Source organism: Chitinophaga sp. OAE865, from assembly GCF_040546735.1.
Taxonomy (GTDB): Bacteria; Bacteroidota; Bacteroidia; order Chitinophagales; family Chitinophagaceae; genus Chitinophaga; species Chitinophaga polysaccharea_A.
Map to the genome: position 1 here is coordinate 303358 of NZ_JBEPOF010000001.1, position 57671 is coordinate 361028.

51 protein-coding genes and 1 tRNA gene (2 of these 52 only partly in view) are annotated in these 57671 nt (G+C 42.6%); 17 read left to right on the forward strand and 35 right to left on the reverse strand.

Annotated elements, in window-relative coordinates; genetic code table 11:
- Positions 1–65, reverse strand: the 5' portion of a protein-coding gene (locus ABIE50_RS01245) for a S9 family peptidase (RefSeq protein ID WP_209856726.1). Its footprint begins 2332 nt before the window's first position; the window shows 65 of its 2397 coding nt (coding positions 1–65); it begins with the start codon at positions 63–65; its stop codon lies off the left edge, out of view.
- Positions 66–427: 362 nt separating this feature from the next.
- On the opposite strand from ABIE50_RS01245, the gene ABIE50_RS01250 reads away from it, so the two are divergent.
- The 12 genes from ABIE50_RS01250 (at position 428) to tatA (ending at position 11511) form a co-directional block, all read left to right on the forward strand.
- Complete coding sequence (locus ABIE50_RS01250; RefSeq protein ID WP_260607398.1) at positions 428–1102, forward strand: FadR/GntR family transcriptional regulator; 675 nt, start codon at positions 428–430, stop codon at positions 1100–1102.
- A gap of 48 nt (positions 1103–1150) precedes the next feature.
- The gene (locus ABIE50_RS01255; protein WP_209856724.1) at positions 1151–2371 is read left to right on the forward strand and encodes an MFS transporter; all 1221 of its coding nucleotides are present in this window, start codon (positions 1151–1153) and stop codon (positions 2369–2371) included.
- A 65-nt stretch (positions 2372–2436) separates the two neighbouring features.
- Complete coding sequence (locus ABIE50_RS01260; protein ID WP_209856722.1) at positions 2437–3309, forward strand: EamA family transporter; 873 nt, start codon at positions 2437–2439, stop codon at positions 3307–3309.
- A 66-nt stretch (positions 3310–3375) separates the two neighbouring features.
- On the forward strand, positions 3376–4026 hold the full coding sequence (locus ABIE50_RS01265; protein WP_142684881.1) for a tetratricopeptide repeat protein: 651 nt from the start codon (positions 3376–3378) through the stop codon (positions 4024–4026).
- Positions 4027–4136: 110 nt separating this feature from the next.
- The gene (locus tag ABIE50_RS01270; protein WP_209856720.1) at positions 4137–6083 is read left to right on the forward strand and encodes a TonB-dependent receptor plug domain-containing protein; all 1947 of its coding nucleotides are present in this window, start codon (positions 4137–4139) and stop codon (positions 6081–6083) included.
- A 17-nt stretch (positions 6084–6100) separates the two neighbouring features.
- Positions 6101–6694 carry a DUF6580 family putative transport protein gene (locus tag ABIE50_RS01275; protein WP_209856718.1) on the forward strand — a complete coding sequence of 198 codons (594 nt, stop codon included), beginning with the start codon at positions 6101–6103 and terminating at the stop codon, positions 6692–6694.
- A gap of 195 nt (positions 6695–6889) precedes the next feature.
- The gene (locus ABIE50_RS01280; protein ID WP_209856716.1) at positions 6890–8218 is read left to right on the forward strand and encodes a DUF5074 domain-containing protein; all 1329 of its coding nucleotides are present in this window, start codon (positions 6890–6892) and stop codon (positions 8216–8218) included.
- A 60-nt stretch (positions 8219–8278) separates the two neighbouring features.
- Positions 8279–8791 (forward strand): bifunctional adenosylcobinamide kinase/adenosylcobinamide-phosphate guanylyltransferase, encoded by a 513-nt coding sequence (locus ABIE50_RS01285; protein WP_142684877.1) that lies wholly within the window; start codon positions 8279–8281, stop codon positions 8789–8791.
- A gap of 10 nt (positions 8792–8801) precedes the next feature.
- Positions 8802–9848: a nicotinate-nucleotide--dimethylbenzimidazole phosphoribosyltransferase gene (gene cobT, locus ABIE50_RS01290; RefSeq protein ID WP_354027835.1), complete on the forward strand. Its 1047-nt coding sequence runs from the start codon at positions 8802–8804 to the stop codon at positions 9846–9848.
- A complete protein-coding gene (locus ABIE50_RS01295; protein WP_209856714.1) occupies positions 9845–10621 on the forward strand; it encodes an adenosylcobinamide-GDP ribazoletransferase in 777 nt (258 codons plus the stop codon). Before cobT ends, ABIE50_RS01295 begins: the two co-directional genes overlap by 4 nt.
- Positions 10606–11160, forward strand: coding sequence for an alpha-ribazole phosphatase (gene cobC, locus ABIE50_RS01300; protein ID WP_209856712.1), 555 nt, complete (start codon positions 10606–10608; stop codon positions 11158–11160). The genes ABIE50_RS01295 and cobC overlap by 16 nt, the downstream gene beginning before the upstream one ends.
- Positions 11161–11289: 129 nt before the next feature.
- Complete coding sequence (tatA, locus tag ABIE50_RS01305; RefSeq protein ID WP_142684874.1) at positions 11290–11511, forward strand: twin-arginine translocase TatA/TatE family subunit; 222 nt, start codon at positions 11290–11292, stop codon at positions 11509–11511.
- An 84-nt stretch (positions 11512–11595) separates the two neighbouring features.
- Here tatA and ABIE50_RS01310 read toward each other — a convergent pair whose 3' ends face one another.
- The 4 genes from ABIE50_RS01310 to ABIE50_RS01325 form a co-directional block, all read right to left on the reverse strand.
- Positions 11596–12918, reverse strand: a complete 1323-nt coding sequence (locus ABIE50_RS01310) for a DUF5690 family protein (protein WP_209856710.1) — start codon at positions 12916–12918, stop codon at positions 11596–11598.
- A gap of 407 nt (positions 12919–13325) precedes the next feature.
- Positions 13326–14912, reverse strand: a complete 1587-nt coding sequence (locus ABIE50_RS01315) for a SusD/RagB family nutrient-binding outer membrane lipoprotein (RefSeq protein WP_209856708.1) — start codon at positions 14910–14912, stop codon at positions 13326–13328.
- Between the two features lie 26 nt (positions 14913–14938).
- Entirely contained in the window at positions 14939–18148 is a 3210-nt protein-coding gene (locus ABIE50_RS01320) for a SusC/RagA family TonB-linked outer membrane protein (RefSeq protein ID WP_354027836.1), read from the reverse strand.
- 100 nt (positions 18149–18248) lie between these two features.
- On the reverse strand, positions 18249–18833 hold the full coding sequence (locus ABIE50_RS01325; RefSeq protein WP_142684871.1) for a helix-turn-helix domain-containing protein: 585 nt from the start codon (positions 18831–18833) through the stop codon (positions 18249–18251).
- A gap of 87 nt (positions 18834–18920) precedes the next feature.
- On the opposite strand from ABIE50_RS01325, the gene ABIE50_RS01330 reads away from it, so the two are divergent.
- The 4 genes from ABIE50_RS01330 (at position 18921) to ABIE50_RS01345 (ending at position 20765) form a co-directional block, all read left to right on the forward strand.
- The gene (locus ABIE50_RS01330; RefSeq protein ID WP_209856706.1) at positions 18921–19487 is read left to right on the forward strand and encodes a MarC family protein; all 567 of its coding nucleotides are present in this window, start codon (positions 18921–18923) and stop codon (positions 19485–19487) included.
- Positions 19488–19536: 49 nt separating this feature from the next.
- Positions 19537–19611, forward strand: a tRNA-Arg gene (locus ABIE50_RS01335).
- 346 nt (positions 19612–19957) lie between these two features.
- Positions 19958–20518, forward strand: coding sequence for an IS256 family transposase (locus ABIE50_RS01340; protein WP_354028280.1), 561 nt, complete (start codon positions 19958–19960; stop codon positions 20516–20518).
- Positions 20519–20570: 52 nt separating this feature from the next.
- Positions 20571–20765, forward strand: a complete 195-nt coding sequence (locus tag ABIE50_RS01345) for a hypothetical protein (protein ID WP_354028281.1) — start codon at positions 20571–20573, stop codon at positions 20763–20765.
- Positions 20766–20868: 103 nt separating this feature from the next.
- Here the strand turns inward: ABIE50_RS01345 and ABIE50_RS01350 are convergent, their stop codons facing one another.
- From ABIE50_RS01350 to ABIE50_RS01455, 22 genes are all read right to left on the reverse strand, one after another.
- Positions 20869–22767, reverse strand: coding sequence for an ABC-F family ATP-binding cassette domain-containing protein (locus tag ABIE50_RS01350; RefSeq protein WP_209856704.1), 1899 nt, complete (start codon positions 22765–22767; stop codon positions 20869–20871).
- A 235-nt stretch (positions 22768–23002) separates the two neighbouring features.
- Entirely contained in the window at positions 23003–24589 is a 1587-nt protein-coding gene (locus ABIE50_RS01355) for a hypothetical protein (RefSeq protein WP_209856702.1), read from the reverse strand.
- 190 nt (positions 24590–24779) lie between these two features.
- Positions 24780–25715 carry a GDP-L-fucose synthase gene (gene fcl, locus ABIE50_RS01360; RefSeq protein ID WP_209856700.1) on the reverse strand — a complete coding sequence of 312 codons (936 nt, stop codon included), beginning with the start codon at positions 25713–25715 and terminating at the stop codon, positions 24780–24782.
- Between the two features lies 1 nt (position 25716).
- Positions 25717–26829 carry a GDP-mannose 4,6-dehydratase gene (gene gmd / locus ABIE50_RS01365; RefSeq protein ID WP_142684866.1) on the reverse strand — a complete coding sequence of 371 codons (1113 nt, stop codon included), beginning with the start codon at positions 26827–26829 and terminating at the stop codon, positions 25717–25719.
- Positions 26830–26859: 30 nt separating this feature from the next.
- Positions 26860–27696, reverse strand: a complete 837-nt coding sequence (locus ABIE50_RS01370) for a glycosyltransferase (RefSeq protein WP_209856698.1) — start codon at positions 27694–27696, stop codon at positions 26860–26862.
- Positions 27697–27916: 220 nt separating this feature from the next.
- The gene (locus ABIE50_RS01375) at positions 27917–28528 is read right to left on the reverse strand and encodes an LbetaH domain-containing protein (RefSeq protein WP_142684864.1); all 612 of its coding nucleotides are present in this window, start codon (positions 28526–28528) and stop codon (positions 27917–27919) included.
- A gap of 3 nt (positions 28529–28531) precedes the next feature.
- A complete protein-coding gene (locus ABIE50_RS01380) occupies positions 28532–29683 on the reverse strand; it encodes a glycosyltransferase (RefSeq protein WP_142684863.1) in 1152 nt (383 codons plus the stop codon).
- Positions 29684–29711: 28 nt separating this feature from the next.
- Positions 29712–30977: an O-antigen ligase family protein gene (locus ABIE50_RS01385; RefSeq protein WP_142684862.1), complete on the reverse strand. Its 1266-nt coding sequence runs from the start codon at positions 30975–30977 to the stop codon at positions 29712–29714.
- A complete protein-coding gene (locus tag ABIE50_RS01390) occupies positions 30896–31672 on the reverse strand; it encodes a glycosyltransferase family 2 protein (RefSeq protein WP_209856696.1) in 777 nt (258 codons plus the stop codon). Before ABIE50_RS01390 ends, ABIE50_RS01385 begins: the two co-directional genes overlap by 82 nt.
- A gap of 3 nt (positions 31673–31675) precedes the next feature.
- Positions 31676–32905 carry a glycosyltransferase family 4 protein gene (locus tag ABIE50_RS01395; RefSeq protein ID WP_209856693.1) on the reverse strand — a complete coding sequence of 410 codons (1230 nt, stop codon included), beginning with the start codon at positions 32903–32905 and terminating at the stop codon, positions 31676–31678.
- Positions 32902–33885 carry a hypothetical protein gene (locus ABIE50_RS01400; protein WP_209856691.1) on the reverse strand — a complete coding sequence of 328 codons (984 nt, stop codon included), beginning with the start codon at positions 33883–33885 and terminating at the stop codon, positions 32902–32904. The genes ABIE50_RS01395 and ABIE50_RS01400 overlap by 4 nt, the downstream gene beginning before the upstream one ends.
- Positions 33886–34905, reverse strand: coding sequence for a hypothetical protein (locus ABIE50_RS01405; RefSeq protein WP_209856689.1), 1020 nt, complete (start codon positions 34903–34905; stop codon positions 33886–33888).
- Positions 34902–36341, reverse strand: coding sequence for a lipopolysaccharide biosynthesis protein (locus ABIE50_RS01410; RefSeq protein WP_209856686.1), 1440 nt, complete (start codon positions 36339–36341; stop codon positions 34902–34904). Before ABIE50_RS01410 ends, ABIE50_RS01405 begins: the two co-directional genes overlap by 4 nt.
- 18 nt (positions 36342–36359) lie before the next feature.
- Positions 36360–37388 carry a hypothetical protein gene (locus ABIE50_RS01415; RefSeq protein WP_209856684.1) on the reverse strand — a complete coding sequence of 343 codons (1029 nt, stop codon included), beginning with the start codon at positions 37386–37388 and terminating at the stop codon, positions 36360–36362.
- Between the two features lie 132 nt (positions 37389–37520).
- Positions 37521–38519, reverse strand: a complete 999-nt coding sequence (locus tag ABIE50_RS01420) for a hypothetical protein (protein WP_142684855.1) — start codon at positions 38517–38519, stop codon at positions 37521–37523.
- 131 nt (positions 38520–38650) lie between these two features.
- A complete protein-coding gene (pseF, locus tag ABIE50_RS01425; protein WP_142684854.1) occupies positions 38651–39364 on the reverse strand; it encodes a pseudaminic acid cytidylyltransferase in 714 nt (237 codons plus the stop codon).
- On the reverse strand, positions 39357–39893 hold the full coding sequence (locus tag ABIE50_RS01430; RefSeq protein WP_142684853.1) for a GNAT family N-acetyltransferase: 537 nt from the start codon (positions 39891–39893) through the stop codon (positions 39357–39359). The genes pseF and ABIE50_RS01430 overlap by 8 nt, the downstream gene beginning before the upstream one ends.
- The gene (locus tag ABIE50_RS01435) at positions 39890–40960 is read right to left on the reverse strand and encodes an N-acetylneuraminate synthase family protein (RefSeq protein ID WP_142684852.1); all 1071 of its coding nucleotides are present in this window, start codon (positions 40958–40960) and stop codon (positions 39890–39892) included. The genes ABIE50_RS01430 and ABIE50_RS01435 overlap by 4 nt, the downstream gene beginning before the upstream one ends.
- On the reverse strand, positions 40944–41837 hold the full coding sequence (locus tag ABIE50_RS01440) for a dTDP-4-dehydrorhamnose reductase family protein (protein ID WP_142684851.1): 894 nt from the start codon (positions 41835–41837) through the stop codon (positions 40944–40946). The genes ABIE50_RS01435 and ABIE50_RS01440 overlap by 17 nt, the downstream gene beginning before the upstream one ends.
- A gap of 11 nt (positions 41838–41848) precedes the next feature.
- Positions 41849–42865: a UDP-N-acetylglucosamine 4,6-dehydratase (inverting) gene (gene pseB / locus ABIE50_RS01445; protein WP_142684850.1), complete on the reverse strand. Its 1017-nt coding sequence runs from the start codon at positions 42863–42865 to the stop codon at positions 41849–41851.
- Positions 42866–42914: 49 nt separating this feature from the next.
- On the reverse strand, positions 42915–43967 hold the full coding sequence (locus tag ABIE50_RS01450; RefSeq protein WP_142684849.1) for a lipopolysaccharide biosynthesis protein: 1053 nt from the start codon (positions 43965–43967) through the stop codon (positions 42915–42917).
- 51 nt (positions 43968–44018) lie between these two features.
- A complete protein-coding gene (locus tag ABIE50_RS01455; protein ID WP_209856683.1) occupies positions 44019–46487 on the reverse strand; it encodes an SLBB domain-containing protein in 2469 nt (822 codons plus the stop codon).
- 537 nt (positions 46488–47024) lie between these two features.
- Between ABIE50_RS01455 and ABIE50_RS01460 the strand changes: the two genes are divergently transcribed.
- Positions 47025–47525, forward strand: coding sequence for an RNA polymerase sigma factor (locus ABIE50_RS01460; protein ID WP_142684847.1), 501 nt, complete (start codon positions 47025–47027; stop codon positions 47523–47525).
- 55 nt (positions 47526–47580) lie between these two features.
- Here ABIE50_RS01460 and ABIE50_RS01465 read toward each other — a convergent pair whose 3' ends face one another.
- From ABIE50_RS01465 to ABIE50_RS01500, 8 genes are all read right to left on the reverse strand, one after another.
- Entirely contained in the window at positions 47581–48795 is a 1215-nt protein-coding gene (locus ABIE50_RS01465) for a sterol desaturase family protein (protein WP_354027837.1), read from the reverse strand.
- Positions 48796–49015: 220 nt separating this feature from the next.
- Complete coding sequence (locus tag ABIE50_RS01470) at positions 49016–50428, reverse strand: RtcB family protein (protein ID WP_209856681.1); 1413 nt, start codon at positions 50426–50428, stop codon at positions 49016–49018.
- A 13-nt stretch (positions 50429–50441) separates the two neighbouring features.
- Complete coding sequence (locus ABIE50_RS01475; protein ID WP_209856679.1) at positions 50442–51167, reverse strand: hypothetical protein; 726 nt, start codon at positions 51165–51167, stop codon at positions 50442–50444.
- Between the two features lie 103 nt (positions 51168–51270).
- Entirely contained in the window at positions 51271–52335 is a 1065-nt protein-coding gene (locus tag ABIE50_RS01480) for an AAA family ATPase (protein ID WP_209856677.1), read from the reverse strand.
- 931 nt (positions 52336–53266) lie between these two features.
- Positions 53267–53833: a DinB family protein gene (locus tag ABIE50_RS01485; protein WP_185937166.1), complete on the reverse strand. Its 567-nt coding sequence runs from the start codon at positions 53831–53833 to the stop codon at positions 53267–53269.
- 578 nt (positions 53834–54411) lie between these two features.
- A complete protein-coding gene (locus tag ABIE50_RS01490) occupies positions 54412–55494 on the reverse strand; it encodes a PA0069 family radical SAM protein (protein WP_142684841.1) in 1083 nt (360 codons plus the stop codon).
- A gap of 40 nt (positions 55495–55534) precedes the next feature.
- A complete protein-coding gene (locus tag ABIE50_RS01495) occupies positions 55535–57316 on the reverse strand; it encodes a MutS-related protein (RefSeq protein WP_209856676.1) in 1782 nt (593 codons plus the stop codon).
- Between the two features lie 103 nt (positions 57317–57419).
- Positions 57420–57671 carry the 3' portion of a glycoside hydrolase family 125 protein gene (locus tag ABIE50_RS01500; protein WP_209856674.1) on the reverse strand. 1179 nt of this gene lie beyond the right edge of the window, so the window shows 252 of its 1431 coding nt (coding positions 1180–1431); its start codon lies beyond the right edge, outside the window; the stop codon is at positions 57420–57422.

The window sequence follows — 57671 nt, forward strand, 5'->3', positions numbered from 1 at the left end:
AGCGCATCCTGTGCCTGGGCCTGAAAAGTGATGAATAAGGATAGCGACAGTATTAATTTTCTCATAGCGGTTGATGTTGATATTGATACCTGATCCGGCCAAAATAAACTTATTGACACAGTCTGCAAAGCAGAAAATGATGAGTGAAAAAAGAAAGAACCTTGTTGTAAACCAGGTACAGGATTTACAATCAATGATATAAACCTTTTATAAAGTCTGCCACTAAATTACCATCCGGGCAATAGGCGGCAAAACCGGCGGATTGGTTTTGCCGCCTATTGCCGGATTTCGCAGCCGTAAATCGGGGTAAGTGCATGCACTAAGCATTGGAAGTGCATCATGAGTGCATTGCGGGCGTATGAAAGTATATGGGAAAAAAAGTATAAAAAAGTAAAAAGTTCCATTACCTTTGCAAACATCAGATGATATGATGAATACAAACAGTTCTCCTTTAAAACGACTCAGCCTGGCAGAAGAGGTGGCAGACCGCCTCCAGGAGCTGATCAGATCCGGTAAGTATGCGGTGGGCCAGCAATTGCCCACAGAGCCGGAATTGATGCTGCAATTTAGCGTAGGCCGGTCCAGTATCCGGGAGGCAGTGAAAATACTGGCCCATCGCGGGCTGGTGCGGGTGCAACAGGGGTTGGGCACTTTTGTGCTGTCGCAATCCGGCTCCGGTGAAGCATTATCGCAGCGGTTGCAGCGGGCCGATTTTGAAGACCTGAATGAAGTGCGTTTCCTGCTGGAAGTAAAAATTGCGGAGAAGGCTGCTATTCACCGCAGCAGTAAGGATATTGAGAAGATGAAGGGCTTTCTGAAAAAGCGATTTGAATACGCGTCCAATAACCAGCTGGAACCCTGTATCCAGGCGGACATTAATTTCCACAACGCGCTGGCGGAAGCAGGTAAAAATGAAATCATGCGCGACCTGTACAGAACTGTGGCGGAGCACCTGAAAAAATCTTTCCTGCAGCGTTTTGCCAATACAGACAGTTTTGTGCGCACACAGCATTATCATGATGCACTGCTGCAAAGTGTTATTGATAAAGATCCCAAGAAGGCGCTGGTTTGGGCAACAAAAATCAGTGACCAGAACAAATAATTTTTTTTATCCTTAAACATCAGATGATCTGATCTTAAAAGAACAGAAATGGAAACAACATTATCAGAACAGCATAAAACAGCCGCCCAACAGGCAGCTCAAAACACGGTGCTGTCTATCCTATTGGCGTTAAGTTTTACCCACTTCCTGAACGACACGATGCAATCGCTCATTCCTGCCATGTATCCTGTGCTCAAAGATTCGCTTAAATTAAATTTCACACAGGTAGGGTTAATTACCCTTACATTCCAGATGTCTGCCTCACTGCTGCAACCACTGGTAGGCCTGTATACCGATAAAAAACCGCAACCTTATTCGCTGGCTATCGGCATGACCTTCACGCTGATAGGGCTGGTATGTTTGTCGTTGTCGCACAACTTCCCTATGGTATTGGTATCCGTAGGATTGGTAGGCGTTGGTTCCGCCGTATTTCATCCCGAGGCATCGCGGCTGGCACATATGGCTTCCGGCGGAAAACATGGTATGGCGCAATCGCTGTTCCAGGTAGGCGGTAATGCCGGCAGTTCCCTGGGACCACTGCTGGCAGCCATGGTGATTGTTCCTTTCGGGCAGTTCCATGTGATCTGGTTTTCCGTGGCCGCTTTGCTGGCTATCGTGGTAATGCTGAACATCAGCAAATGGTATCTTTCCAATACACACCGCATTAAACCGAAAAAGGCGGCGCTGGGGCCCGACAGGCCGAAGCTGTCCAACTCCAAGATCATATTTTCGCTGGGCATCCTGCTGGTGCTGATCTTCTCCAAATATTTCTACATGGCCAGTATGACCAGCTACTATACCTTTTACCTGATGGACCGTTTCCATATTTCCACGCAGGCATCGCAGGTGTACCTGTTCATTTTCCTGTTTGCAGTAGCGGCGGGTACTTTCATTGGCGGCCCTGTGGGCGACCGTATCGGGCGTAAATATGTGATCTGGATCTCCATCCTGGGCGTAGCGCCGTTCTCCCTGCTGCTGCCGCATGCCACCCTGTTCTGGACAGCTGTGCTTAGTGTATTCATTGGCGTTATACTCTCCTCTGCATTTTCCGCCATCCTTGTTTACGCACAGGAACTGGTGCCGGGTAAAGTAGGCATGATTGCCGGCTTATTCTTCGGGCTGGCCTTTGGTATGGCCGGTGTGGGTTCTGCACTGCTGGGCCGCCTGGCAGATGCCACCAGTATTGCCTATGTATACCAGGTTTGTGCTTATCTTCCGTTAATAGGACTCCTTACCGGGTTCCTGCCCAACCTGGAGAAAAAGAAATAGCAGCGTTTAGCGGAGGCGGTGGCCTCCGCTAAATTCGCATACATTCGCACACTAAAACAATGGTTATGTGGAAAGGCATACTGCTTGTGCTACTTGGCGCATGCAGCTTTGGAATTTTATCAACGATCGTTAAATCGGGTTATCAGCAGGGATATACATTAGGCGAATTATGCAGTGTACAGGCGGGTTTCGGGATGGTGGCGCTATGGATCATCCATGCGCTTTCCGGTAAAAGAACAGTGGGACCCGGCAACAAGGCTGTCCGTACCTGCTTTATCCTGGGCAGTTCCACCGGCCTGGTAAGCATCACTTATTACCAGAGCGTACAATATATTCCTGCCAGTATTGCTATTATACTACTGATGCAGTTCACCTGGATGAGCATGCTGGCAGAATGGATCATCTATAAAAAGCGGCCCTCGGCCTTACAATGGGTGGCTGTATTTTTCATTCTTGGCGGTACCCTGCTGGCGGGAGGCTTATTTAACCATGGCCACAGCGCCCTGAACTGGAAGGGCATTGGCTTTGGCCTGCTGGCGGCTATGTGCTATACCGTGTTCATTGTGATAAGCGGCCGCGCAGCCGCTTCATTGGGGCCGGTGCTGAAGAGCGCCTGGATTGTTACCGGTGCATTTGTGCTCATCAGTCTCATTTTCCCGCCGGTATACCTCTATAACGGCCGCTTTACCGGCACCAGCCTGTGGATATGGGGCATTCCCCTCGCCCTTTTTGGTACCGTGCTGCCGCCTTTCCTTTTTTCAAAGGGAATGCCTCAAACCGGTGTGTCGCTGGGCGCTATCCTCAGCGCTGCCGAGCTGCCGGTAGCCATGCTGGCTGCTACTATTTTCCTGCACGAACCCGTATCATCCCTCCAGATACTGGGTGTAGCCATCATATTAGGAGCTATTGCCATGGCAAACGGAAAACGCCGGAAATGAAAACCCATGAGGTGTTTTTTTTATTTATCTTTGCTCCCTCATTAGTGATTTACGAACTGTTTTTTCATGAAAGCATTTAATTTTTTTATTCTATATCGCCTTCCGATCGGTATCCTGTTACTGATAGGCGGTATTGCGCTGGGCCTTACGGTTGGCTGGTGGGAAGCCACCATTGTACTGGTACTGGCAGTAGTGTGTTTGGTAACGCATGTGATGTTTGGCCCGATGAGGATAGTTCAGGAAGCCGTGGAAGCCGGCGATATTGAAAGGGCTACCGCCCTGATGAACCAGGTAAAGTTCCCTAAACTGCTGTACAAACCTATCCGCTCTGTATACTACTTTATGCAAAGCAACATGGCCATGTACTCCAACGATCTCGATAAAGCTGAATCCACTATACGCCAGAGCATTAACTCGGGCAGCCCTATGAAGGAATACGAGGGTATGCAGTATTTTCAGCTGGGTACGATCGCCTATCAGAAAAATGACCTGAAAACGGCTGATCAGAACCTGAAAATAGCGATGCGCAAAGGCCTGCCGGACAAGGAAAACTCGGCTGCGGCCCTGTTAACCCTGGCGTCTATTGCCATGAGCCGCCGCGATTTTAAATCGGCCAAAGAATATTTCCGCAGGGCGAAAGCTCAGAAGCCCACCACTGCGCAGATTGTAAGCCAGATCAAAGAAATGGATAAATATATTTCCCGGATGCCGGGATAAGCAACCTGCTTCCGGCAGTTTGCCTCAGAAAATGCAGTGGCGATAAAGTAACCTAAACCTTTGTCCCCGCTGCATTTTTTTATTTTATAAATCGCTAACCAACATCGCGGATGCAATTAAAACTTTACACGTCCCTTTTCCTGTTTGCTGCACTGTATACTGCTGCTGCCGCACAGGATACCAGCCGTATCAGCCAGCTGAACGAAATCACCGTTACAGCCGCCAAAGGCCCCCAGAAGGCCGGGGAAACCGGCAAGGTAGTCACTATCCTTTCACATGAATACCTGCAGCGTAACAGCGGCAGGAGCATTGCCGGTATCCTGAACCAGCAAACCGGCCTGATCATCAACGGCGCTGAAAACAACCCCGGCACTGTATCCAATGTGTACATGCGCGGGGCCTCCAACGGCAATACCCTTATCCTGGTAGATGGCCTCCCCGTAAGCGATGCGTCCCAGATCAATAACACTTTCGATCTCAACTTCATTACCCCCGACCAGGTAGAACGGATTGAAATACTCCGTGGCAGCCAGTCGACCCTCTATGGCTCCAACGCTGTAGCAGGAGTGATCAACATCATTACCCGTAAAACAGGTGATAAAAAATTTGGCGCAGGCGCCACCGCCAGCTATGGCAGCTACCACGATTTCCAGGGTAACGTAAATGTGCATGGTAATATTAACCGGTTCTCCTACCTGGTAAGCTACAAACATGAAAACACCAGGGGTTTCTCAGATGCCTACGACTCCACCCGCAAAGCAGGGTTTGATAAAGACGGTTTCCGGCAGCATAATGTTTTTGCCAAACTGGGGCTTACTGCCGGGAAACGCTGGAATTTCGGCTACCTTTTCAATTTCAGCGATTACCATCACGACCTGGATGAGGGTGGCTACAAAGATGAAACGGATTATACCGGTAAGTCCAAATACCTGCTCAACGGCTTCAACAGCGAATACCGGTTTAAAAACGGGTCCTGGCACGTGTTGTACAGCTACCAGCACACCAACCGGGAAATACTGAACGACTCCGGTTATGTGGGTGTGGGCGCTTACGCACGGTACGACAGCTCCCTGTTCACCTCCAACATCCATCAGCTGGAAAGTTATGTGAACCTGGATCTGAGCAGCCGCATCAGGCTGATCGGAGGCGCCGCCTATTCCCGCTCGGCCACTGATCAGAAAGATTTCCTGGAAAGCACCTATACCCCGGGAATAGTGACCACCATGTTATCGCCCGACACCTCGCATACCAGCCAGATCAGCCTGTATGCCTCATTCCTGCTGCGTAACATGAATGGCTTTAACCTGGAAGTTGGCGGCCGGTTCAATCACCATAGCCTGTATGGTAATAACCAAACCTTCTCCTTTAATCCTTCTTACCTGATCAATCCAAATCATAAGGTATTTATCAATATTTCTTCCGCCTATACGGTTCCAACCCTGTACCAGCTCTATGCAAATGGGTATGGCAACCGGGATCTGAAGCCGGAAACCACTACCAGCTATGAGGCCGGCTACCAGGCCAATGTGGCCAAGGGAAAGGTGGATTTCCGGGTAACCGGTTTTGCCCGCAATACCCGCGACCTGGTGATCTTCTATTTTGATCCTGTCACCTTTTTCAGCCAGTACCGCAATGCCAACAAACAAAAGGCTTATGGCGCTGAAGCGGAAGTTACCTGGAGCATTACAAAAAAACTCCAGTTAACAGCCAATTACACGTATGTGGATGGCCGGGTTACCGTGAACCAGAATGGTAAGGACTCTTCCTACTACAACCTGTACAGGGTGCCTAAGAACGCCGTGAACGCCACTTTAGGCTACCAGGCCACCCGGGCGCTGTACGTATCGGCCACCGCTAAATACATCGATAAGCGTTTTGAGGGAGCTAACCCGATGGGGGATTATTATACCGTGGATTTATATGGTGAATATAAATTTGGTAACTTGCTTAAAATTTTCGCCGGTTTCAGAAATATTACGGATTATCAGTATTTTGATATTTCCGGATATAATTCACGCCGGTTTAATTTTAATACCGGTATCGTAGTTAATTTGTAAACATTAAAATCAACATAATGTCTTTAAAGAATCTTAATCCACGATTTGGTGTATTGCTGCTTTTTATCCTGGCAGCAGGTGTAATACGTGTTGTGTTGGGATCTGATGCTACTATGCAACCAATCGCCATGTTTACCCCGGTAGGCGCTATGGCTTTATTTGGCGGCGCTTCTTTTTCACAGAAATGGAAATCATACGCTTTTCCTTTATTAACGCTCTTTGTTAGCGACATTATCCTGATGCAGGTTTTTCATAAACAATTTGCGGAAGGCTTACTGTACAGGGGCTGGGTATGGAATTACGCCAGCTTTGTACTGATCGTATTACTGGGACAGCTTTTAATCAAAAAAGCGAGTGTGGCCAACGTCCTGATGGGTTCTGCAGGCGCGGCGCTCCTGCACTTCCTGGTGTCTAACTTCGGCGTATGGATCAGCGGTTCCACCAACATGCTCACCGGTTTACCGTATACTAAAGATGCGGCAGGATTAGCCAGCTGCTATATCCAGGCGATTCCATATATGTGGTATGTGCTGGTAGGTAATATTGTTTACTGCAGCATTTTCTTTGGCAGCTTTGAACTGGTTAAACGCAGACTGCGTTTTGCACAATAGTATTTTTACATTTGTTTTTTAGAGATTTGGGGCTCAGGCAGATGAACACATTTGTCTGACTCTAAATCTCTAAATTATTATAGGGGATTTCATATTTTTCCTTCTTCTGCATAGCATTTCTGTATTAGCACCCTGGCTACAGTTTAACTGTAATACCCATACGAAAACAAGACATACGAAAATAAATCACGACACATGCGCAGCATTTCACGCAAATTTCAGGTTTCCTTTATTGCAGCAGTATTCGCTATTGCAGGTTTAGCCTCCTGTTCTAAGGATAACCAGGCAGAAGTAATTATACCACAGATAGTAAGCCCGGGGTTGAAAAACGGTAATGACACCATCTTTATTGGCGACAGCCGGGTACTGAGCCCCCAGCTGGCAGAAGTGAAAGATCCTACTTTCCTCTGGCTGGTGAACGGCGTGCAGGTAAGCACCGATTCTACCTATACTTTTACTGCAACAGCAAAAGGTGATTATACCATCTCCTATAAAATAATTTCCGGCAATGCCCTGGCTACTTTCTTTTACCGTATTAAAGTACTGGGCAAATTTGAGAACGGCTTCTTCCTGGTGAATGAAGGCTGGTTCGGTCATGGCCCCGGTGATGTGAATTTTTACCGCAACGGGGAAGATTCTGTTTACCAGGATGTATTTCAGCGGACCAATCCCGGTAAAACATTAGGCAACACTACTGATTACGGCGCTATTTACAACAATAAAATGTACCTGGTATCCAAACAGGGCGCCTTTGTGGTAGCCGACCCGGGTACCATGAAAGAAACCGGTCGTATTGACCAGCTGCCTGCTGCAGGTAATTCCTTTTGCGGTATAAACAACGGCACCGGCTTAATAGGTACCGCCGATGGCGTATATCCCGTTAACCTGCAAACGCTGGCTGTAGGCAGTAAACTCGCCGGCGTAACCGGCCAGGTGGGTGGCATCATAAAAGCTGACCCTTATGTGCTGGTAATGTCACAGTCGCAGGGTATTGTGGCATTAAACAACACCGATCTGAGCGTGGCCAGGGTATTAGGCCTTGCAGATGTGGGCTTTACCCGCACACCGGATGGCACCGTATGGGCAGCCCGTGATAACATGCTGTTTGCCATTAATGCCAACAACCTGGAAATTGATACCGTAACCGTTCCCTTCCCGGTATATGGATCCTGGGGCGCATGGAATGCAGGTATGCTGAGCGCATCTACCACTGAAAACGCAGTATTCATCGGCAAAACAAATCCATGGGGCGCCGGCGGTACAGAAGTATACAAATATGCAGTTGGCAATTCCAATTCGCTGAATACACCATTTATAACCATCCCGGCCGGACGTGAAATGTATGGCGCAGGTGTGAGATATAACCCTGGCAACAATACTATCGTGGTAACAGATGTGAAATCTGGTTACGGCGATAACTATAAAAACAATACGCTGTACATCTATGATGCCAGCAGCGGCGGGCTGAAGAAAAGCGTGAACTTCACGGGCTTCTTCTTCCCGGCCATGCCATTGTTTAACTAATCATTCCCTGTGGCCGGCTTTGATCAAAGCCGGCCACAGGACCAGGCTAAAAGCTTTTCTATGCTTCATTTAATTACAGGCGGCGCCCGTTCGGGTAAAAGCAGGTACGCACAGGAGCTGGCCTTATCACAAAGCGCTCATCCCATATATGTGGCCACTGCCAAGGTGTGGGATGATGATTTTGCACAACGCATACAGCGGCATAAGGAGGAAAGAGGCCCGGCGTGGGTGAACTATGAAGAAGAGCTGTATGTAAGCCGCCTTCCGCTGGACGGGCACACCGTAGTGATCGACTGCATCACCCTCTGGCTTACCAACTTTTTTACTGCACACGATTATCATACCGGTAATACGCTGCAGGCCATCCAGGCGGAAATACACGCCATTCACCAGAAAGCAGGCACTTTTATTATTGTAACCAACGAGATCGGGATGGGCGTTCATGCCGAAACAGAAGCTGCCCGAAAGTTTACCGACTTACAGGGCTGGGTGAATCAATATACAGCACGTATATCCGGCACCGTTACACTAATGGTGTCTGGCATCCCGGTTGTAATTAAAAAAGAAGTGTAAAAAATCCCTCATGATGAATGATATCCGCATACCACCAGTGTCTGCCAAACTAAAAGCCGCACTACAGGATAAAATAGATCAAAAGACCAAGCCGCCCGGTTCGCTGGGAAAACTGGAAGGTATTGCCCTGCAGGCGGGCCTGGTACAAAATACACTGAGCCCGTCTATAAAGAATCCCGCTATCATCGTATTTGCAGGAGATCACGGCATTGCAGCCGACGGACAGGTAAATCCTTTTCCGCAGGCTGTTACCGCTCAGATGGTATACAACTTCCTGAACGGCGGCGCTGCCATCAATGTGTTTTGCAGGCAGCACCAGCTGGATCTCACCGTGGTGGATGCCGGGGTAAATCATGTGTTTGCACCGCATCCGCAGCTGAAAGACCGCAAGATGGGCATGGGCACGCAAAACTTCCTGCATATGCCGGCCATGCAGCTGGATCAGTGCAAACTGGCCATGCAGGCGGGCGCCGAAGAAGTGAAATTGCTTTCGGGGAAAGGCTGTAATGTAGTAGGCTTCGGGGAAATGGGCATAGGCAATACCTCCGCGGCATCGTTGCTGATGAGTCATTTTACCGGCATACCTGTAGCTGAATGCACCGGTGCAGGCACCGGCAGCAATACACAGCAGCTAACACAAAAGAAGGCCATACTCCAGCAGGTGATGGCAAAACATGCAACTCCCGCTTCGCCGGAGCAGGCCCTCGCCACATTTGGCGGCTTTGAAATTGCCATGATCTGTGGCGCCATTCAACAGGCCGCAGCCCTTAATATGCTGGTGGTGATAGATGGTTTTATTGTAACCGCCGCCTTACTGGCAGCCGTACAAATGCAACCCAACGTAAAAGACTATTGCATTTTTGCTCATTGCTCTGAAGAAAACGGGCATAAGGCGATGCTGCAACATCTTGAAGTATCACCTTTATTACAAATGGATATGCGTTTGGGAGAAGGTACAGGCGCCGCACTGGCCATTCCCCTGATCCGGAGTGCTGTAGCCTTTTTGGAAGAAATGGCCAGTTTTAACAGTGCACAGGTATCAAACCGTACGATATGAAAAAACAGTGGCAGCTACTGCTAACCGCTATCATGTTCTATACGCGCATACACGTTCCCGTTAGTATCCCATGGTCCCCGGAAATGCTCAGTCAGGCTACCCGCTACCTTCCCCTGATAGGATGGATAACAGGTATTATTATGGCGGGCGTGTTGTATATACTTGGCAACATCGCTCCTCCCGTGGTGAGCATATTACTGGCGATCATTGCAGGCGTTTGGATCACCGGCGCTTTTCATGAAGACGGGTTTGCAGATATGTGCGATGGTTTTGGCGGCGGGTGGAGCAAAGAAAAGATCCTGGAGATCATGAAAGACAGCCGCATAGGCACTTACGGGATGCTGGGACTGCTGCTGATCATGACCCTTAAATACCTGTCGCTCCGGGAACTATCGCTGTACAAAGTGATGCTGGCCATTATAAGTGCGCAACCACTGAGCCGCTTTGTAGCCGTAACAGTGATCTATACCCATAAATATGTGCGTGAGAACGACGACAGCAAGGCCAAACCTATTGCCCGGGGCATTTCCCTGCCCGACCTGTGGATAGCCGCTCTCTGGGGCTTTATTCCTTTTATTGCAGCCATGATTTACCTGCAGAATTACACCCTGTTGCTTACCATTCCGGCCCTGGTTCTTGCCCGCTGGTATATGGTGCGGCTTATGCAGAAGTGGATAGGCGGCTATACCGGCGATTGCCTGGGGGCCGTGCAGCAGGTATCGGAAACTGTTATTTATTTATGCTTTTGTATTCTTACATGGAAATATATCTGATCCGGCATACCACACCGGCTATAGAAAGTGGTATTTGTTATGGCGCATCCGATGTGGATGTAGCTGACAGTTTTGATACCGAGGCAGCCCGTATAAAGCCCCTGATCCCGGCGGGGCCACTGGAAGTATACAGCAGCCCGCTGCAACGCTGTGAAAAGCTTGCAGCTGCGTTATTCAGTAACTATATCAAAGACGACCGGTTAAAAGAAATGAACTTTGGTAGCTGGGAGATGCTACCCTGGGAAAGCATCAGCAAAAATGCCCTGAGCAAATGGGCAGACAATGTAGTGTTTGAGCATATTCCCGGCGGGGAAAGCTATGAGGAACTGTATAACCGCAGTATAGCCGTACTGGAAGAGATCACTGCTACGGGAAAGGATACGGTGCTGGTTACACATGGCGGGGTGATCCGCTGTATAGTGGCGCATGTGACCGATACTCCGCTCGTGGATGCGTTCGACATTTCCGTGGATTATGGCCATATTTCGCATCTGAGAGTAGAGAACGGAGAGATAAAAGTGATAAATTCTAATCTGTAAATAATTGTCTTTAAACAAATTATATTAAAATTTTTAAATATCTCCCTAAAAAACAAAAAAACTGGTATTTCGTGCTAACTTTATGTTTGCATATACCGTATATAAAAGCACACAATAAAATCTGTTATAATGACAACATCTTTTCTGAATATCCCGCTTTTGTTTTTGCAGGAAATAGGTATCAAAGAATTACTGCTGATAGCATTGGTAGTATTGTTATTGTTTGGTGGTAAGAAGATACCTGAGCTGATGCGTGGTTTGGGTAGCGGCATTCGTGAGTTTAAAGATGCCAAAGATGAACCAGGCAAAAAAGGAACTAAAGCCGACGCGTCTGACGCCAAAGCGAACTAAATTCCTGTTATAAAAACAAAAGGCAAATTGCGCATTCAGCATGCACGATTTGCCTTTTTTTATGGGTTTTACAACCTGTTCTTATCAGGCTGCAATCTGTACTTCATCCAGGGTTGAAGCGCTTTTATTGTTCACTGATTCAACTCTTTTTTTAAAATACCAGGCAGATGCCAGCATCATCACGATACCTGTTACAGATACGCCCAATACTGCATCCGTAAAAAACTGGCTCCACGATAAAGCCATCCCGCCAAAGTTCCTGAACAACATCACCAGCACACTTCCCAGGTAGCCAAATGAATCGGCCACATAAATGATAAACCCTACGTTGCTCACGTATTTAAATACCGCAATAAGTCTTTCAAAGAAAATACAGTTAAAGGGAATGTAACCCATATATAATCCCAGTCCTGTTAAGGTCATCCACCATACAGGGTCCAGCCGGTGCTGCCGGAATAACAGGGTGCTGATCAATGCCAGCAGGAACCCGGTGATCACAATAAAATGATTGAGCATAAACGCGTGAAAATTATTCTTCACAAACACCAGCAATCCCATGATCACAATGATGGCCAGCGAAACAGGAATTTCCGTTTGTGTAAAAATGCCCGCCTGTGTACCGTACCCGAGGTCTTTCCAGATATCTGCCGCAAAATTATCACGCATATCCCTCAATACGGTAAGTAATACATAACTGGCAATGAGTAATACCAGCCCCGGTAAAAAGGTATGAAGAAATGTTTTCCTTTCCTGTTTGTTCATAGGCGCGCGGCGGGTTCTCAATTGCTCGTCCTCAGGCGAAGGGGGCGGGATCTGCTCCAGCAACAGTATACAGATCATGATGGGCACAATAAATACCAGGCCGGTGATAAAAGGCATCCAGTATTCCGTTACATGCCAGCTCACCACCGTCATTTTACCTACCGATTTTACAAACCCTGAAGAAAAGATAAAGCTCACCGATAATACGGCTCCCATAAACTCCGTACTGCGCCGGCCTTCCAGGTAGCTGAACACCAGGCCCCAGATCATGCCCAGCGGAAACCCGTTAAGAAAAAGAAACGCAATATTATATGGCGCCGGCACCATGGCGAAACCCAGTAAGGCCAGCCATGATATACCTATCAGCAGCATGATGCTCTGCGCCCGTTTACTCCCTTTCATTTCTGCAATAAAACGGATACCGTAAAACTTGCTGCAGGCATAACCAATTGTTTGTGTAATTACCAGCCAGATCTTGTAATCAATGCCCAGGAAAGTTACTCCCTCAAAAATGCCCGCTGTAAACGGCTTCCTGAAGGCATACATGCAGGAATACGTACCAAAGGCCACCAGGGCTGCATACAGTGAAAAAGTAACATGATGCGCATGTTGCAACCGCTTCCGTATCCAGGTAATATTCAACATCTTTTTGACAAATGGTTTGGGACAAAGGTGTGGGTCCAATGTAAACTCATTGTTAACAAATGCTGAACTTAATGTTAAGTATTATTAAACTCGTTTTCGTGGCCTTCGGCCACTTAAATTGTCTTGGAGCAGGATTAGGATGATGATGCTGATTACGCTGATTTTCCTACGTTTTGTTGTTTGGATTTTAATGTGAATTTGTAAGATGAAGAAGAATTATTACCAGTTTAATAAAAAAAGAGAAAAGAAGAAAGGAAAACAATTCCTTCTTCTTCTCTCTAAAAAATATCAATGAAATCAGTATAATCAGCGTAATCAGTGTTCCAGGACAAAATCCGCGTAATCAGCATCATCATCCTAATCCCGAACCAAGACAATTTAGGTGGCCGAAGGCCACCATTCGCGCACTACTTCAGCAGCCACATATCCGCATTGATATCGTCGGTAGTGCCGCCGAACTGGCTTTTCAGGGCAGCAGTCCAGTTGATGGTGTTGGAAGAGCGGTCGGAATCAGGGTACTTAAAGCGTTTGGGAATAATGCCGCTGTTGCCTGTACCGGAGCCCACGCTGAAAGCAGGTATACCGGTTCTTCTCCAGTTGATGTATGCTTCCCAGCCGGAGTTTTCAAAGAATGCCAGGTACTTTTGTGTGAGGATCTGCGCAAGCCCCTGCGCATTATTACCCTGGTATTTTACACTGGCCTGTTTGTAATAGCCGTTCTCAAAATCGAACGGTACTTCATAACGCTGACCATTATACGTTTTAATAATAGATCCTGCCGTTTCAGCCGGGATGCCATAAAAGCTCAGGGATGCCCTGATGCCTTTTTTATACCAGGTTTCTGCATCGGCCTCAATCCAGCCGCGATTTGCCGCCTCAGCCATGTTGAAGCATAATTCGGGGAAGCCAAGCAACACACCCGGTTCCGCCGCATAGCTGCTGTAGTAGCGGCTGCGGCTGCGCACAGAATACACGGCAGTATCCACATTCGACATTTTCGACGACATATCATCCAGGCTTTCACCGGAAGCTGCACCCACATAAGCAGTGATATCAGCAGGCGATTTATGCAGCTTATTCACCTGTTGTGTGGCCGGTTCTGCGGTAATATAAGCACGCGGGTCCCTGAGCGATACCAGTGTATTCAGGTAAGTGGCCGACATATTGTACCTGGTAGCGTCAAAGCCCAGGTTATCCGGGTTAGACGGATACTTGTTGATGTTATTGTAGATGAACTGCAGGTTCTGATCTGCGGATTCAATTAGCGGGTATTTGGCAGGATTACTAACAATGTTCTTGAACTGCTGCGCTACTTTCAGATCAGCATCAGCTGTTTTTTTACTTAAGGTAATGAGTACCCGTAAACGGAAAGTGTTCACGGCGCGCTGCCATTTACCAAGGTCATTTCCGTAATAAAAATCTCCTTTCAGAAGCTGTCCTTCTGCGGTATTGCTTTTATCGGGATTGGCGATCTGCTGGCCCAGCTGGGTATTGGCTTCTTCCAGCCATTGCAGGATCTGTAAAAACACCTGCTTTTGTTCATCATACGCCGGTGTCAGACCTTCTTTACCCTGCAATGCCTTCTTCATTGGCAGATCACCCACCAGGTTGGTCATGCGGTAAAAGAACCAGGCCCGGAAAAACTTACCCAACGCACCATACGGGTTCACTGCCTGCCCGCCTAAACGGGAGGCTTCTGCTTCCATTTGCTGTACATTCGTGAGGCTGTAGTAACTGTTCAGGTCTGCTCCTCCCCAATCGTAACGCTGATCACCGTAATAGTTATAGTTACAGCAATCGAACTGGTTCCAGCGCATTACATTGCTCCAGGGCTTATCTGAGTTCATATCTGCCAGCACGCCGCCTAACACCAGACTGGGCGGGGTTTGTGCAGGCTTATTGGTGTTAATGGCATAATCATCATACTTCTTGTTACAGCTACTGATCACAGCACCTGTTAAAGCAATGAAGGTTAATATTTTGAAAGATTTCATACAATACATTGTTTTTAAGTGACGGATCAGAAGCTGAGGTTGATGTTAAAGCCGTATCTCTTCGTAGTAGGCGTTTGGAGGGTAGAAGATCCCTGGTCTGCGCCCGGGTACTGGTCCAGGTCCACGTCTTTATTCTTTGCAAAATAGAGCAGGTTCCTGCCCACAAAGGAGATATTGGCCGATCTGATGAAAGTTCCTCTCAATATGGTTTGTGGCAATGCGTAGCCTATAGTTATCTCCCGCAGTTTTGCAAATGTTTTACTGATCAGGTTTGCTTCGTTGGTTCTGTAGTACACGCTGATATAATCCTGCAGGAATGTTTTGGTGGTATTAGGTGCGTACTGCAGTTTATCATAGTTGGTTACATTACCGTTATTATCGTATTGGATGGGAACATTGTTGCTTACCACTACACCCTGGCCCAGGTAGGATTTCACGCCTTTGTAATCCTGGTACCGGGCCTCTCCCATGGCTCCTTCCGTGGTAAGGATGTTACGTCCGCCACGAAAGGTTTGTTGCTGAATGTAATCGATCATGTTACCTCCAACGCGGCCATCGAACTGGAAGCTAAGGCTGATGCCTTTATAGCTGAAGTTATTGTTGACACCCCAAACCCAGTCGGCGCTTGCATTTCCGAGGAACTGCTGTGTTGGATTTACTACCGGGCGGCCATCTGATCCGTTAATGATCTGCCCGTCGGCAGTTCTCACGAATTTGGTACCGTAGATCTTATCTACCCGGTCGCCCACACCCACAAAGGCATTCAGCTTGTCTTCCCCGTCGTAGATCTTCGTATATTTTTCCTGGAAGGTGGACCAGTTGGCCGTGATATTCCAGTTAAGGCCATTGGGATTTCTGATCGGGCTGCCATTCAGGGTTACTTCATAACCGGTTTTACGGGTATTTACACCGTTGATACGGTTCTTGGCATAACCGGTAGCGCTGGGAATAATTACATCGTAGATCTGCGGGCCATTCTGGCTGGTGAAGTAGGTACCGTCAATGCCTATACGGTTTTTCAGGAAACGGATGTCTATACCGGCTTCCACCGCTTTACTGGCAAAAGGCTTCAGGTCAGGATTGGCAATAGTTTGTGAAATATAAGCCCCTGCCTGGTTCTGATATACCGGTGAAACATTATAGAAAGAAGTATTATAGATAGGGCCGTCATAAGACGACTGGTATTCAGAACCATATCCCAGCGGGTAAGTAGCCAGTGGCGTAGCGCCAATGGTAGCCTGTGTAAAGCCGCCTTTTACGTTGGCATAGGAGCCCCGGAGCTTCAGGAAAGATACTGCTTCCGGCAGCTGTATGTAGTCAGACAACACGGTACTCACAGCCACAGACGGGTAGGAATAAACATTGTTTCGTATAGGCAGGTTGGAAGCTTTATCGATACGGTTGGTTAAGGAAACTGTTGCATATTTTCCCAGGTCGATATCCAGATATCCATAAGCGCTCAATACCAGCATAGGCGCGTAGTAGTTAGTAGCAAACAACGGGTCGCGGCTGTTGGCAAATCCATACCATCCCGGTGCATTCAGGTAACCGGTAGATACATAGCTGGAGTTATACCGGTAGGAACGTGCGTTACCGCCTACAGAGGCATGGATACCTATCTGACGGAAGGTGTTGGTGTAAGACAACAATACATCGGTGTTATTTTCAAACATGCTGCGTTTATCTTCCCGGTAATCACCTTTACCTTCTTCGCGGCCATAGGGGTGAGCGGAGAAAGGCACTTTCTCATTCCTCATCAGGTCGTAGGAGGTGATTTGCGTACGGGCTAACAGTTCCAGTTTATCATTGATCTTATAGTTCAGTTTTGCATAACCGTTGATATCTGTTTTGTAGTGGCCGCGCAGCCATTCGTAGGTCATGAACCAGGGGTTATGATAACGTTGGTATTCCGCGTAAATAGACTGTATCCCTTCCTTGCCGGGCTGCCAGTAGTTGCGCATATCGTCCATGCTCCAATCGGCGCCCGCCCAGATAAGGGTATTATAAATAATACTGTTGGGGCCATAGGTTACATCCGGGAAATTGTTTGAATACTGGCGGTTATAGTTCATATAAGCATCCAGTCTTAACCGGGAGTTGAAGTTATAACCTGCGGAGATATTGAAGTTGGTGATGTTCAGGGAGGTGTTGGGCACAATTCCTTTCTGGTAAGAATGTGACAGGGAGAAGCGCAGGTCTGCTTTCTCTGTATGGGAAGATACGGCGATGTTGTTGGTGCTCAGCAAACCGGTTTGCAGGAAGCGCTGCAGGTTGTTTTTACCTCGTGCAATCCAGGGGGTACCTGTGCGTTTGCCGGTAGCCGGATCTACCGGGCTATCGTACTGGGGAATGAGCTGTCCTTCAAATTTAGGGCCCCACACGTCGTAGTCGCCGTCGTTGGTTCCACCTCCTTTACCGTCTACAAAAGCATATTTACCATGATCGCCGGGGCCATATTCATCCTGTACTTTGGGGATGGCGTTGAATCCTTTTTCGAACATGGTACTGGAGTTAAAATCAATAGAAAGGCCGCGTGCATCTTTTGTTCCTTTTTTAGTGGTGATCATGATGGCGCCATTGAGGCCACGGGAGCCATACAAAGCGGAAGCAGTTACGCCTTTCAGGACGGTATAGCTTTCAATATCATCAGGGGAAATATTCCAGGTATCAGAGTTGATGGGTACTCCGTCTACCACATACAAACCAATGTTACTGCCACGGAGCAGCACGAGCGGGGCCGACAGCAGTTCGGCGGAAGCGCCTACCGTAAGGCCGGCTACTTTACCTACCAAACCATTTACCGGGTTAGGTTCCCTGGCTTTGATCAGATCTGCTCCTTTTACTTCCTGTACCGCATACCCTACTTTTTTCACTTCTTTTCGTATACCCAATGCCGTTACCACTACCTCATCGAGGGCTTTTTTATCCGGCTGTAAGAGGATAGTCACATCAGATACTCCTTTCAGGGGATATTCCTGTGGCAGGAAGCCAATAAAGCTTACCTGGAGCACATCGGTACCTGCTGCGGAGATAGCAAAACTGCCGGTGGCGTCGGTAACGGCGCCGCGGTTGGCTCCTTTTACTTTAACGGTGGCGCCGATCACCGGCTGGCGGTCGTCGCCCGCAATAACTTTTCCCGTAATTGCCTGCTGGGCATGTACAGATAGGGTGGCGAGTAGCAGCAACAGCATGGTGCATAGCTGCCTTTTGAGCGCCCGGAGTAGATTTGATTGCATGTAAATGTAGGTTTGGGTAAAATGTTTACATGCAAAGTTTAGGATCCTATGTGACCGGAATGTTAATCTATACTAAATTTAATGTTAAGTATTTGTAATCTTACTTATCATTGCCGAGGAAGAAATATACTACCAGGATCTGTGCATTCTCCTGGCCTATGTTGCGGGGTTTATGTCCGAGCCGGCCGTCGAAGAAGAGGGAGTCGCCTTCTTCCAGGATATACTTTTCGTTATCGATCAGGTATTCAACGGTGCCTTTGATAATATATTTATACTCGTAGGCATCGGTTTTTACTATTTGTGAGCGGTGGGCGCCTTTTTTCAGCTCGAGTAATACGATGTCTACCGGGAAGTTCTTCACATTTCTGGTGAGCACTCTTTTATAAACGAATCCTTTGGCAGGCTCCTTTTCAAACTCCTGGTAGGAGGCTTTTTGTTTGATGATGACCTTTGCGCTTTGGGTTTGCTGATCAATTTCGTTGAAGAACTCATTCATATCCAGCCGCAGGGCTTTAATAATATTGATCAATACCAGCAGGGAGGGTACTGTCCTGTTATTCTCTATCTGGGATATCAGCCCTTTGCTCACCTCTGCCCTGTCGGCCAGTTCCTGGATGGTAATGCCCTTGGCCTTTCTTTTTTCCTTGATCTTGTTGCTGATCTGAATAATGATATCCTCTGTCATATAAAAAGTAATTAAACAAATATAATCAGAAAAGCGGCCGGGATGAAACGTTCCCCATTCTCCCTATATTTACACAAAATAGCATTCATGTTCAGTTTCGACCAAATCCTGGCCATTACTTTTACGTTATTTGCGGTGATTGATATTGTGGGATCTGTTCCTGTACTGGTATCGCTGAAAGAGAAGCTTGGCCATATAGACGCCGGCAAAGCCACGCTGGCCTCCGGTTTCCTGATGATCCTGTTCCTGCTGGTGGGGGAGCCCTTCCTTAAGTTATTGAGTGTGGATGTACATTCCTTTGCGGTGGCGGGTTCTATCGTAATATTCGTTATCGGGCTGGAAATGATCCTGGGGCTGGAGTTTTTCAAAACGGATCCGGATGCCAAGGCTGGCAGCGTGGTACCTATTGCCTTTCCGCTGATAGCGGGTTCGGGTACGCTGACCACCATTATGTCGTTGAAAGCCAACTTCGGACAGTATAATATCCTGGCGGGTATCTGTTTGAACCTGCTGATCGTGTATATTGTGCTCCGCTCGCTGAATTATATAGAACGCTTGCTGGGCAAGGCCGGACTGATGGTATTACGCAAATTTTTCGGGGTGATCCTGCTGGCTATTGCGGTAAAAATCTTCAAAAGTAATATCAATCTTTAATGCAATTTGGGATTGTACATTAGAAAATGTAGATTTGCGCGAGTTTTATGGCCTCGTAGTACAATGGATAGTATAAGAGTTTCCGAAGCTCCAGATTCAAGTTCGATTCTTGACGAGGCTACCAGATCAAAACCGGCCGTTTTCAATAAAATTGGAACCGGCCGTTTTAATTGATTATGGTGCCCTTTTTATACACATTTTTTATTAGTTGACCCCACCGATAAATTTAAAAGAGAGGATAACAAATTAGGTAGCACTATTATATTTATATCAACAAGTATTCTATAAAATAAACAGTAACCTAAAATAATAAATAACCCATCCCTGATTTAATCTATGAAAAGAATATTATCATCACTGTTATTGTTAACAGGAATTGCATTGGAGAGTAGCGCGCAAAGCTATATTAACAATCAAACATCGAAGAACAAATACGGGAAGTATATAAATTTGATGTTTCCACAGCCACAATCAGCCGTATAACCAGTCGCGTGGCAGAAGATATTGTCGCTTGGCAAAACCGGCCATTAGAACCGGTTTATCTCATAGTCTGGATGGATGGCATTGTGTTTAAAGTACGAGAGAACAGTAAAGTGGTAAATAAAACCGTCTGTATCGCTGTAGGACTAAAGCGGGATGGGCTCAAAGAAGTTTTGGGAATGTGGCTGGGTAAGAATGAATCAGCCGCCTATTGGATGACTGTACTTACGAACCTGAAGGCCCGTGGCCTGGAAGATATTTTGATAACAGCCACGGATAATCTGAATGGCTTCACACAGACCATAAAATCAGTCTTCCCTCAATCTGCCACCCAGGTTTGTGTAGTCCATCAGATACTTAACAGCTGCCGCTACATAGTCTGGAAAGATAAAAAGGAATTTACCACGGACATGAAAGATGTTTACGCTGCACCGACCAGGCCAGCTGCCATGGCTGCTCTTGACGCTCTGGATGCTAAATGGAGTACAAAGTATACTTATGCCATCAAAAGCTGGCGTGAGAACTGGGAGGAACTGACCGTCTTTTTTTGACTTTCCCCTGGAGATAAGACAGATCATCTACACCACAAACCTCATCGAAAACCTGAACGGCAAAATCAGAAAATACACCAAAAACAAGCTGTCCTTCCCCACTGATGAAGCTGTGTTTAAATCGGTGTACCTGGCTTTACGGGAAGTGTCAAAAAAATGGACCATGCCCATTAGAAACTGGGGCATGATCCTGAATCAATTTTTAACTATTTTTGATAAAAGGGTGAGAATCCAGTTATTAATTTGATCCCCGATTTTTAAGTTTACACACTTATTGAAATAGTCCCTTATAAAACGGAAAAACAGTTCAGTAATGAGCTGCTTTTCCCGTTTTATTATTAATCCGATGCTTAACTATTCATTTCACTCAGCTCGAGCCATCGCATTCCTTTCTCATCCAGCAATTGAATGATCTCGCCAATCCGGTGGGTCATCGGTTCCATTTTATCAAAAGGTAGCTCTCCACTGGATAATGAAGCTTCAATATTCTTCTTTTCTTTTTCCAGCTGCTCTATTTCCTTTTCCAGTAATTCAAGTTCCCGCTTCTCCTTAAAAGACAACTTACGAGTTTTACTTTCGGCTATAACTACCGGCGTTACAGGCTCAGGTGTACTCTCTTTTTTTGGTGCAGTGGTTTTCCTTTTATCTTCTTCCTTCTCCCACTCGCGGTACTGGGTATAATTACCAGGAAAATCGCGGATCTCCCCATTTCCTTCAAAAACAAACAGGTGCTCTACCAGTTTATCCATAAAATAACGGTCGTGGCTTACAATGATCACGCAACCCTGGAATTCCTGCAGGAAATTTTCCAGTATACTGAGGGTTGGTAAATCGAGATCATTGGTTGGTTCATCCAGCACGAGGAAATTAGGATTCCTAAATAAAATGGACAACAGGTGCAGCCGTCTTTTTTCTCCTCCACTCAGTTTGGAGATGTAGGTATATTGCTTTTCTGCTGGAAACAGGAATAGTTCAAGGAATTGGGCAGCACTCACTTTAGTGCCATCTGCCAATGGGAAATTTTCAGCAATGTTTTTCACAAACTCAATCACCCGCATATCCTCTTTCACTACCAGCCCGGTCTGCGAATAATTACCGAACACAATGGTTTCACCAACATTAATTTTACCGGAGTCGGGTTGCTCGGTACCGAGGAGCATATTCAGAAAAGTAGATTTGCCAACCCCATTTTTTCCGACAATACCTACACGTTCTCCCTTTTTAAAGGTATAGTCCATTCCTTTAAGGATCTTCAGATCTCCAAAAGATTTATATACTTTTTTCAGTTCGAGGATTTTCCCTCCGAGGCGGGTCATCTTCACATTCAGCTCCAGCTGTTGTTCGGCTACCTTCGTGCTGGCTTTTTCCTTTACCTCGTAGAAAGCATCCTGGCGTGATTTAGATTTGGTGGTACGGGCTTTAGGTTGCTTACGCATCCATTCCAGCTCCTTGCGATAAAGATTACGTGCCTTATCTACACTGGATTTCTCGCTATCTTCCCTGGCAGCCTTTTTCTCCAGGTAATTTTCATAATCACCTTTATAAATAAAGAGCTGCTCCCTGTCAAGCTCCATAATTTCGTTACATACACTGTCAAGGAAATAACGGTCGTGCGTAACGAGGAGCAGGGTTACTTTTTCCTGGTCAAGATAATTTTCCAGCCACTCAATCATAGATACATCGAGGTGGTTGGTAGGCTCATCCATAATAAGCAACACATGCTTGTGTTCGAATCCGATTTCGATCAATACCTTGGCCAGAGCCACCCTTTTTTGCTGGCCGCCGGAGAGGGAGCCAACCGGTTGGTCCAGGTTGTGTATATTAAGTTTCCCTAATATCTGTTTTACTTTACTATCAAAGTGCCAGGCGTTCAGTTCGTCCATTTTGGCGATGGCATCCGTTAACTTATCCAGGTCTGGCTCGTGTCCTTCCTCTGTAAGCAACTCGTATTCCTTGATGGCATTCAGTATTGGGTTATTATGATTAAAGATATTTTCGATCACAGTTTTCGAAAGATCAAAGCCGGATTGTTGTTCCAGCATTACAACGGTTACGTCTTTATGAATCCAGACTTTACCGCTGTCGGGAGTGTCTTTACCGCATAAAATGCGGAGCAGGGTTGATTTTCCTGTCCCGTTAAGCGCCACCAGCGCTATTTTATCTCCTTCTTCAATATGAAAAGAAATGTCCCTGAATAATGGTTTGGTCCCAAAAGATTTGGTAAGCCCTTCTACTGTAACGTAATGCATGCTGCGAAGTTATAAATTATCGGCAACACTGGAAGGAACAGGGGTTATGTATTTGATATTATGATTTTTTAGTATATTAAGTACAGGATGACCAGGCCTCTCTTACCTGATACCTTTTTTGACAAACTGTTATTTCGGCCCTTTGTCCATTATTATCCTCCCCTTTTTGCGTTTTTAAATAAAAGGCCCTTGCGCCGGAAAGCGGAAGGGCTTGCGTATGTTTAGGCACTATTAATCAGAAGTCGTAATAGAACTGGCGGAAAGTACTGCGTAAACCAATGCTAAATATCAGGTCAGTGGTTCTGGTAATATCGTTACTCACCCTTCTGGCTGCCAATGAGGTTTCTAACCGGAGATTATATTTAGGATTAAGCACATAGGCAATAGTTCCCTGTGCGTATAACAAATTGGTTTTAATTCCCTGGCCTATCCAATTACCATAATCATTAACCCGGGTAGTATATGGTTTGGATATATCATGACCATAATTGGTTTTTGCATCAGGATCATCTCCGTACTTTGAATACATCAATTCTCCCCTGCCATACCAACGCTTGATGCGATACGTAGCAATGCCAAGTACTTCCCAGAAATTTGCTCCCAACGGGTGTGCTAATGACTGGTTATAATGCTCGTAATTAATTAGAGTGCTTTTGTAAGAATAAGTGTATGGCCGAACTACATTAAATTCCCCCTGCAGATCCAGCTTATTTACCTTAAACAGATCAAAAGATCTGAAGCCCAGTTGAGCAGATTGTTTGTTTGCCCACCAGCCTTTACCACCAAACACCTCTTTCAACTTAAATTCATCCAACACCAGCTGGCCATATATTGTGGTTTTAGGAAATAACTTAAACTTGGCGTTCATACCAACAAGGGCATTATCTGAAGAGCCTTCAGAGAATTCTGCTGAGCGCAGGAAGATGATAGGATTCATATAGCTCCAGTCGAAACCACGTTTTCGACCTGATGAATCTGCATCCGGCCAGATCACAGCATCAAAGAGACCAATAGTGAGCCGTTTGCTCACGTTCCAGTCCAGAAAATGAAATACTCCCCATTTCTTATAGTATCCCAGATCGTCATAAGCCGTTGCGAAACTCTGGCTGTGTTTGTCCATAAACTGGGCCCACATAGCCGTGTATTGAACATTTCCAAGCGTTCCCGTAAGCTTCAGATATGGATAACTGAATTGTATATCAGACAGGATCAGGGAACGGTATCCATCTCCAATAAAATTCTGTCCATATCCCGCCGTTATATTAAGATACTTATTAGGTGTATAGCTTAGCAATGCACTGGCATAGTTGTAATCAAATGCCTTTCCTTCGCTATAATCCTTAATTCCTCCCTGCCCTGGTACAATCTGGTTCTTACGGATATACTGGTCAAGATAATAAGGAAACTTTCCCTGGTTTTCGAAGAAATAAGATTCAAAATAAAATTTGGTACCAATATTCGCCTGGATACTGGCTCCTCTCGTATTCAACCAGGTAGTTCTGCTTCCGTCGCGTGACTTACCGACCTGAAAATCCGGAAGAAAATCAATGAATACATTATAATCCTTGTTACGGTATTCAAGAAGGTGTTCGTTAAACAGTTTCCGGTGGAACCAGCTACGTTTAGTCGTATCCGGATTGGTATACATGGCACTGGTATCCTCATGCAAAATAGGCTTAAAGGCAGTGTGGTGGTTACTGCTATCCAGGTAAAGTTCCCGGATGTCCTGGGGGTTATAAGGCACAATGACAGGCAACTTCTCCTGCGCATTAGCTGCACCAAATAGTAACAAAGCTGTTACCATCCAAACGAGATGTTTCATTAATTCTTTTTTGATTGCTTAAAAATGTACACGGGATCAGACATCACAAACATTCTGATAAGTCAAGTGTATTGTATTAATACATACACTTGACTTATCAAAACGCAAAGATAATATTTTCAATACATTAAGGTGACAGATGGGGATTAGTATAAAAATAGAGAATTCCGGCCACATTACGAGAGCAGAATCACTTTATCCAATTTTTGCTCTTTACTTCTTCGTAAACCTTATTAATACCTTCTTCAAGGTTGAGACTGGCTTTCCAGCCTAAATTATGCAATTTGCTTACATCCATTAACTTTCTTGGGGTGCCGTCCGGTTTACTTGTGTCAAATATCAGTTCTCCTTCAAATCCTACAATCCTCTTTATTAACTGCGCAAGATCCCGGATGCTTATATCTTCTCCCACACCGATATTTACGAGTCCCTTTTCATTGTAGTTTTGCATGAGATAAAAACAGGCATCCGCCATATCGTCGGCGTGCAAAAATTCACGCTTGGGAGTTCCCGTACCCCAGATGATAACTTCTGGTTGATTATTGACTTTTGCCTCATGCATTTTACGCAGCATTGCCGGTAATACATGAGAAGTAGTCAGATCATAATTATCGTTGGGGCCGTATAGATTAGTTGGCATCACGGAAATAAAATTACTTCCATACTGTGCCCGGTAGGCATCGCACATTTCGATACCTGCAATTTTGGCTATAGCATAAGGCTCATTTGTCGGTTCCAACGGACCGGTAAGCAGGTATTCTTCTTTCAACGGCTGTGGTGCCATTTTGGGATAAATACACGAAGAGCCTAGAAACATCAGTTTTTTGGCATTATTCAGATGGGCATGATGAATAACATTGTTTTGAATCATTAGGTTTTCATAGATGAACTGCCCACGATAGGTATTGTTTGCCATGATACCTCCAACTTTGGCAGCAGCAAGAAATACGTAATCGGGTTTTACATCAGTAAAGAAAGCTGCTACCGCAGCCTGATCACGCAAATCCAGCTCTTTCGAGGTGCGTGTTATAATATTATTAAACCCTTCCTTCTGCAAACGTCTCACAATAGCTGAGCCCACCATTCCTCTATGACCAGCAACGTATATTTTATCCTGAGTGTTCATGCTATTCAAATTGATTCAATACTTTATAACCCGCGTCTTTCAGTAATTTTTCACGCTGAAAAAGTTCAAGGTCTGCGGCAACCATTTCCTTTACCAATGCGGGCAAGTCGTATTTGGGCTTCCAGCCAAGTTTGGTCTTGGCTTTGGTAGGATCTCCAATCAACAGCTCTACTTCGGTAGGTCTGAAGTACCTGGGATCTATTGCAACTATTTCCTGGCCAGGCACCAAGGCCCCATCTTTCTTTATACAACTTTTCACATATCCCTTTTCGTCTATTCCTTCACCTTTAAATATTATTTCAACACCTACCTCCGCGAACGCCATTGTAATAAATTCCCTTACTGTGGTAGTAATACCAGTAGCGATTACATAGTCTTCCGGTTTATCCTGTTGCAATATGAGCCACATCGCTTCCACATAATCCTTCGCATGTCCCCAGTCACGTTTTGCATCAAGGTTCCCCATATAGAGCTTGTCCTGCATCCCTAATGACAGCTTCGCTACAGCACGTGTAATCTTCCTGGTTACAAAAGTTTCACCACGGAGGGGGCTTTCATGGTTAAATAAAATGCCATTACATGCAAACATATTATATGCTTCACGGTAGTTCACGGTAATCCAGTATGCGTACATTTTTGCCACTGCATAAGGGGAGCGTGGATAAAAGGGGGTTTTCTCCGATTGAGGTACTTCTTGTACCAGACCATATAATTCAGATGTAGAGGCCTGATAAATCTTTGTTTTCTTTGTCAATCCTAACAACCGCACCGCCTCTAAAATTCTTAATGTCCCTACACCATCTGCATCTGCTGTATACTCAGGCGCTTCAAAACTTACCTGAACATGGCTCATTGCACCCAGGTTATATATCTCATCAGGTTGAACTTCTTGAATAATTCTAATGAGATTAGTGCTATCCGTCAGATCCCCATAATGTAGTTTAAAATGTACATTTTTCTCATGTGGATCCTGATACAAATGATCTATCCTATCTGTGTTAAAAAGGGAACTCCTCCTTTTAATACCATGTACTTCATAATCTTTTTTTAGCAGTAGCTGAGCCAGATAGGCGCCATCCTGACCAGTAATGCCAGTAATAAGGGCAATCTTCATTTTTTCTTAAATATTAATAACTGTCAAAAATTAGTGATCTTGCTTTACCTTATCAATAGCTGCCAGCGTTTTTATATTTAATTGGTTCTTCTCTGTATCAAACAACCAACCCCATTTATTAAAATACTTAACAGCCGAGCTTATATGAATCATGAATAATTTTTTGTTCTTAAAAGATTCCTTTTTATGGCCATGAATAACTGATACTTCAGGGTAAAAAACAGTTCTCGAGAATCTATTAACTCTTCGTGTAAGATCATAGTCTTCCAGGTACATAAAATACCGTGTATCAAAAAAACCGGCTTTTCGAAGAACGCTTATTCTGATAAACATAAAACATCCTGACAGGCAGGGGGTATTCAATACGCTTGCATAATCAAAGTTATGTAGCTCATATTTTTCATTTCGTCTCTTTGTCCAGGATGAATCACTTAAAAAACGTCGTCCGAAAAGATCTAATGGAGAGGGAAGCAACTTACACAGTCGTTGTATGGAACCATCTTCATTTAAAACTTTAGGCATCAGCAATCCGATATCGTCTTGCTGTTCCATGTATTCATAGATCTTAGATAGAATATCTTTTTCAAAAATAATATCCGGATTTATTACTAAATGATATTTTGTGTCATCCAAAATCTGTTTCATTACCAGATTATGTCCTGATCCATAACCTAAATTCCTGCCAATAAACTGATAAGAAAATCTATCTCCAAACATTTCAACTAACTCTGGGGGGTATGGTACAGGAGAATTATCCACCATATAAATCCAATACTTAAGCTTGCTTCCGGAGAATCTGTCAACTAAGGCTTTTAGTTCCTCAAAACTCTGCTTATATCTAACAATTGAAACAGTTAAATCAAACATATATGCTCTATTTGCAATCAACTTACTGTTTTTCAACAATTTAAACGAGAATAATAGCCCATAATTGACACTAACTCAAACTTTGGATGAAGCGCAAAAATAGGAATAACTACTAATAAGAAGATTAAAAATATCTTTTGCCAATTAAGAGCTTATTTAAAAATTTAATTATGGTCATTTTAGATCTTTACTCAAATATTTAAAAATCAGACTCCCGATATTAGATATTGTCCAGCTTTTCCCATTTATGGGTCTCGAAATTAAACTTTTTTATTACACGAGCCGGACTTCCAACAGCGATGCAATAAGGCGGTATTTCCCGGGTAACTACCGACATCGCGCCAATGATGCTACCCTTTCCTATTTTTGCCCCAGGCAGTACACTAACATACTCGCCAATCCATACATTATCTTCAATAACTACCTCCTTGCGAGTTAGCATTCTATCTGAAGGTGGCATATCCGGATGGTCATGCACATCATCCAATCCATATGATCCATGACTAATATCTGTTATGAATATTTTACTGGCTATTAGAACATTATTTCCTATTATAACTTTTTTACCAGCCGAAATGTGGACATAATCATTAATTTGCACATTTGTTCCGATAATCAAAACGGGCTCGCTGCTACTTGTTTCAGGATATGCCTCAAGCCGACAGCCGACCCCTGTTGTAAAACCATTTTGCCATTGAATATTTCGGGAATTTCGTATATCGAAAGGAAAGCGGATCAGTCTGGCTTTTGGGAAAAAAATTTTTGTTCTCAACACATTAATGGCCAGTTTCATGAAACCTGCCAGTCCATAAGTTCTGTATTTATCCAACATATACTACACAATGATTGTGGAATCTGATTCCTTTTGTTTAAAAGGTAGCATTATTTCGAAAAGCTCTTTCCAACCTTTAGCAAATGGCTTCGCGTATGTTTGTTCCTTTGTGATTTCAAAATTTGCGTTTCCATTCAACACTGCCTCCATCAAATTGGCTAATTGTAATGGCTTATCTGGGTCAAAAAAGCTCACTTTGTTGTAGGTACCTACCGTTTCACGCGCATAAGGTAAATCAGCTATCAGCATCGGCTTGGCATATTCCTTAAATTCACTAATCGGAAGACCCCACGATTCCAACTTTGATGGAAAAATCAATGCTTTGCAGGTGGAGTAATAGTCTGCAACTTCGTCCCTTGAGATTAAACCAATAAATCTAATATTTTTCAGATGACCGTATGTTTCTCTTATTCTCTTGGCATACCTATTTTCAGTACCTTTGAGTGTAATATAAACTTGAAAATCGCTTATTTTCCTACTATTCAGTAATTTGACAGCTTCCCCGATTACTTCAAAATTTTTAAATGGTCGCGGGAAAGCAGGGAAGAAAAAAGCCCGGGAGCGTATAAACGTATCTTCCTCGCGTTTCGTGTTAACATCAATGGAATTAACCTGGTCTCCTTCGGGTTTTGCCACAACGATTTTTTCTAATGGGAGTTTGAAAAGCTTGGCAAAAGCCTCCCTTAACCAGCCTTGCTGTACAATTACATACGAATTTTTATTTATATTTATTTTATAGAGATATTTATATAGTAAACTGAATATAAACAGAGACGGCTCTTCACGCAAATCGGTTAAGGTGGTTTTTCGGAAAATAGAAGGATTATGACAGTACACTGCCCGTATCTCTGCGTCTGTATTAGGAGTAATATCATGTAATGAAAGCCATAAGTATGGCTTATACTGACGGGAAATTTCTTTTGCCTGATAATATTCAAAATACAGTCGCTTCACCCATGATTTTTTTATTTCAGGAAAAACCAACGGCTTAATATATTCATATTCCTTAATTACTTCAGCATTATTTACAATAGCATAAATATCATAATCATCGGTGTAATTGGCATTCAGAAAACATGCACAATCCCGTAAAATAGTTAAAGGCCCCCCTTCTGTAAAATTTACAGCTGAAATAATTATTTTTTTTTTATTCATATATTCAGTTCGTTGGTAGCTGTACCCTTTATTGATTAAATGCCTTTTTATAAGAATTCGTTGTTAAGCCGAAAAAAATTAATACATAAAATATAATAGTATACGTAAGATTCTCTGTGTTAAACATAAAAATAAAAACTATTGCAAATAGCACTCTCTCAAGAGCGGTAAATCTACGAAGATACTTGGGAAAGAGCAGTGTTGGCAACAAGAAAAAAACGGCTCCTATACCAAGACTCGCAATTAACAATAGTAAACCGTCTGACCCTGTCGGTTTGGCTCCCGAATTATATTCTAGTGGCCCTATAAGCCTCAAAGCATAATCTACCCGTGCATTATCGTTACCAAATCCTACCCCCAACCATGGGTGTTCCTTTAGCATAGTCCAATCAACCAAATTATCATATGCCCTGGATAAAGTGGAAGCGAAGTTTGTATCATCCTGGTTTAGCTTTCCGAAGATCATATCCTTTGCCAGTAAAAGAAAAATACCCATTGCTATCGCCGTTATAAAAACAAGCAAGACTATTTGAGAAGTGCTGAGCTTTTTAACAGTTTTCTTAAAATGCAGAAAACTAAGAAGAAAAAAAATAACAAAACCGGTTGTTGAGATCGTAGACACTATACCTAAAGCGTAAATAATGTAAGATTTCCATCTCACTTTCTGAATAACTATTTCAAAAAGAAAGGCGAGATTAATGAAAAGCTGAAATGCTCCGGGTTCCCACCAGACCCCCGAATTTCTATATCCCTGAGTTTCAATAGCACGCTCTGGCACAAAAAAAACAACAAAGTTTCTATAATAAAAATCGGCAATAGATTTGGCGGCTGGCAAAGGTGAGGGAATATTAAATCGGATTACAACAAAACTAAGTAATGAAAACAGAATTAATACTCGTATTACTTTCACATAATATGATGCAAATTGATCAAAGTTCACAATTGATGTTGCAAGTAAACCGGACAATAGCAATACCATTAACATTACTACTGATTGCATATTAGCAGATGGATTAACCGCTGCGAGTAGCAAAAAAAGAAAACTGAACAGCAATTTCTTCCGGGAGATCATTACTGATTGGAAAAACATTCCAATTGCCATAATCATAAAAAATGTAAAAGCAATTAGTAATAAACCATAGCCATATGCTTCGTAGTAAAGTGTTTTTGCGCAAAAGATACAACCAAGAATTACCAATTTCTGAACAAGATTTATTGGGATTTCTTCTGGAAATATTGCACTAGTGTTCGAGGCATTGCCATTTTCAAGATGTTCCTGAATTTTATCTCCCACTTCCTTAATTTTAATTGAATTTTAGTAATCACGCTGCTATCCCACTTAGAGATAATTCTTGCATATTCATCAAATACCCCATGATTCCCGTCAGACAACCCGCCTGTACTTATGATGGCTATCGGAATAGGTATATATTGAAAGTTTGCCTGTATTTTAAAACACGTAAATACAAAATCAAAATCTGCTGCAATTTTATACTGCAAATCAAAAGGATATTGCTTCAGGAACCGAGATCTGGCTAAAAGTGATTGATGAGAAAAAATCATCCCTCTCTTAATAGCTCTAAGTGGTTTAGCCCTGATGAGCTTTTTAAACTGATCATTATAATCTGCTAATTTATCTCCATATATAATATCTGAATCAGATGCGGCCTCTTTTATTATTCTTTGTAAAACATCCGGGGCTGTAAATAAATCTCCCGAGTTCATAAAAATTATGAACTCACCGGAGCTTTTGGAAATTCCTTTGTTCATGGCATCGTAGATGCCCTTATCTGGCTCAGAAATAAATACATCTATTCGGTCAAGATATCTTTTTATAATCGGCACAGTATTATCTTTCGAGTTGCCGTCTATAACAAGAAACTCAATATTTTGATATGTTTGTTCTAATACACTGTTGATCGTTTGTTCAATTAGCTTTTCATTATTATATACAACAGTAATAATCGATATCTTAGGGTAATAATTCATTCTTTATTTTGTCAAAATAGCATTATATAATTGCTGATACCTGGTCGCAACTTTTATAATTTCAAAAGTATTGACAATTTCATCTCTACAATTTCCTGCGTACTCTGCATACCGCACTGAATCAGAAGATAGTAAAATAATACTTTGAATCATTTCTTTAATTTCAAACGGTTTGATAAGAGCCCCAGTAAGACCGGGCTTTATGAGATCCCCTATTCCACCAACATTAAAAGCCACACAAGGCACTCCGCAACTCATTGCTTCCATAATCGTATTTGGCAGGTTCTCACTTTTTGATGTAGAAACAAAAATATCTGCTGCGTTGTAAATGACAGAAAGAGTTATTTCATCTACCACTTTACCCAGAAAAATAATATCTGCATTAAAATTGTCATTTCCTTCAGGCTTATCTCCCCCAAAGACAACCAGTTGAAAATCTTTATGGTTTCGTTTAAGTTCGATTGCCACCTCCTCGAAATAGGCATATCCTTTATTAGGATCTGCAGTAGCACCCGATGCACCAAAAAGAATAATTTTCTTGTTTACAGGAAGGTTTAAGATCTCCCTTGCGATTTCCTTTGGAAAAGGCTTAAACACGGAGGCATTAACACCGTTCGGAATATGTTCTGTGCGATAATGCTGTAGTAATGCACTTTTCCGGGCTTTGTCAAACAACCATTTGCTAGGTGTAACTATCACAATTTTCTGTTGCTGATCGTAAACCTTCTTCTTTCTGTTCCAAATCCGTTTTGTAATATCGTTTGGATCAAGAGACTTCAATAACGGACATTGTCCGCAACCACTCTGATATCGCTCACAATCATATGGAAGGTGACAGCCGCCAGTGAACGCCCAGCTATCATGTAAGGTCCAAATTACCGGTTTTTCGAGTGTCTGAATATTTTTCAGGCTTATAAAACCGTCATTTACCCAGTGTAGATTTAGAATATCCCCCTTCACAGAATGAATAGCACCATTATTCAACCAGTTAACACTAAAATAACTGCTCCTTCCAGAATATCGACGCAGGGGATATCTGTCTATATGGGGACGAACTAATGCCTTTAATTTATTAGTGTAAGTTGGGGGAGTAATTGTTGTTCCTTCGCCGGATGAAATCTGAACAACTAGATGCGAATCAATACCAATCTTTTTAAGCCCGGTATTCAATCTTACTGCAGCCTTTGCGGCCCCTCCATCTTTGTCATATGTGTTGATTTGTGTTACTCTCAAGACACTTTGTTTTTATTAACTAAAGCATTCCATCTTCTTAAAAACGGTAAAGCGTTACACACAACTCGCCCTTTGATGGAATTATAATATGACTCTGCTTCATTGATACATTCCATGACCTCAGTACTGCTAAGAATAGGGTTTCCCATGTAATTATTAAACATCTCTCTTTGCGAGGCATTCATAGACTTATCAGTAACCCTAAATGTCTTTTTCACCTCCTCTATATATTTATTCCCATAAAAGCCCTTGTCTATTTGCAAAGCAAATTCGTATTCAACACTAACTTCATCAAGATAAAAAAAACGGCAATGGGCAGCAAGCGAATAAAAAAGATTTGAACCAATAGTATTACTACTGGTATATTCAAATGATGTGCATAAATGATAAAGCCTGAAAAGGAATTTGGGATCATACATATGTCCAGCTGAAACCACTTCAAATCCGGCCTTCTCAAATGGTATATGATAACCGTGATGATAGTCCTTCCAATAAACGCATATTTTTACGGGTTGAAATTCCGGACCCAACTTCTTTAATTTGGTTATTATATCGGAGAAATCTGGTTTAACTGTAATATGATGACTTGAATGCGACAAAAAGAACAGCGTTCCATTACGTTTGGATGTGGGAAGATCTTTCAACATCTCACAAACATACAAGAATGGCGAATTTCCTTTGATAACTTTCTTAGGTACTGCTTTCAGGTATGCTGGCAGCCGATGTTGAGAGTAATTAAAAATAGTGGGGATCTTAATGTATTTTTCGTAGTCGCTTACTTTATCAGAAAAAACAATACCGTGAGGTATTATCATTTTAAGTGGATAGTCAATGTCAATACCAGCATACAACTTCAGCACTTTATCAAGCCCATAGAAAGCATTCCAGTGACACAACTCGGAAGTTTTTAGTTCTCTGTCTTTACATAAAAGCTCCAGATCATTTTGCTCATCTAATGCCTGTTCCTTGGTATAATACATTTACATTACAATTTTTTTCCTTTTTATTACTATCTGCATCTGATCGTTTGTTTGGGTATAATAACTCACCCACAATACCGAATCTCGTAACACAAGCCCTGGATATCCTGTATCGCCACCCGAAGGAAGTTCTTCAAATGATTTAAAGGTCAAGTTTCTTGGATCAAATTCTGTCAAATATGACTTATAATAATTTTTCATTGATCCGGCAGCAAGTATAAGGTTTCCATTTGGCAATAACACCATATTAGGCCCCCTGACAGGATATTGCAGTTTTGTCCAATCCCACTTGGCAAAAGGATATTTTGATTTGCCAAAATAGGCCCCATTTGCACAGTCATCTCTCAAACACACATATGCTACCGAATCTTCATTAATAACAAGGCTAGCTTCAGATGGACAACCTTTGTTAAAAATATCAGCGCCTTTTACTTCATACCTCAAAAAACCCGAATCTGAACTAAAGAACAAAACCAGTTTAGGCTTTTGTGAACTACCTTTTTTATATAAATATCCAATTGAGTAATTAATATTTTTAAATTTAGTATAACGCCAGAGCCAGTAATCAGTAATTCCAACTGAGTGAGGCTTTCCTATGCCGGTTTTATTTAACTTCCAAACAAAATTATATTTCTTATCCAAAGTATCTCTTGCAAACCCTGCCAAAGACAACTTTCCTTCATTGTCAACAAAAAATTTCGGATCTCTTAAATCTAAGTAAGGAACCGAAACTGTCCCAATGGTGTTCCATGATAGACCATCAGGAGAAATTAGTATTCTAAAAATGCCGTCATAACTGGTATGACTACTTCCTTCCCGAAAAGCGCAGTAAAATTGATTCTCAAACTGCGTTAAGTCGGTGAATGCACTATGCACTCCTTTTTTACTCCAGATGACCTTTAACAGATCAGCGTTTGGGTCCACTGGTATTACAGGATTCTCTAAGCCATTTTCTTTCTTACAACCAAATAATACTAAGGCACAAAATATAACTTGGGCTAAAACAAAATTATGTTTCATATATTTCTAGGTTGGGATATAGATTCCCTATAGGTAAATAAACTAATCAAAATTAAAGCACTGCCGGCAAACAAGTTATAAAGCATTAGGTATCCAGCAGCATTGTAGTAAAAATAGTAATAAAACAACACAATAGTTAATGCAACGGATGCTGGTAAAAAAGATTTTTTCATTGGATACTTTATGTCATATTTAATTTCAAAATAATACGACAATAAAAACTGTGAAAATTTAAGCACCACTAGTGCAGCTGCAATACCTAACAATTCAAATCTGACAGCCACTATTTTTAAAAAAGCGTAGACGAGAATCATACTGACAGTGTTTATAATGGGCAATAGCCTGGTTTTCTTTTCAAAAAATATGTTAAAAGAATAGACTATGTAATAGGCCCTTCCCACCGAGGCTAGTAGTAATAGTGGAATGTACAAGACAGCACCTTGATAGGATGAACTTGTAATTAGCTTGAGAAACGGGGACATGAAAATAAAAATCAACCCCATCAAGACAAATTCAGCTAATAATAATATATCAAAATATCGACCAACATATGTTTGTTTTCCATCCTGCAGGAAACCTTCAGAAGACAGTAGCTTATTATAAATCATCGGTGTTACTGCGTTCCATATAGAGAGGAGTATAATTTCGACGGGGGCAATCAGCGTTCGTGCGAGATTATAAATTCCCAGTTCAGAAAGAGAATAAGTACTGTTAATAAAAAAACGATCCATGGTATCGGATATGTTTCCTATTATATTATACAGCACTACTGGCGCTGAATAAATAAACAGCGCCTTGATGATGTCTTTATCGAATTTAAACTTAATGGAATATTGCCTGGCAAACCATATAAAGAGAATGATCATGGACAGGAAAAGTCCAACAAAACGCCCCCGCACATTTCCGGTAGCTCCGGCATTCATCAATACAACTCCAGTTACAATACCGGCAATTGATAGGAAAAAAGGGACTATTGTAATTATAATCGCGGCCTTGAGATCTTCCTTAATTCTAAAATACTGGAGCAATAGCTGGTTAAATGATAGAGAAATACTGCTTCCTAAAACAAAATAGCCATATTTTTTGAGCGAAAGATTTCCTCTGAATACATATTCAAATACTCTTTCACCAAACAAAGAGAGTACTAGGAATAATATTGCAATAATCAAAAATGAGGAGAAAAAAGTATTCATCAATAAATCTATCTCCTTTCCTTTCGCCTTATAATCATTAAAAAATCTAAAGATCGCTGTATTAAAACCAAAAACGACAAAGAGTATAAAATAATTCTCTGCAATATAAGCCAAACCTACAACACCATAATCTGTGGTAGTTAAATGCCGGGTATATAATGGCAATAATAAGAATGAAGCAATTAATGGTACAAACCCCAGAATTGTATAAACGGATACTGCTTTAATAAGCTTAAAATTCATCTGTTTCTAATCCTTCTTTTATTTTTTTTTGAAGTTGGCCACTCTAATTTCACTCTTACCGTTATTAATTGCATAATAGCTTATATAATAGCGATTAGCCCTTTGAACGATTCCGGGATATCCTGTTTCCTGGGCATCCGTTAGTGTAATACTTTTCAATTTCTTGTTTTTATTCAGGTCATATAACCAAACCTTCGTTTGTCCGTCTATCCGCCCTGCTACCAATAAAGTATCTTGTCCCTCAGGAAGTATATTAGGTCCGCCAATGCCTTTTATGGGCAACTCTTTCCATGCTGAGGTATCACTGTCGCCAGCACCAATGAGAGAGGGCCCTGTTTCCCGACGGATTATAACAAATGGATTTCCTTTGTTATTGAATTTAATTGTTCCTTCGGTTGGAATATCAGGCAAATCATAGTTCTTTTCAATATTCATATTGTTCAGGCTGGAGCCGGAAAGGAGAAATATTTTTGATTTGCTGTCTGTATAAAATTGATAGGCAAGACCATAGTACTTCCCATTATAATAAGTAGGTCGCCATAACCAAAGTCTGTTGCCCTTAACATCAGGCAGATTAAATTTAACAGGGGATGACCATTTTCCAGACGCGTCCAGACTTATATAATAATTATCTGCATCTATACTAGATGGAGATTTATAAGATTTCATACCAAAGGTTGTAATAAATAGACCAGGCTTACTTCCGGTAGGAATAATCAGAAACTTTGGATCGCGAAAATCAGTTCCTTCGTTATGGATTTTTTGCTGGACTTTCCAACTATTTCCATTCTTACTTTTCATAATTACCAGATAACTATTTTTTAATGCTTCTGGAGAAACTACATGTACTGGTGCTTCACGGAAAACCAGATAAAAATACCCTTTATAATAGGTAAGATCTGTAAAAGCACAGTGCTGATCTGAACTATACGCTATCACAGTTGATACTTTCCCGAAAGTACTATCTTGTGCACGGCCGTTGGTTGTCCTCAATAGTAAACAAATAGCTATTGCCAGGAACATTACATTTTTAATGCATCTTTTCATAAAGAAAAAGTTAAAGAACGGTTAACTATTAAATCATTACTTAGTGAAACGGTTTCCTAATCTTTACACTAGCAAAAAAACGGCCGAAAAATGAAAGTATTCTCGGAAGTTAGTTTTTTCTGGTGAGAGTCATTATCCGGTGATTTTATAAGAACAAAGATAAATAGCATATTGGCCAGATTTAACCCTAGTATAATACGATATATATAACTTATTATTGTGATAAAATAGCCCGGGATAACCTGTATCTTTTTCAGATGGTAAATCTGTCAATTTAACTAATTTCTTCTCAGCTTCATCCAGCTTATATAAGGAAGTCCGTATTGTCGGGTCATAAGTTCGACCTGCAACATAAATGCTACCAGCGATATTTATTATACTGGGAGATTCAAGGATAATATTAAAGCTGCTCCAGGCGATGCTATCATAGGGGAATTGGGATATGCCCAACCAGGTTTTCCTATCATCGCAATCTCTCCTCGCAAAAATCATCATTGTATCGTTATACTTAAATAAAAAGGAAGCCTCGGTTGGACAGCCTTTGCCAGCGATATTTCTTCTTACAAGTTGAAACTTTGGAAATGTTGGTTTACGGGCTGAGTAAAGAGACATCTCGCTGGAAGTACGGGCAGGATTAAATCCATAGGCAATTGAATATAAAACTTGCCCATTTCTTCTTATGCTCCATAACCAATCATCTGAAACATCAGTGAAGACAGCATTTCCCCACTTATGCACAGAACTATCGTAGTGCCATATCAGGTTATCCAGCTTTGTGTTTTTTGCCCCAGCATTAATTAATAGTTCATCATCTAAGCCTATCAAAAACTTAGGATCCCTCAAATCACTACCCGGGATAACTAAAATCGTATCTGTGGTCCAATGTACCGCATCTGCTGAAACTAAAACACGGAGCTTGCCATCGTTTGTAGAATGTCCTGTACCTTCCCTAAAAACACAATACCAATTATCATGAAACTTGATAATATCCGTAAATGCCAAATAGTTACTTGCAGACCATATAGTTCTTATTTCCAATTTCGTCATATCAATCTCAAGATCCGAGCCGGACTTTCTACAACCTTGAAACAGGATTATAATAGCAAAAACTACCAACAACGAGCGCATCATAGAAGGGGATATTAGCGATTATTAGATAGCAGACCTAACATCTTTAAATGTTTAATAACATCGAATCTTAAAATAATTTCAAATCGGAGTTTCGGAAGCACAACTAATTAAACCATCATACCATAAAATCACTACTGTTGCGGTGCTATAGAATTCTGCGAAGTTCTCAATTGATACTTCAATTCGGCCAACCGCCAATCACTTAAATTGTCTATATCCTGCGCTTCCATATCATCCAGCAGTATCCCTCCAACCTTACCCAACATGTAATTCCCCGTTTCCCGGAACTTGTTAATTTCGAAAAAATAAAACTGACCAGCATCATGATAAGCAATTGGAAGATCCTGGGATCTTGCATTCAGATTCTCGGGCCAGATCATTGACAAATCACCTTCTTCATTTTGTTTCAGGGCTCTCCAGATGGGGTAACTGAAACTCAGAATCGGAATAACACAAGTTAAATCGCTTTGTATAAGCTTATTGTAAGCTCGTTTTAATACCTCTCCATTAACTAAAGGGGCACAGGGATATATACAACAAGCATATTCGAACTCCCTTCCCTCCCCGGCATAATCCTCAATTACTTCTGTAAGAACTGCAGCCGTAGTAGCATAGTCATTCGAATTCAATTCACTTCTGCGGAAAGGAACTTTCGCTCCATACTGCAAAGCTACTTCCGCTATTTTATCGTCGTCGGTTGAAACCATTACGTCATCAAACAACCCACTTTCTATTGCGGCCTTAATAGAATAGGCAATAATAGGTTTACCTAAAAAATCCTTTATATTTTTGCCTGGAATTCTTTTACTTCCACCTCTGGCAGTTATTATAGCAACATTAGCCATTCAAATACTCGTTTCTTAATAATGAAATGATAAATGAATTGTAGTACCTTCCATCTTCATAACAGTTCTCACGCAATATACCATCCTTTTTAAATCCGAATTCTTCAGTAAAGAATTTAATCTTTTTTTCATCAAATTCGTACAACTCCATCCAGATCTTATTAAGATTCAAGTTCTTAAATCCATAATCAATCAGCAATTGCGCAGCATCTTTTGCCAATCCTTCATTGTCTATATATTTTTCCCCATCACCTATATAGAATGAAAAATCTGCTGACCTTGTTATCCAGCTTATATACAATAATCCACAAGCTCCAATTGGAGCACTATCCACTAAGCTTTCTATGATAAACATATAATCGTTCTGACTAGACATAGTGCGATTGTACCAGCCTTCCTGGTTAAACATGGATAGTTCCCTATGTTCCCTGAAGTTTCTTCTGAAAGAAGGGATATTCCTCCAATCTCTCAGCAATACCAAGTCCTCGCGTTCAACGGCTCTCAATCCCGTTTTAGATCCAATTATCATAAAATGTCATTTAATGCAATATGCTCACCTTGTTGAAGATCTCTGTTTAAAACTTTTCCATGCAGTTTATCCGCCTGATAAGGTTTAAAAGCATCTTCCGGACATGGTCTAAGCGCGTCAAACATTTCTGCGGTCAAAACTGTTCCTTTTTCAATCTTATTCTTAGCACGTAAGCTGCGTTGCTGTACAATGCGGGATTGTTGCTCATTAGGCTCAATTCTTTTCACCCCATCGCCAAGTGAATGGAAGATTTCATTGGAAAGGTCCACCATTTGCCGCCAGGTAACAGGATTCATTGCAAATTTATGGTCAGGTCCAGTTCTTTCATTATCATCAGTAAAATGTTTCTCTATTATTCTTGCCCCCAATGCAACAGCCCCTGCTGTGGTTGCCGCCCCCAATGTATGATCAGAAAGGCCTAACAAAACATCCGGATACTTTAATGCAAAAGTTTTCAATACATTCAAGTTTACATACTTATATTTATCCGGATCAACAGTGTAATTGGTGTTACATTGCATCAGGCAAATATCAACATTACATGATTGCAGAATTGCCATTGCCCTTTCGACATCCTCCATGTCCGCTGCTCCTGAAGCAATCAAAACCGGTTTTCCCTTGCTACCAATATGCCGGATAATTTCCGGCCATGTAATATCACCCGAGCCTATTTTATATACGTTAACATAGGGGTCAATATGGTCCACAGACTCAAAATCATAAGGGCTGGTAAAGTATTCTATTCCAACTTCATCACACTTGCTTTTCAATACAGGTGTCCAGTCCTGGCTAATGCTTGCGTCTTCATATACTTCATACACACTTTTTTTCCATCCACTTTGATGGGAAAGTTTCCCTTGAAGATTCTCAAAACCGAACTTACTAACAATTTTAGACGCTTTAAAATTCTGGAACTTAGCGGCATCTGCACCAGCTTCCTTTGCAAGTTCAATCAGTTTTAACGCTCTTTCGATACTGCCATCATGATTAGCCCCAATATCTGCAATAAAATAAGGGAGGTGATTGTAACCAATTGTTCTGTTACCGATTTTAAAGTCGTTGATCATGCAAATGCCTTTTAAAATGTGTATAAAGTAAGTTTAAATCTGTTTGTATGTCTGGTATGTTAAACTCTTGCAGAGAAGCTGCTTTTTCAACCGACAAAGTAGTATTAAATGGTCGCCTGATTGTACACGATTCTTCCATTCGGGCTTCCTGTACCAGTGAAGAAGGAAATCCTCCTAAATCAGCTATTTTTTTGATAAAATCATATTTGGATAGCCCAGTTCTACATCCTAGATTCAGCAACCCAGTTATTTTACTTTCCAGCAACGTCGAGATTATTTGTGCCAACGTGCCTACATACAACGGATTAAAAAAAACATTGGAATAACCCTGAATTTGCTTGCCAGCCTGCAAGTTTTTCCACGCCCATTCAAATAGCGAATTACCTAGCGGATCTTTAAATCCAAAAATATTATTTCTCAGCACGAGCGAAGAGTGGCAGGAGTTCAAAAATGCCTCTTCACCCAATGCTTTAGTAAATGCATAATAGTTCAATGGATCTACATAATCTTCCTCCTTATAATTTCCCTTTGTTCCATTAAAAACAGAATCGGTAGAAATATATAGACTCCTTTCGATGAAGGCACATTGGCAGATGACTCTTCCTGCTTGCACGTGAAGCTTATAGGTGTAATCCTTATCACTTTCACAGGAATTCAAATTTACGTTTGCGGCACAATGAACGACATGCGAAGGACGCAGTTCTTCCAACAATGACCGAAAACCAGCGATATCAGACAAATCGCAAATCAATTGATTCGGATTATTAGCAGTCCTTCCTACTGAATAAACGGTATAACGGTCATTATTCAAAAGTTCCTTCACCACGTATCTTCCCAGCATACCAGATGCACCAGTAATCAAAATTTTCTTAGTCAAACCATTTTATTTTACGCTTCAAAAGTTGGATCTACATGGTCTTTCACCAAAGCTCTGATTTCTTCAACAGAGAGCCATTCTGTATTTTGCCCGGAATTATACTGAAAACCTTCTTCTACCTTAACCGCATTAAATTGTTTAATAAAATCATTCAAATCCCATCTTGCCACCTGTGGAAGAATAGCATAATAAGTACCTAGATCATAAGTAGTGTAAGAGTCGGACGATGTAATCATCTCTTCGTGAATTTTCTCACCAGGACGTATACCAATAACTTCCTTTTTACATTCAGGGCCAATTGCCTCTGCGACATCCGTAACTTTATACGATGGAATCTTTGGCACAAATAGTTCTCCTCCCCATGCAGTTTCCAAAGCATGCAAGACCATTTGGACCCCTTCATCCAGAGATATATTAAAGCGGGTCATTTTCTCATCAGTAATCGGCAATGCACCTTCTTTTCTCTTCTTGAGGAAGAAAGGAATAACCGAACCGTTTGATCCCATCACGTTGCCATATCTAACCACAGAAAATTTAATAGGGTTATAACCTCGAATATTATTTGCTGCAATAAAAAGCTTATCCGAAGCCAGCTTGGTTGCGCCATACAGGTTAATTGGAGCTGCAGCTTTATCCGTAGACAGGGCGACCACTTTTTCAACTTCGGTTTCAAGGCAGGCGTTGATGATGTTTTCCGCCCCAATAATATTGGTCTTAATACATTCGCTGGGATTATACTCGGCAATTGGTACATGTTTCATTGCTGCAGCATGTATCACATAATCAATTCCTTTTAACGCTCGCTTTACCCTCTCAAAATCCCTAACATCGCCGATAAAAAAACGTATCATTGGGTATTGGCTGATAGGATAATCCTGTGCCATCTGAAATTGCTTCTGCTCATCCCTTGAAAATATCACCAACCTTCTAATATTGGGCCATTTCTTCAAGACCGTTTTTGTGAAGGCTTTTCCAAACGATCCAGTTCCTCCGGTTATCAGTATACTTTTGTTATTTAAATCCAGCATATGAATATGATTTTTGCAATCGTAAATTTTTGACAGTACAGTTCTCGGGTCATCCCAATATATCTCTATAGGTTTTTCTCAGAATAAGCGAGGCGATAACTAAAACTCCTCCTATTAATCCACCAAATACGATGCCTTTTAATTTGCCTAATCGTATCTTTTCAAGTGGGAGTATAGGAGAATCTACTACCTGTATCACAGGTGTTTCCTGCGCCATTGCTATTTTACTGAGTTCAAGATTTTTAACAACTTCTGCATACATTGTTTGCAGTATAAATTTATCCCGCATGGCAAATTCAGCTGAAACACCAGCTGCCAACTTAGCCGGGTTTTGGTTAATATCCTGAATACTGGCAGCAGAATAAGTTTTGCGATTCAATAAAATTTCAATTGAGTCTGCTTGCAACTGAAGTTTATCCACACTAATTTGATTTCTCCGGGTCTTCGTGTCTATGTAAAAATCGGTAGCTTCTTTCACCAGCACTTCTGCGAAATGTTTAGAAAACACCTCATGCTTAGATATACACTGCACAGATATGAAATTGAGTTTTTTGTCAGGACGTGTAACCTGAAGATTCCCTTTGATAATTCGTTTAAAAAGATCCTGCAAAATACTATCTTGTTGGCGACTAAAAGTCCGATGATCTGCATTCAATGGAAAGAAGACATTCTCTAAGCCTTTGCCTTTCCACGATTCCCTCAATTTATTAAACCCGATATAGCATTCAGCCATTGTCATTTCCTTACCTTCAACAATTATACTTGAAAGTAATGTACTTTGAATCATCATTCTGGATTTCAGGAATTCGAGTATATTGTCTCCCTGAAACAGGCCATTACCTGCACCACCACCACTAAGATCTATTCCAAATTGACTTGCAAGGCCCGAATAAGCGCCTAACAAACTAGATTGATTACCTTCTTCCAGCACAAAAGTTAATTCACCTTTGTATTTGGGATCTGTATTTAACGAAATCGTAAGGCCCAGAGCCCCACCAATTAAGCCAACTATTATTATTAGAAGCTTTTTGCTCCACAAAAATTTAATCCATTCCTCGACCTTCAGGAGCAGATTTCTTAGGGAAGTATCATCGTTTTGCAAGGGCCAGTCGTTTTTATTTTACGCAAAAAATAAACATAGTTAAACAATTTTCTACTTAACTCTCGTGAGAATAGTTACAATAATTAACGCAAGTGAAGCTATGCCACTACTTAATCCAATTATCTCCTGACCTGTCAGACCTTTCCGGTCCTTTTTACTCGGAATATATACTTCGGACCCTGGTTTCACCCTGGGATACCTATTAAAGAACAATACCTTCCTGGTACTTTTCACCTCACCGTTAGGATAAACAACGTAGCTACGTCTCTTCAAAGCTGAAGATGTATATCCCCCAGCACCTCTTATATAATCTCTGAAAGCATATCCGTTATCGTAACGAATCTTCTTGGGAAAATAAACTTCTCCAAACATCTGAACCGTCTGTAGCCTCTTCGGTATTTTCAGCACATCTCCCTCTTCTAACAGAATATCGTACTTTGATCCGGGTTTCTTAACAACATCATCCAGGTTAATACCAAGCAACTGGTATTTTCGTTCAATCATATTTTTAACACTGGTAATGCTTGAGCTATCCTCCAACTTATTATAAAATAATTCTAATTTATTGTTCAACAAAGCGCTATCTGAACTATTGATGTAAGTCCTCCGAAGCAGCACGGCTCCTTCAGGGAAAGCCTCTGGTTTAAGTCCACCAGATCTTCTGATCAGATCTGAAATATGCTCTCCTTTATTAACAATAGTATACTGCCCGGGATATACCACCTCTCCCTCAACAGAAATATTAGCCTGCTCGCTATAGGCTGGTGATTTGCGGATAATAATCTCATCAAACGGCTCCAATAATACCTGCTCTCCTGCAATGCTGCTCAGATCTGCATTAATATCGAACTGCCTTATGATCGCTTTGGCACTATCCTTACTATTATAATCTCCTTTTCTTATTCTTCTTGATACCTCCACATGCTTTAAAGAAGCTGCATCCCTAAGCCCGCCGGCAAGCAATACAAGATCCTCCAGCCGCATACTATCTGCATATGGGAATGCGCCGGGCCTGTTTACCTCACCCCCAATAGTAACTAAATACTGCTGCCTCAGATCCAGTTTAGAAAACACAATCACGCTGTCTTCCTTCTTAACCGCAATATTGGATCGTCCGTTGATAACATCCTGCACATTAAAACTGATAATTGCAGGTGTGAAGTCATCCTGCAAACGACGTATAATACCACGATTCAATGAAGCTTCTTCCCTTACTCCGTCCGCCTTCTTAATCAGATCAGCCACCGTCATTCCCTGCTCCATCCCGTAATTTCCTGGATGGAAAACAGCACCACTGATAGTTACACGGTTACTAAATCGGTTCAAAATAGAATCTACAAAAAACTGATCACCGGATTTAAGCTTAAATGTAGCAATCTGATCGGCAGGTACATTAATTACTTCCCTCTCTTTACTATTGATACGGTATCCGGTTATATTGTCTTTAAAAGATCCGTCTGTATATCCCCCTGCGTAATCCAGTATATTCTGTAACGTCTCATTGTCCTTAGCCTCAAATATTGCCGGGCGCTTTACTTCCCCTATTAATTCAACCCTCGTTTTATAGGGGTTTACCTTAACAATGTCCTGATCCTGTAATACAATATTATTGGTAAGATCTCCCTTTGTAAGAAAATCGTACAAGTCAAACGTAGTGGCGATGCTACCATTACGGATAACCTGGATGTTCCGGAATGAGCCATTATCGTCTGGTCCCCCCGATACATATAATGCGTTAGCTACTGTTGCCAGCGATGGTAGTGTATAGGTGCCGGGCTGTTGAATCTCTCCTATCAATAATACCCTTATGCTCCGGATGTTGCCCAACGATACCTGTACAAAGGTTTTACCACTGGAGATAGTTGAATATATAGATGATAATTGCTTGGTAATCCTGGTTTTAGCCTCATCCATTGTCAATCCGTTCACATACACCGGCCCGAGATTTGGAATACGGATATACCCTTCCGAAGTAACAGTTAATTTATATTGCACCTCTGAATAACCATACACATCAATCATCACCTGATCATCCGCTGCCAGCTTATAATTGGAAGGAGTAGGTATTCGTAGGTTGGGTTCAAACGTCAGGTTCTTATTAGTAAACAACTCGGCCCCAAATATTTTCTTCCTTTTTATGTCAGATGTATTTGCATTTTGCCGGAACAAATCAACACTGCTGGTATCAGAATCATTAAATGATCTACCCGAATATTGAGTGTCTTGTTGAAACATTTCATTACTCTTCTTTTTTTCCAGTGACTTGTCCAGTCCCATTGCCTGTATCCTCGTCTTCAGCTTCTCTGCCTCACTTGCCGGCACACCCTTCTGCTCTGCATATGAATCAATATCATCCATAGACATGTTATTCTGCTTCATTTCAGCCACAATCCGCCTGATCTGATCATCTGATAAATTATCTACGTTTACTTGCTTTATCTGAGCCGGGGACGGCACCTGTGCCATTACACAAAACCCTATAAACAGGAACAGTTGGACCAGCAATAATTTTTTTAACATGTATAATAGGATCTAAAACTTTCTCGAATACCTTTTTGGAAAACAACTTCACCAGCAAAATCGACAGACTTTGCCAAATAAGGTGCAAATCTATTAAAAATACCATATAAATGTTAGTTCCGGCAGAATTCCTAACACTTTTAACCTGAAATCCTTATGAGCTGTCTGATAAACGTTTAAACATTTTATTAAGCATCGGACACAACCTACTGCAAATTTATTTCCAGCTTTCTCCTACTTTCTAATTTTAAGTTATTTATAATATGTAAATATTATTAATGCAATAGGAAAATCTATTTTCCCATCATTTACGTTAATTATAGTGAGAGTCACCTGTGTTTACCTGTTATATAAAATTTGGATCACTACTTAAACTACCACCTGTTTTATCGATCTAAGTACTGGTATACGACAAACTGCTTGAGAATCAATTGAAAACAACGGAGAAAATCATGTATTAACCGCCTTCTGGCATCCTTAGAAAACGTCTTTTACCCCCTTTTCTGTTTAAATTAGTTATGGCAAAACTTAAACATTATGTCATCTGTTGAATTTAACACCTTGCTTATCGGAAATGCTGATTTCCTGAAACCCTTTGCTTTTACCCTCACCAAAGACACCGAACAGGCAAAAGATCTTTACCAGGAAACCCTTTTCAGAGCCCTGTCCAACCGGGAAAAATACCTGGAAGGCACAAACATCCGCGCATGGCTGTTCACCATCATGCGAAACATCTTTATAAATCATTACCGGAAAAAACTGAAACATCGCACTGTCGCAGAACCCAGCGCCAGCGAATTTTTCATAAACCACCAGCAGAATATAGTCAGCAATAAAGCGGCCTCTAACTTACAGATGAAAGATATCCATATAGCAGTATATCACCTGCCGGGCATCTTCAAAAAACCCTTTATGCTCTACTATGAAGGTTACAAATACTTCGAAATTGCAAATATGCTGAAGGAACCACTAGGCACTATCAAAAGCAGGATACATTTTGCCCGGAAGATCCTCAAATCACAGGTTCCCAGGCAATAATCCCTTTACAATAAAAATACTCACTATTATCCGGCCCGAAGCCGGACCAGCACTGCTATGAACGGTAATAACCATATACCAGCCGCAGGTAATGTTCCCTCAGGTGCGACTGGAAATAAAAAGCAGTGATCATAATTATAGCGGCTGCACAGAGGAACGCAGGATGAGGCCAAACATAATAACCGGCCAGGCATAACACCAGGTAACGCGCATACTCCAGGTAAAACACCCATTTCTTCTGCTCCATAATAGCGCCGCAGTTGATCAGCGTAAGCAGGATCAGCAGGGTAACGCATACCTGTATAAATACCGGAACATAATGCTCCAGCAACAGGAAAGAAAATAATAAAACCAACGTGGCCACTATCTGCCACAACACATAATTAAACAGCTTAGGCGCCTCCGTTACATGATTGCGTAACAGGAACTTCTTTTCCAGGATGGCCCTTGCACCGGGATCCACATTATCCGGCTTCCCGAAAACAACACGTAATTTATTCCTCCACCCCTTCGCCTGCCGGGCGGAATACAACATCTCCAGGATAAAATGAAAATGCTGCCACAAAAAGCTATTGCTCTCCAGCGGTTTGGTGAGGCCATACACCGGCTCCTCCTCTTCTTTCACAAAAGTGCCAAATAACTTATCCCATATTATAAATACGTCTCCGTAATTCTTATCAAGATACTGCGGGTTGCTGGCATGATGCACCCTGTGATGCGATGGCGTTACCAATATGTATTCCAGTATTCCAAGCTTACCTATTGTGCGCGTGTGAATAAAGAAAGGATACAGCCCATGCACCAGCAACATACTGGTAATCATAGCAGGAGGGAAACCGATCACCGGAAGTATAGCCCAGAAACCCGTACGTATAAACGCCTGGAACACGGTAATCCGCGCAGATACCGTGTAATTGAACTCCTCACTCTGGTGATGCACCACATGCGCACACCAGAAAACGGTAACTTCATGCGCCAGCCGGTGATACCAGTACCAGATGAAATCCGTACAGATCAGCAATGCCACCCACAGCAATACACTGGCCTTAATATCAAAAACAGCAAAGTGCCGGTACAGGTAATCATACACAAAATAAAAAAGCCCTACTGTGAACGTATCCAGCAGACGCTCCGCGATACCTATACTCAGATTGGTAATGGAATCATTAAACTTGAAATAAGTTTTTCCGTTCTTCCGCGCCACCAGGTATTCTAACCCAATAAAAGTCAGGAAAAAAGGAACTGCCAATGCCAGGTAGTTTAAATGCACTTGTTATAATTTTAAAATCCGGAATCCAAATAGTAAGACATAGGCTATTACACGGTGCCAGCCCATGCATAGGTTTATCGGTAATAACTGGTGGTGGTAAATCAATACAATGATAAACAATAAAATCTAATTATCCTACTATTTTAATAGACTAATAAAAACAGAAGGCGGAAAACAGCTTTCGCCGCTCTCCGCCCCTGCGTCATTGCATATATTTTTGTTAGTCTTCCGGAGGCCCGCCGTCAGCCATTCTTACCACTTTGGGTACAAAACGGCCAATCACATCTACAAGTGATGTTTGCGCCTGCATCACAGTATCGATGTTCTTATACGCTCCCGGCGCTTCGTCCAATCCACCGCCAATAAGCGTTACGCCATGTTCCTGTAACTGCTGCCTTAACACGGCTTCAGTGATAGATGCCTTCGCCTTTGTGCGCGACATTAATCTTCCGGCGCCATGCGAAGCGGATTGCAAACTCCCCTCTTCACCCTTACCACGTACAATAAATCCCGGCGCCGTCATGGAGCCCGGGATAACACCCAGCACGCCTTTTCCCGCAGGTGTGGCGCCCTTCCGGTGCACAATCACTTCCTTCCCCTGGTATATTTCCTTCCAGGCAAAGTTGTGATGGTTCTCCACCCTGGCCAGCAAAGCAGCTCCCGTAGCATTGATCAGCCGCTTATGGATCAGGTGATGACAGGCAGACGCATAATCGCCTGCCAGGTTCATAGCCAGCCAGTACTCCTGCCCTTCTGCTGTATCCAGGTCAAGGTAAGCCAGGTGCTTTGCATGCTCCGGTAACGGGCAGATCTCCTTTGCAACCTGTGTGTAGTGCCCGGCTATCTGGGCCCCCATTCCACGTGAACCTGAATGGGATAATAATGCCACATATTCACCAGGCGCTAACTGCCATTCATTCTGCGGATCTGTGATAGTTGCAATCCCCCATTCCACGAAATGGTTACCTGAACCGGAAGTCCCAAGTTGCCCGGCAGCCTTATCAAACAGGTTTTTAACAAACCGGATCTCTTTGAACTCCTTTCTTTCCAGCACCGGGTCTTCTTCCCTTTTCTTCCACTCCGCACCGGCGCCGAATTTGGTGAAGGTCATCAGTTGCTGCTTATACGATGTTTCGTTGATCAGCAACGACTGCACCGGCAAATCTAATATACTCAAACACATACGGCAACCTATATCCACACCTACTCCATACGGGATCACTGCATTATCTGCCGCTAATACGCCACCAATCGGTAATCCGTAACCCTGGTGGGCATCCGGCATCAACGAACCAGCCACAGCAACAGGCAACCGCACCGCATTATTTAATTGCTTCACAGCTCCCTCTTCTATATATGACTCCCCATAAACAGCATAAGGCACCGGGGTTTCCCGCAGGGCAATAACTGCCGGAGCCGCAGGCACCAGCAAACCTTCAGCGATTCCACCCAATATCGCATCGTCTTTATATGCAGCAGGATCTGCCAGCACTTTCTTTAATAACTCAATTGCTTCTTCTTCTGTGTAATGAGCAAAATGCTGCTCAATAACATCCATGGCTACACGAATAACGGGGCTTTGAGGGTAACCAATGTCCAGTAATGTTTTACCACTGATTTTTAAATTTGACATAAAGGGTTAATTTTTATTCGTACCACTCCTCCTGCAGCAGTTGCTGCAGGGTATATTTCTTAAATGGATCTTTTCTTTCGGGTAACCATCTTCTCCGGCTCGATTGCTGGCTCCTGGTGACCTTCCATATCCTGTGTTCCATCTGATGACGCTTCAGGTAATTATCCAGCTGATCAATGGCCGAACACAGCTCCGGCGCTACCACACGTTGCCTGGTGACCATATTCGGGCGTACCTGCAATACAAACCGCCAGGGTTCTTTTACAACAAAATACTTTATCTGGTCAATACCATTTTTACAGTAACGGATCCGTTCTTCAAAACAATTCACCTCTTTTGGGGTAAGCTTCATTTTTTTAAAGAAATACTCCGTTGGTTGTAATAAATGCTGTTCTCTTAACACATGTATCTTTCTCCCTCTCCTTCTCTTTTTCACCTTAAAATCTTTACGGTGACTATAATCATATGTGTTAATCTTCTTCAGCAGTTCCCGGAAAAAATCACCGTCCCTGCTTCTTGCCACATCTTCACGTAAAACAAAGCAGCGTATATAACCTTTCATGACCGGTGGGGTGAGCTCTGTATATCCCCTGTTCCGCCACGCCAGCCACAACTCCTTTCGCTTCCTGTTGTATTGCAATAATTGCCTGTCGCGTTGTTTAAGCGCATCGCGCTTTCTTCTTCTGCCTGTTCTTATCCTTGAGGCAGCTATATAATTTTCGATCTCCTGATTGTCCATAATCAGTCATTAAATACTCAATAATGTTGTTTACATCCCTGATATATATGGACAATTGATTCCTTTTCATTTTTTTGTTTTTGTTAAGATGAACAAATAGTACTTACGCGATTTCTTCCAGCACTTCCCTTCTGAAACCGATCACATGTTGCCTGGCTTCAAATGATGGCTCATGCTGATTAGCGATCTCTGCAACGGTCATGGGTTTGCTGATAACAGTTTCGAAACCCATATGCTTTGACAGCGCCTGCGCTTTGGCTACCGGTAGCCGTTTGAACTCATACTTTGCGATCAGCCTGCCTTTGCGCAGCAACGCATTGTCGATAGCTGATAAGTCGCTGTTGAAGGAACAAACCAGCTGTATATTCAAACAATCTGCCAGCAATCCGTCTGACAGGTTCAACAGGTTGGAAACAGATGAATTCCCTGAAAATTTGCGGTCCATGATAACGTTCTCCGCATCTTCAATGATCACCACACAATTGGGATTATCTATCAGCAGTTCCATGAACTCCGGGTTCATAATGTTGTTCGCCAGGTCCGGTGAAACAAAAAGCACCCGCTTCTTTATTCTTCCTATCAGGTATCGCAGGTAGGTGGTTTTGCCTGTTCCCGGCAGGCCATGCAGCAATACAATACCTTTATCTTTATCTTTCTTCAGCCGCTGTTGTATCACTTTATCTATCTCCTTAAAATCATCCTCATAAAACATACCTATATCCAGTTTGGTACGTTTTATTTCCAGGCTTTTCAGTTCCAATCCTTTGCGCCCGCTGGTGATAAGATTGATCTCATGCGGCTCTCTCCGCTGTTTCTCTTTATAACGTGTAACCATTTCCGTTACCTCCGATATAAATGCAGGAACAGCTCCATTATGCAATATTTCGCACCAGGATTGCCAGAAGGCCACCACACTGTTGTTATTCAATACAAACAGCGTCTGGTTATGTTTATACTTCTTCTTTTTGTTATCGTAATCAGTATAACGGTGTGTGTTAACTATCATACTTTCATACTTCTTCATAAAAGCGGCAGCGGCTTTGTCGCCGTCTACTTCATAAATGTTGCTGATATCCGGGATAGCATTAAAATTAACAGTATACACTCCTTTCGGATCAAAATGTTCTCCATCTGTGATATCTATGTTGTTATTCACTATATGCTTCATATTTTTCTCGTCGCTTTATTGTGATGATGCCCTGATGATAAAGATTTCCCGGGACCAGGCCGGGCCCGGGTAAATCGTATTTATCATGGGGTAAATTACAGGTTATCCTTCTGATAACCTGATGATAAGGGGTTAAAAATGCAAACAGAGACGAAAAAAAATATCTTAAAAAGGAGATGAAAGCGGAGCAGGATTACTCCGCCTGCCTGTTTTTATGTACCTCCTCAAATTTTCTTTATACTGCCGCATAAAAAAACCCGGTCTGTTTAATACGGACCGGGTTTTATAACGTTAACGTATACACTACGTTGTTACATACCTTGTCCGTTTAGCATTAATTGAATTAATGCTATCCCTAAACCATTTACTGCGGCGGATCTGTGTCCGTTCTGTCATTCCCGGTAAATTCATTATTCCGATAAATCGATAACAAAAAAGCCCGGATCCAAGGACCCGGGCTTCAGTTACAGTTACAAATATTTTTAATCTACCTGTAAACATAAAACGCCCGGAACCCACTACCATCTTGCGCGAAGCAGGATGTTGGATTGTCCATATGTAGATTAATGCGTTTCATGTTTATAAGTTTCTTTTATTATCAATTTTAACGATGCAAAGATAACAGGATATATTTTGATTAAGCAAATTTTTAACAAAATATTTTCGACTTTTTTATTTATGATTCCTGAACAGTATTTTCTGATTTTCGAAATCTGAGGCTGCATCAATGACCTGTAGCAGTTTTCTGCTGTTACGCAAATGATTGGCGATTCGTTTTTACCAGGAAAAGAATCATGTGTCACTTATAAAAATGCTGCTGTGTATATCACATCATCTACTCTATAACCCTACTAAAAAGCCGGAAGCAATTAAACTTCCGGCTGTAGTATGATCAGGATTAACAAAAACAGATGGTGGTGGTCGACCTAAGTTATATTAACACCGCGCTTTCTTCAAATTCCTTCTGAAGACGCTGCATCTGGCGGATATGCCGCTCAATATGCTTGGTGAGGAAATAGATGTATTGATAGATGTCCAGTTTACCCAACTGGTTTACAGACATATTGGTAAATACCAGCACTCCTTCCCCGTTTTTCAGCAAAGACAGGTTATACATGCACTGTGCATACTGTTGCTTCAGGAGGGCTTTTATTTCCTGCATATTTTTAAGACCGGTAGGTTCCATATGTTCAGGTCTTACCCAACCAAAGGACTTACTGCCAATGACGTCTATCTGCTCAAATTTATCACGATAATCTCCGGGGACTATCACGGTATGGCCGGTTTTCTTACGTTCCAGCGCACGGCGGGTGCTTTTATTGATGATCAGCAACAGGAAATAATTGGTAAGCGTTATATGCTCCAATACCTCTCTTATGCTCCATTGATCACGATCCGGTTTGAAGTCCAGCAATGCAGGTTCTTTTTCAAACCACTGATCCAACTCCCTGAAATTGGTGAGTAAAGCCTCTCTTACAACTTGAATAACGTTTCTCATCATCTAACGTTTTTTGGGATTATGCACTTTTCTTTTTGCTAATCAAACGGGTTAGCGCATAACATCATTGAATAAATATTTTATTTGCCATTTTTATGCCGGATTTGTCCATAAAAAAACCCGGCCGTATTTACGGACCGGGTTAAATAATGTAGAGGAGTTATCTCACATTACCGCATACCTTGTCCGTATGGCTTTTTTAAGGCAAAGCCATTCCGTTTACGCCATGAGGCGTATTTTTTTTGCATTACAGTTATCGCTTGAAATTCTTTCAATGTCGTCATTTCATTACTGCTTCAAAGCAAAAAGTCCCACACTTTATCTAGTGCGGGACTTTTGTTTATATCGTTTGATAACTTTTCTCTCGTTAACAATCGGTGCAACACGCCCGCATTCTGGCCTTGACCTGCTTTTGTTCGCAGGCCATCGCTGAAATTTTGTATGTTGATATAAGTTGCACAGTTATTTTTATTCTTAAAGCAAAGGTAATTTTTATTTTTTTTATTACACAAAAAAACACCCTACTTTTTTCCTAGACTTAACAATTAGTTTAAAGTGCAACCGAATATCATTGAAAATCAGAATAGACTTAGTTGGGAATTTGGCCGCCGGAAGGCTTCTGTATTGAATTCGAAGCGTTCCTGGTTCAAGCCGTTCTTTTTTGTGTGAATCTTAAACTGCTGCCTGATCAGGTCTGCAATGTTGCCTTCCCCCCTCATCCTCCGTCCAAAATCGCTGTCGTTCACCTTTCCGCCATGCATGCTTTCTATATGATGCCATACTTTATCCGCCCGGTCGGGGAAGTTTTTGTAAAGCCAGTCGTTGAAAATGATCTTCACCGCATCATTGAGCCTTACCACCGTATACCCCGCATATTTGGCGCCGTTGGCCGCCGCAGTTTCCAACAGGCGGGGCACTTCATGGTCATTAAGCCCCGGGATAAGCGGAGCGGTCATAACCCCAACGGGTATACCGAGATCACTCAGCTCCTTTACTACCTTAAACCGCTGCGCCGCGGTAGCTGTACGTGGCTCCATTTTCTGCCGCAACTCCTCCTGCAGGGTGGTAATAGAAACATATACGCAAACCAGGTTATCCTGGGCCAGCTGCTGTAACAGGTAACGGTCTCTCAATACCAGTGAGTTCTTGGTGATGATGCCTACCGGCTGTTTGTATTCCAGTGCCACCTCCAGCAACTGCCGGGTGAGCCACATTTTTCGCTCTACCGGCTGGTAGCAGTCTGTATTCCCCGAAAGGGAGATCGGCTTGGGATCCCATTTCTTATTGTCCAGGAACTTGCGCAACAGCTCGGGGGCATTATGCTTTACTATAATCTTTCTTTCAAAATCAAGACCGGCGCTTAAACCCCAGTACTGATGGGAATTACGGGCATAACAATAAATACAGCCATGCTCACAGCCCTGGTAAGGGTTCATAGAATACCACATCCCTACATCGGGACTATCCACCTTATTAACCAGGTTCTTGGCATGTTCCTCAAACACCTGCGTAGGCACATCCGCCTGCCACCATTCATCAATACCTTCGGCATGCTCCTGCGCATATTCGTCTGCCAGGTACTTATTCCTGGGATTAATCTGTGCTCCGCGCCCTTTATAATATGGATTCTCCGGTGCGCCCTCCTGGAATGGCAAAGTCATACACTAAATATTTTAGTAAAAATACTAAAATATTTAGGATTTAAATAATTTCCATTTGTTTCATCAGGAAAGTTGCATTCTTATTCCTGGCAATGCCTTCCCGGATGCGGTAATCAAAGAATAGATGGTTGTCCTGTATGGTGCTTTCAAAACAGTAATTCCTGATCTGCCCGGGATAAGCGGCTTCCAGTTGTCCCAGCTCCAGGTCGTGCGTGGCAATCATACCCAGGCAGTCATACTGCAGGAAGTGCTCTATCAGGCTGCGTGAGCCGGATAGCTTATCCTCAGAATTGGTGCCTTTGAGAATTTCATCTAACAAAATAAATACCCGCGCACCGGTTTTCAGATGCCGGATAATATGCTGCAACCTCAACAACTCCGCCTGGAAATAAGAGGTATGACTGGCAATGGAGTCTTTGATACGCATGGAGGTCATGATGCGCATGGGGCTGAATACAAAACGGGATGCACACACGGGCCCGCCGCACATAGCCATCAAAAGATTGGCCCCCACGCTCCGCAGGAAAGTACTTTTGCCCGACATATTAGAGCCCGTAATGATCAGGAAATGATCCTTCCTTCCGACAGCCCCGTCGTTCGTTACGCATTCACCTGCGGGGATCAGCGGGTGCCCCAGCGCCTCCGCTTCCAGGATGCGTCCTTCTGCCTGTGGCGATGGCCAGGAAAATTCCGGGTGGTTGAATGCGTAAGTGGCAAGGCTGTTCCAAACTTCCAACTGGGTGATCACATCAAACCAGCCGGTAATGTGCTGTTTATGTTGTTCCTTCCAGCGCTCCAAACGCAGAATACAGTGCAGGTCGTACAGTGCGAGGGAATTAAGTGCCAGTCCTACTAATAGGTTCAGCCGCTGGTCAAAGGCATTGCAGATCTTCGAGAGCTGCCGCAATGCTACATCTGCTTCTTTTGCTTTTTCCTGTTGCTGATGCAATAAGGCGGATTTGCCAAAACTGCCGGTTTTTATAAGATGTAATAAAACAGAGAACTTATCCAGTATCCGTTCTTTATGGGAAATAAGTACATACTGCGCCATGATCTTTTTCTGACTGCTGCCAAGGAGCAGCCAGTTCAACATGATCAATATCAATAACAGGGAATACCTTCCGGTGGTGGCGTAAAGTATAATAGAACCTGCTACCAGTAAGGGACTTAGCCAGATGACCAGCTTTATAAACCTGTTGTGCAAAAAATGAAACGGCATATCCAGCCATGCACTGATCTCACGCCGGTCGCTTTCTTCCTCCTTTGCCAGTATGGCATTGGCCGTAAGTTGCTGCCTGAACTCCACTTCGGGGGTCAGTACCTGTAACGCCTCCTGTGTGGCCAGTATAGCCTGGGTATCTTCCAAAGGGTTCTTCAACGCCGTTGCCAGCTGCCGCCGGCCCGATAAAGTACCCGTGCGGTTGATATGCTGAAAAATGGAAGCCGGCCCGAAAACATCCAGGTCGCTGCTGAAATCATGTTTATCATCTATAAACTCATTGCCCTCATCGAAGGCCGACTGCCCCGTGGTTACCAGCGCCAGCTCCTTTTCATTCAGCTCCAGCAGGGATTTATACAGTTGTAATTTTTGCAGCGCTTTGGAATACCATAACAGGAATACCATAAATGCGATCATACCGGCAACTGTAAGCAGCAACCACTGGGCCTGCCAGCCATTCCTGAAAAAAAATACCACGCCGGCTACCATCCCGAGAAAACTGGCCAGCCGCGCCCACGACAGGCCGGCGGTTAAACGCTTCTCTTTTTTTATCGCTTCCTGGAACTGCCCGATCCGCTGCCGGTATATATCTGCTGGTATCATCTGTCTGCTGTTTATAACTAAAAAAATCAGGGATTTTATGGTATATGTTCGCAATATATTGAACATAAGCCACAAAATCCCTGACAGGAATATTCCGGATTATTTATGCGTATTGTCTCTTCAGCAGGTCAGGATATTCCTGGCTTACTTTCAGGATCAGCTCTCCGAAAAGGGTGTTCACCCAGGCAAACCACGGACGCGTGAACTTAGTCGGGTCATCTTTGTGATAAGATTCATGGATAAACCCGGTATCGCCATCGGTGTTGCGTAATGTTTTAATACAGGAAGCTATTTCCTCTTTATCATGACTGGTTAAAGCTCTCATGATAATACTCATTGGCCAGATATAATCATT

What these genes read in the sequence shown, in the direction of transcription:
- ABIE50_RS01250 (WP_260607398.1), top strand. Translation starts at nt 428, where the DNA reads ATGATGAATACAAACAGTTCTCCTTTAAAACGACTCAGCCTGGCAGAA.
- ABIE50_RS01255 (WP_209856724.1), top strand. Translation starts at nt 1,151, where the DNA reads ATGGAAACAACATTATCAGAACAGCATAAAACAGCCGCCCAACAGGCA.
- ABIE50_RS01260 (WP_209856722.1), top strand. Translation starts at nt 2,437, where the DNA reads ATGTGGAAAGGCATACTGCTTGTGCTACTTGGCGCATGCAGCTTTGGA.
- ABIE50_RS01265 (WP_142684881.1), top strand. Translation starts at nt 3,376, where the DNA reads ATGAAAGCATTTAATTTTTTTATTCTATATCGCCTTCCGATCGGTATC.
- ABIE50_RS01270 (WP_209856720.1), top strand. Translation starts at nt 4,137, where the DNA reads ATGCAATTAAAACTTTACACGTCCCTTTTCCTGTTTGCTGCACTGTAT.
- ABIE50_RS01275 (WP_209856718.1), top strand. Translation starts at nt 6,101, where the DNA reads ATGTCTTTAAAGAATCTTAATCCACGATTTGGTGTATTGCTGCTTTTT.
- ABIE50_RS01280 (WP_209856716.1), top strand. Translation starts at nt 6,890, where the DNA reads ATGCGCAGCATTTCACGCAAATTTCAGGTTTCCTTTATTGCAGCAGTA.
- ABIE50_RS01285 (WP_142684877.1), top strand. Translation starts at nt 8,279, where the DNA reads ATGCTTCATTTAATTACAGGCGGCGCCCGTTCGGGTAAAAGCAGGTAC.
- cobT (WP_354027835.1), top strand. Translation starts at nt 8,802, where the DNA reads ATGATGAATGATATCCGCATACCACCAGTGTCTGCCAAACTAAAAGCC.
- ABIE50_RS01295 (WP_209856714.1), top strand. Translation starts at nt 9,845, where the DNA reads ATGAAAAAACAGTGGCAGCTACTGCTAACCGCTATCATGTTCTATACG.
- cobC (WP_209856712.1), top strand. Translation starts at nt 10,606, where the DNA reads ATGGAAATATATCTGATCCGGCATACCACACCGGCTATAGAAAGTGGT.
- tatA (WP_142684874.1), top strand. Translation starts at nt 11,290, where the DNA reads ATGACAACATCTTTTCTGAATATCCCGCTTTTGTTTTTGCAGGAAATA.
- ABIE50_RS01310 (WP_209856710.1), bottom strand. Translation starts at nt 12,918, where the DNA reads ATGTTGAATATTACCTGGATACGGAAGCGGTTGCAACATGCGCATCAT.
- ABIE50_RS01315 (WP_209856708.1), bottom strand. Translation starts at nt 14,912, where the DNA reads ATGAAATCTTTCAAAATATTAACCTTCATTGCTTTAACAGGTGCTGTG.
- ABIE50_RS01320 (WP_354027836.1), bottom strand. Translation starts at nt 18,148, where the DNA reads ATGCAATCAAATCTACTCCGGGCGCTCAAAAGGCAGCTATGCACCATG.
- ABIE50_RS01325 (WP_142684871.1), bottom strand. Translation starts at nt 18,833, where the DNA reads ATGACAGAGGATATCATTATTCAGATCAGCAACAAGATCAAGGAAAAA.
- ABIE50_RS01330 (WP_209856706.1), top strand. Translation starts at nt 18,921, where the DNA reads ATGTTCAGTTTCGACCAAATCCTGGCCATTACTTTTACGTTATTTGCG.
- ABIE50_RS01350 (WP_209856704.1), bottom strand. Translation starts at nt 22,767, where the DNA reads ATGCATTACGTTACAGTAGAAGGGCTTACCAAATCTTTTGGGACCAAA.
- ABIE50_RS01355 (WP_209856702.1), bottom strand. Translation starts at nt 24,589, where the DNA reads ATGAAACATCTCGTTTGGATGGTAACAGCTTTGTTACTATTTGGTGCA.
- fcl (WP_209856700.1), bottom strand. Translation starts at nt 25,715, where the DNA reads ATGAACACTCAGGATAAAATATACGTTGCTGGTCATAGAGGAATGGTG.
- gmd (WP_142684866.1), bottom strand. Translation starts at nt 26,829, where the DNA reads ATGAAGATTGCCCTTATTACTGGCATTACTGGTCAGGATGGCGCCTAT.
- ABIE50_RS01370 (WP_209856698.1), bottom strand. Translation starts at nt 27,696, where the DNA reads ATGTTTGATTTAACTGTTTCAATTGTTAGATATAAGCAGAGTTTTGAG.
- ABIE50_RS01375 (WP_142684864.1), bottom strand. Translation starts at nt 28,528, where the DNA reads ATGTTGGATAAATACAGAACTTATGGACTGGCAGGTTTCATGAAACTG.
- ABIE50_RS01380 (WP_142684863.1), bottom strand. Translation starts at nt 29,683, where the DNA reads ATGAATAAAAAAAAAATAATTATTTCAGCTGTAAATTTTACAGAAGGG.
- ABIE50_RS01390 (WP_209856696.1), bottom strand. Translation starts at nt 31,672, where the DNA reads ATGAATTATTACCCTAAGATATCGATTATTACTGTTGTATATAATAAT.
- ABIE50_RS01400 (WP_209856691.1), bottom strand. Translation starts at nt 33,885, where the DNA reads ATGTATTATACCAAGGAACAGGCATTAGATGAGCAAAATGATCTGGAG.
- ABIE50_RS01405 (WP_209856689.1), bottom strand. Translation starts at nt 34,905, where the DNA reads ATGAAACATAATTTTGTTTTAGCCCAAGTTATATTTTGTGCCTTAGTA.
- ABIE50_RS01410 (WP_209856686.1), bottom strand. Translation starts at nt 36,341, where the DNA reads ATGAATTTTAAGCTTATTAAAGCAGTATCCGTTTATACAATTCTGGGG.
- ABIE50_RS01415 (WP_209856684.1), bottom strand. Translation starts at nt 37,388, where the DNA reads ATGAAAAGATGCATTAAAAATGTAATGTTCCTGGCAATAGCTATTTGT.
- ABIE50_RS01420 (WP_142684855.1), bottom strand. Translation starts at nt 38,519, where the DNA reads ATGATGCGCTCGTTGTTGGTAGTTTTTGCTATTATAATCCTGTTTCAA.
- pseF (WP_142684854.1), bottom strand. Translation starts at nt 39,364, where the DNA reads ATGGCTAATGTTGCTATAATAACTGCCAGAGGTGGAAGTAAAAGAATT.
- ABIE50_RS01430 (WP_142684853.1), bottom strand. Translation starts at nt 39,893, where the DNA reads ATGATAATTGGATCTAAAACGGGATTGAGAGCCGTTGAACGCGAGGAC.
- ABIE50_RS01435 (WP_142684852.1), bottom strand. Translation starts at nt 40,960, where the DNA reads ATGATCAACGACTTTAAAATCGGTAACAGAACAATTGGTTACAATCAC.
- pseB (WP_142684850.1), bottom strand. Translation starts at nt 42,865, where the DNA reads ATGCTGGATTTAAATAACAAAAGTATACTGATAACCGGAGGAACTGGA.
- ABIE50_RS01455 (WP_209856683.1), bottom strand. Translation starts at nt 46,487, where the DNA reads ATGTTAAAAAAATTATTGCTGGTCCAACTGTTCCTGTTTATAGGGTTT.
- ABIE50_RS01460 (WP_142684847.1), top strand. Translation starts at nt 47,025, where the DNA reads ATGTCATCTGTTGAATTTAACACCTTGCTTATCGGAAATGCTGATTTC.
- ABIE50_RS01470 (WP_209856681.1), bottom strand. Translation starts at nt 50,428, where the DNA reads ATGTCAAATTTAAAAATCAGTGGTAAAACATTACTGGACATTGGTTAC.
- ABIE50_RS01475 (WP_209856679.1), bottom strand. Translation starts at nt 51,167, where the DNA reads ATGGACAATCAGGAGATCGAAAATTATATAGCTGCCTCAAGGATAAGA.
- ABIE50_RS01480 (WP_209856677.1), bottom strand. Translation starts at nt 52,335, where the DNA reads ATGAAGCATATAGTGAATAACAACATAGATATCACAGATGGAGAACAT.
- ABIE50_RS01485 (WP_185937166.1), bottom strand. Translation starts at nt 53,833, where the DNA reads ATGAGAAACGTTATTCAAGTTGTAAGAGAGGCTTTACTCACCAATTTC.
- ABIE50_RS01490 (WP_142684841.1), bottom strand. Translation starts at nt 55,494, where the DNA reads ATGACTTTGCCATTCCAGGAGGGCGCACCGGAGAATCCATATTATAAA.
- ABIE50_RS01495 (WP_209856676.1), bottom strand. Translation starts at nt 57,316, where the DNA reads ATGATACCAGCAGATATATACCGGCAGCGGATCGGGCAGTTCCAGGAA.